Annotated in this window: 46 protein-coding genes and 1 tRNA gene (1 of these 47 running past the window's edge); 26 read left to right on the forward strand and 21 right to left on the reverse strand. The window is 60.0% G+C overall.

Features of this window, described 5'->3' with window-relative positions:
* Positions 1 to 245: 245 nt before the first annotated feature.
* The 7 genes from CHU70_RS05450 to CHU70_RS05480 all read left to right on the forward strand — a co-directional run bounded on the left by CHU70_RS05450 (position 246) and on the right by CHU70_RS05480 (position 5,581).
* Positions 246 to 1,649: a hypothetical protein gene (locus tag CHU70_RS05450; RefSeq protein WP_242451360.1), complete on the forward strand. Its 1,404-nt coding sequence runs from the start codon at positions 246 to 248 to the stop codon at positions 1,647 to 1,649.
* On the forward strand, positions 1,642 to 2,787 hold the full coding sequence (locus tag CHU70_RS05455) for a TadA family conjugal transfer-associated ATPase (protein ID WP_147719212.1): 1,146 nt from the start codon (positions 1,642 to 1,644) through the stop codon (positions 2,785 to 2,787). The genes CHU70_RS05450 and CHU70_RS05455 overlap by 8 nt, the downstream gene beginning before the upstream one ends.
* 66 nt (positions 2,788 to 2,853) lie before the next feature.
* Positions 2,854 to 3,744 carry a type II secretion system F family protein gene (locus tag CHU70_RS05460; RefSeq protein ID WP_070566579.1) on the forward strand — a complete coding sequence of 297 codons (891 nt, stop codon included), beginning with the start codon at positions 2,854 to 2,856 and terminating at the stop codon, positions 3,742 to 3,744.
* On the forward strand, positions 3,741 to 4,394 hold the full coding sequence (locus CHU70_RS05465; RefSeq protein WP_147719211.1) for a type II secretion system F family protein: 654 nt from the start codon (positions 3,741 to 3,743) through the stop codon (positions 4,392 to 4,394). Before CHU70_RS05460 ends, CHU70_RS05465 begins: the two co-directional genes overlap by 4 nt.
* Positions 4,395 to 4,600: 206 nt before the next feature.
* Positions 4,601 to 4,873 (forward strand): DUF4244 domain-containing protein, encoded by a 273-nt coding sequence (locus CHU70_RS05470; RefSeq protein ID WP_147719210.1) that lies wholly within the window; start codon positions 4,601 to 4,603, stop codon positions 4,871 to 4,873.
* Complete coding sequence (locus CHU70_RS05475; protein ID WP_050773635.1) at positions 4,866 to 5,219, forward strand: TadE family type IV pilus minor pilin; 354 nt, start codon at positions 4,866 to 4,868, stop codon at positions 5,217 to 5,219. Before CHU70_RS05470 ends, CHU70_RS05475 begins: the two co-directional genes overlap by 8 nt.
* On the forward strand, positions 5,216 to 5,581 hold the full coding sequence (locus CHU70_RS05480; RefSeq protein WP_147719209.1) for an Rv3654c family TadE-like protein: 366 nt from the start codon (positions 5,216 to 5,218) through the stop codon (positions 5,579 to 5,581). Before CHU70_RS05475 ends, CHU70_RS05480 begins: the two co-directional genes overlap by 4 nt.
* Here the strand turns inward: CHU70_RS05480 and CHU70_RS05485 are convergent.
* Positions 5,565 to 7,910, reverse strand: a complete 2,346-nt coding sequence (locus CHU70_RS05485) for a DEAD/DEAH box helicase (protein WP_147719220.1) — start codon at positions 7,908 to 7,910, stop codon at positions 5,565 to 5,567. The two genes, CHU70_RS05480 and CHU70_RS05485, sit on opposite strands and share 17 nt — an antisense overlap.
* A 308-nt stretch (positions 7,911 to 8,218) precedes the next feature.
* Here CHU70_RS05485 and CHU70_RS05490 point away from each other — a divergent pair, with 308 nt between their 5' ends.
* A complete protein-coding gene (locus CHU70_RS05490) occupies positions 8,219 to 8,422 on the forward strand; it encodes a cold-shock protein (RefSeq protein ID WP_005511370.1) in 204 nt (67 codons plus the stop codon).
* Positions 8,423 to 8,675: 253 nt separating this feature from the next.
* Here CHU70_RS05490 and CHU70_RS11455 read toward each other — a convergent pair whose 3' ends face one another.
* On the reverse strand, positions 8,676 to 8,807 hold the full coding sequence (locus CHU70_RS11455; protein ID WP_255348480.1) for a hypothetical protein: 132 nt from the start codon (positions 8,805 to 8,807) through the stop codon (positions 8,676 to 8,678).
* Between the two features lie 288 nt (positions 8,808 to 9,095).
* On the opposite strand from CHU70_RS11455, the gene topA reads away from it, so the two are divergent.
* A complete protein-coding gene (gene topA, locus CHU70_RS05495; RefSeq protein WP_147719208.1) occupies positions 9,096 to 12,056 on the forward strand; it encodes a type I DNA topoisomerase in 2,961 nt (986 codons plus the stop codon).
* Between the two features lie 12 nt (positions 12,057 to 12,068).
* Here the strand turns inward: topA and CHU70_RS05500 are convergent, their stop codons facing one another.
* Positions 12,069 to 13,391: a DUF418 domain-containing protein gene (locus tag CHU70_RS05500; RefSeq protein WP_318155831.1), complete on the reverse strand. Its 1,323-nt coding sequence runs from the start codon at positions 13,389 to 13,391 to the stop codon at positions 12,069 to 12,071.
* Positions 13,392 to 13,598: 207 nt separating this feature from the next.
* Between CHU70_RS05500 and CHU70_RS05505 the strand changes: the two genes are divergently transcribed.
* Both CHU70_RS05505 and CHU70_RS05510 read left to right on the forward strand, forming a co-directional pair.
* On the forward strand, positions 13,599 to 14,189 hold the full coding sequence (locus CHU70_RS05505; RefSeq protein WP_147719207.1) for a hypothetical protein: 591 nt from the start codon (positions 13,599 to 13,601) through the stop codon (positions 14,187 to 14,189).
* The gene (locus CHU70_RS05510; protein ID WP_147719206.1) at positions 14,190 to 14,393 is read left to right on the forward strand and encodes a helix-turn-helix transcriptional regulator; all 204 of its coding nucleotides are present in this window, start codon (positions 14,190 to 14,192) and stop codon (positions 14,391 to 14,393) included.
* A gap of 87 nt (positions 14,394 to 14,480) precedes the next feature.
* Here CHU70_RS05510 and CHU70_RS05515 read toward each other — a convergent pair whose 3' ends face one another.
* A complete protein-coding gene (locus CHU70_RS05515) occupies positions 14,481 to 16,007 on the reverse strand; it encodes an adenylate/guanylate cyclase domain-containing protein (protein WP_187269745.1) in 1,527 nt (508 codons plus the stop codon).
* Between the two features lie 82 nt (positions 16,008 to 16,089).
* Between CHU70_RS05515 and CHU70_RS05520 the strand changes: the two genes are divergently transcribed.
* From CHU70_RS05520 to CHU70_RS05530, 3 genes are all read left to right on the forward strand, one after another.
* Positions 16,090 to 17,466, forward strand: a complete 1,377-nt coding sequence (locus tag CHU70_RS05520) for a DNA polymerase III subunit delta' (RefSeq protein ID WP_070859000.1) — start codon at positions 16,090 to 16,092, stop codon at positions 17,464 to 17,466.
* Between the two features lie 134 nt (positions 17,467 to 17,600).
* Positions 17,601 to 17,673, forward strand: a tRNA-Thr gene (locus tag CHU70_RS05525).
* Between the two features lie 210 nt (positions 17,674 to 17,883).
* On the forward strand, positions 17,884 to 18,855 hold the full coding sequence (locus tag CHU70_RS05530) for an N-acetylmuramoyl-L-alanine amidase (protein WP_147719204.1): 972 nt from the start codon (positions 17,884 to 17,886) through the stop codon (positions 18,853 to 18,855).
* Between the two features lie 8 nt (positions 18,856 to 18,863).
* Here the strand turns inward: CHU70_RS05530 and CHU70_RS05535 are convergent, their stop codons facing one another.
* On the reverse strand, positions 18,864 to 20,915 hold the full coding sequence (locus tag CHU70_RS05535) for an acyl-CoA dehydrogenase family protein (protein ID WP_147719203.1): 2,052 nt from the start codon (positions 20,913 to 20,915) through the stop codon (positions 18,864 to 18,866).
* Between the two features lie 213 nt (positions 20,916 to 21,128).
* Entirely contained in the window at positions 21,129 to 22,472 is a 1,344-nt protein-coding gene (locus CHU70_RS05540; protein WP_048732297.1) for an MFS transporter, read from the reverse strand.
* Between the two features lie 832 nt (positions 22,473 to 23,304).
* Between CHU70_RS05540 and CHU70_RS05545 the strand changes: the two genes are divergently transcribed.
* Positions 23,305 to 24,594 carry an MFS transporter gene (locus CHU70_RS05545; protein ID WP_070827639.1) on the forward strand — a complete coding sequence of 430 codons (1,290 nt, stop codon included), beginning with the start codon at positions 23,305 to 23,307 and terminating at the stop codon, positions 24,592 to 24,594.
* 129 nt (positions 24,595 to 24,723) lie between these two features.
* The gene (locus CHU70_RS05550; protein ID WP_038629306.1) at positions 24,724 to 25,689 is read left to right on the forward strand and encodes a GDP-mannose 4,6-dehydratase; all 966 of its coding nucleotides are present in this window, start codon (positions 24,724 to 24,726) and stop codon (positions 25,687 to 25,689) included.
* Positions 25,690 to 25,750: 61 nt separating this feature from the next.
* On the opposite strand, the gene CHU70_RS05555 is transcribed toward CHU70_RS05550, so the two are convergent.
* The 7 genes from CHU70_RS05555 to CHU70_RS05585 form a co-directional block, all read right to left on the reverse strand.
* Positions 25,751 to 26,746 (reverse strand): thioredoxin domain-containing protein, encoded by a 996-nt coding sequence (locus CHU70_RS05555; protein WP_049172390.1) that lies wholly within the window; start codon positions 26,744 to 26,746, stop codon positions 25,751 to 25,753.
* Between the two features lie 49 nt (positions 26,747 to 26,795).
* Positions 26,796 to 27,218 carry a DUF2304 domain-containing protein gene (locus tag CHU70_RS05560; protein WP_049172389.1) on the reverse strand — a complete coding sequence of 141 codons (423 nt, stop codon included), beginning with the start codon at positions 27,216 to 27,218 and terminating at the stop codon, positions 26,796 to 26,798.
* Positions 27,215 to 27,907, reverse strand: a complete 693-nt coding sequence (locus tag CHU70_RS05565; RefSeq protein WP_038629309.1) for a glycosyltransferase family 2 protein — start codon at positions 27,905 to 27,907, stop codon at positions 27,215 to 27,217. The genes CHU70_RS05560 and CHU70_RS05565 overlap by 4 nt, the downstream gene beginning before the upstream one ends.
* A gap of 23 nt (positions 27,908 to 27,930) precedes the next feature.
* Entirely contained in the window at positions 27,931 to 28,752 is an 822-nt protein-coding gene (locus CHU70_RS05570) for a glycosyltransferase (protein WP_147719201.1), read from the reverse strand.
* Positions 28,753 to 28,831: 79 nt separating this feature from the next.
* Positions 28,832 to 30,217, reverse strand: coding sequence for a hypothetical protein (locus CHU70_RS05575; protein ID WP_147719200.1), 1,386 nt, complete (start codon positions 30,215 to 30,217; stop codon positions 28,832 to 28,834).
* An 18-nt stretch (positions 30,218 to 30,235) separates the two neighbouring features.
* Positions 30,236 to 31,696 carry a M1 family metallopeptidase gene (locus CHU70_RS05580; protein ID WP_070866583.1) on the reverse strand — a complete coding sequence of 487 codons (1,461 nt, stop codon included), beginning with the start codon at positions 31,694 to 31,696 and terminating at the stop codon, positions 30,236 to 30,238.
* Positions 31,697 to 31,706: 10 nt separating this feature from the next.
* Positions 31,707 to 33,881, reverse strand: a complete 2,175-nt coding sequence (locus CHU70_RS05585; RefSeq protein WP_083325603.1) for a prolyl oligopeptidase family protein — start codon at positions 33,879 to 33,881, stop codon at positions 31,707 to 31,709.
* A gap of 82 nt (positions 33,882 to 33,963) precedes the next feature.
* Between CHU70_RS05585 and lpdA the strand changes: the two genes are divergently transcribed.
* A complete protein-coding gene (lpdA, locus tag CHU70_RS05590; RefSeq protein ID WP_070546388.1) occupies positions 33,964 to 35,379 on the forward strand; it encodes a dihydrolipoyl dehydrogenase in 1,416 nt (471 codons plus the stop codon).
* 236 nt (positions 35,380 to 35,615) lie between these two features.
* Here lpdA and ramB read toward each other — a convergent pair whose 3' ends face one another.
* The 5 genes from ramB to aceA all read right to left on the reverse strand — a co-directional run bounded on the left by ramB (position 35,616) and on the right by aceA (position 41,887).
* Positions 35,616 to 37,040, reverse strand: coding sequence for an acetate metabolism transcriptional regulator RamB (gene ramB, locus CHU70_RS05595; protein WP_038629316.1), 1,425 nt, complete (start codon positions 37,038 to 37,040; stop codon positions 35,616 to 35,618).
* A 93-nt stretch (positions 37,041 to 37,133) separates the two neighbouring features.
* On the reverse strand, positions 37,134 to 38,339 hold the full coding sequence (locus CHU70_RS05600; RefSeq protein WP_070858403.1) for an Ig-like domain-containing protein: 1,206 nt from the start codon (positions 38,337 to 38,339) through the stop codon (positions 37,134 to 37,136).
* A gap of 108 nt (positions 38,340 to 38,447) precedes the next feature.
* Positions 38,448 to 39,299, reverse strand: a complete 852-nt coding sequence (locus CHU70_RS05605; protein ID WP_147719199.1) for a hypothetical protein — start codon at positions 39,297 to 39,299, stop codon at positions 38,448 to 38,450.
* Between the two features lie 67 nt (positions 39,300 to 39,366).
* Entirely contained in the window at positions 39,367 to 40,146 is a 780-nt protein-coding gene (locus CHU70_RS05610; protein WP_088611894.1) for a hypothetical protein, read from the reverse strand.
* 448 nt (positions 40,147 to 40,594) lie between these two features.
* Positions 40,595 to 41,887 (reverse strand): isocitrate lyase, encoded by a 1,293-nt coding sequence (gene aceA / locus CHU70_RS05615; RefSeq protein WP_070606815.1) that lies wholly within the window; start codon positions 41,885 to 41,887, stop codon positions 40,595 to 40,597.
* 1,015 nt (positions 41,888 to 42,902) lie between these two features.
* Here aceA and CHU70_RS05620 point away from each other — a divergent pair.
* The 9 genes from CHU70_RS05620 (at position 42,903) to CHU70_RS05660 (ending at position 55,236) form a co-directional block, all read left to right on the forward strand.
* Positions 42,903 to 45,113, forward strand: coding sequence for a malate synthase G (locus CHU70_RS05620; RefSeq protein WP_147719198.1), 2,211 nt, complete (start codon positions 42,903 to 42,905; stop codon positions 45,111 to 45,113).
* Between the two features lie 359 nt (positions 45,114 to 45,472).
* Entirely contained in the window at positions 45,473 to 46,246 is a 774-nt protein-coding gene (locus CHU70_RS05625) for an HAD family phosphatase (protein WP_179078196.1), read from the forward strand.
* Positions 46,247 to 46,261: 15 nt separating this feature from the next.
* On the forward strand, positions 46,262 to 48,877 hold the full coding sequence (locus CHU70_RS05630) for a glycoside hydrolase family 65 protein (RefSeq protein ID WP_070604907.1): 2,616 nt from the start codon (positions 46,262 to 46,264) through the stop codon (positions 48,875 to 48,877).
* Between the two features lie 416 nt (positions 48,878 to 49,293).
* Positions 49,294 to 50,034: a succinate dehydrogenase cytochrome b subunit gene (locus CHU70_RS05635; protein ID WP_070856792.1), complete on the forward strand. Its 741-nt coding sequence runs from the start codon at positions 49,294 to 49,296 to the stop codon at positions 50,032 to 50,034.
* Between the two features lie 19 nt (positions 50,035 to 50,053).
* The gene (locus tag CHU70_RS05640; protein ID WP_147719196.1) at positions 50,054 to 52,072 is read left to right on the forward strand and encodes a fumarate reductase/succinate dehydrogenase flavoprotein subunit; all 2,019 of its coding nucleotides are present in this window, start codon (positions 50,054 to 50,056) and stop codon (positions 52,070 to 52,072) included.
* Positions 52,072 to 52,821, forward strand: coding sequence for a succinate dehydrogenase/fumarate reductase iron-sulfur subunit (locus CHU70_RS05645; protein WP_016421966.1), 750 nt, complete (start codon positions 52,072 to 52,074; stop codon positions 52,819 to 52,821). The genes CHU70_RS05640 and CHU70_RS05645 overlap by 1 nt, the downstream gene beginning before the upstream one ends.
* Positions 52,822 to 52,861: 40 nt before the next feature.
* Complete coding sequence (locus CHU70_RS05650; protein ID WP_016421967.1) at positions 52,862 to 53,260, forward strand: hypothetical protein; 399 nt, start codon at positions 52,862 to 52,864, stop codon at positions 53,258 to 53,260.
* Between the two features lie 190 nt (positions 53,261 to 53,450).
* Positions 53,451 to 54,800: a DUF445 domain-containing protein gene (locus CHU70_RS05655; RefSeq protein WP_147719195.1), complete on the forward strand. Its 1,350-nt coding sequence runs from the start codon at positions 53,451 to 53,453 to the stop codon at positions 54,798 to 54,800.
* 124 nt (positions 54,801 to 54,924) lie between these two features.
* Positions 54,925 to 55,236, forward strand: coding sequence for a DUF2516 family protein (locus CHU70_RS05660; RefSeq protein ID WP_042388363.1), 312 nt, complete (start codon positions 54,925 to 54,927; stop codon positions 55,234 to 55,236).
* A 188-nt stretch (positions 55,237 to 55,424) separates the two neighbouring features.
* On the opposite strand, the gene purU is transcribed toward CHU70_RS05660, so the two are convergent.
* From purU to CHU70_RS05675, 3 genes are all read right to left on the reverse strand, one after another.
* Positions 55,425 to 56,330 (reverse strand): formyltetrahydrofolate deformylase, encoded by a 906-nt coding sequence (gene purU, locus CHU70_RS05665; RefSeq protein ID WP_147719194.1) that lies wholly within the window; start codon positions 56,328 to 56,330, stop codon positions 55,425 to 55,427.
* Between the two features lie 17 nt (positions 56,331 to 56,347).
* Positions 56,348 to 57,118 carry an LmeA family phospholipid-binding protein gene (locus CHU70_RS05670; RefSeq protein ID WP_070566569.1) on the reverse strand — a complete coding sequence of 257 codons (771 nt, stop codon included), beginning with the start codon at positions 57,116 to 57,118 and terminating at the stop codon, positions 56,348 to 56,350.
* A gap of 97 nt (positions 57,119 to 57,215) precedes the next feature.
* A protein-coding gene (locus tag CHU70_RS05675) for a DUF2505 domain-containing protein (RefSeq protein ID WP_147719193.1) crosses the window boundary here: on the reverse strand, positions 57,216 to 57,671 show its 3' portion. Its footprint extends 42 nt past the window's final position; the window shows 456 of its 498 coding nt (coding positions 43-498); its start codon lies off the right edge, out of view; it ends in the stop codon at positions 57,216 to 57,218.

A 57,671-nucleotide genomic window follows, 5' to 3' on the forward strand; every position in this document is an offset into this window, starting at 1 on the left:
TGTAGTAAAAATGCGGGCTGCAAATGTGAAACTGTGCGAGTCTATGACACTTTCAGGCCTTTTTTCGTGCCATTTTTGACATAAACGCAGTCACTAACTTGCATTGGCCAGGCCGCGCAGTAGCCATAAGGCAAAGGCGACATGGCGTTCTGCAGTTATCCACAGTCTGAAAATTATCCACAGACAGCGAGGTTTTGGCTCCTTGCGAGCATCATTGAATCCGCCTTTTAGTGCACGCTATGGCCATGGCAATCAAGCAACTGTCCATGGCTCAGCGAACCGGGGCTCCAGCAAATCCAGTAGTCAACGCTGTCGATGATGAAGCGCTGCGTGAAGAGGTTGCACTCATAGTCGCTGCTACCGGTCGTGACTGTGTGCAAGAGACCGTGCCACCTGTGGCTACAGCGCCAGTGGCCGCACAAGCATTGACATCGTCGCCAGCATCACCACCAGTATCAGCCACAGCGTCAGTGCCCGCATCGACCGGAGCGGGAGTTTCATCGGCCCTGTGGCGTCGGGCACCAGCGGTGTTCGTTGATGCGTCGGCAGCCCGAAGATTAGCCGGGCGGCCTCATTGTGAGGGAGCAATCTTTCTGGTCCGCAGTGATACTGAGGCGGAAGATACGCAGGTGGCGAAGGTTTTAGCTCCTGTTTACAGCGCTAGTTTGCCCGCGGATAACGTCGATATTGTCGAACTTCTCGGCCGAGCCGAGGTACGCCCGGATGGTCCGAGGCTCTCCGATTTCCAACACGGCTCGAGCCTCCTGAACCACCAACGCACCCCAGCGTCACCTGCGAGCGCAGACGTGATTACAGCACCAGGTACAGAACCCGCACCGAACGTGCCAGCAACTACAACCGATTCCACGGCAACGTGCCTGATGGTGGTTCCTGCGGTCGGCGGTGCCGGTGCTTCCATTACGGCGGCAGCGAGTGCATTGGTTCTTTCCCGCGAAAGGCCCATCTGCTTGGTGGACGCAGATGCGCTGGCGGGAGGTATTGATCTGGTGCTCGGGATGGAAACGGAACCGGGATTGAGGTGGCAAGATTTCTCGGCTGCTGATGGCCGTCTCGACGGGGCGGCACTCTACGAAGCACTGCCATCCTGCCCGCGATCGCCCGCGCTGAAAGTGTTGACGTGGACTCGCAGTCGCACGCCCGAGACGGCTTACAACTACGCTACGGCGAACAACAAATTCGACAGCGCCGACAGGTCCGGCAGAACCGACAGGCCCGACGATGTCCGGCACATTGCCAGCACCATTAGTTGCCTTATTCATGCCGGAATTACGGTCATCGTGGACTGCCCGAAGCAGGTGGAGTACGTCACCACTCTCGGCGCGCTTGCCGATGACACCGTCATAGTCCTGCCCACCTCCGTTCGAGCTATCGCAGCCGCTGGCCCTTTGGCGAGCATCTGTGCACAGGCGGGGTTCACCCCAAATCTTGCAGTTCGGTACCAGCAGCACCGCGATATCAGTGTCGAAGAGGTGGAATACGCTCTCGACCTGCCCATTGTTGGTGAGATTGAGTACTGCAAGAAAGTAGCTCACGAGATAGATGTGGGCGGGCTCGCTGGGGCCGTCGGCAAGCTGACGCGGGGATTGGAAGCGATGTTTGCCCTTGTCGGCGGTGGTGGCGATGGATGACGTCAGGCTGTTGGCAGCGGTGCGGACGGCGCTTGCGGAGCGGCCTGGGGTGGCATCGCATAGCGAGGTCGCCGACATCATTCGCGCAGAGACCTCGGGGGTTGTCTCCGATGTGAAGGTGCTGGAGATTCTACGCACGATTCGTGAGGAAACAGTGGGCGCGGGCGTGTTGGATGCGCTGTTGCGCCGCCCGGGTGTCAGCGATGTGCTGGTCACCGCGCCCGGCGAGGTCTGGGTCGACGCCGGCAACGGACTGGAGCGGGCCGAGATTTCCTTCGCGGACGAGGGCGAGGTGCGCGCGTATGCGGTGCGGCTCGCGTCGCGGTGCGGACGAAGGCTTGACGACGCGCAACCCTGGGCCGACGGCCATATTCCTGGTGGTGTCGGCGGCTGTGGTGTGCGAGTTCATGCGGTGCTTTCCCCACCGTCGGCGACCGGCACTCAGATTAGCCTGCGGGTGCTGCGTCCGGCTCGTCGCGGACTTGCGGAGCTATGCGATGTCGGGCTATTTCCACCGGAAATTCTGCCGGTGTTGCGGGGAATCGTGGCGAGACAGCTGTCGTTTATTGTCGCCGGTGGCACGGGTGCGGGAAAGACCACGCTATTGGCGGCGATGCTCTCAGAAGTTAATCCTGACCAGCGCATTGTGTGTATCGAGGACACTCCGGAGCTGCAGCCTCAGCATCCGCATGTGGTGAAGCTGGTGACCAGGGCCGCCAACCTGGAGGGCGCCGGCGCGATTGGACAGCAGGAGTTGCTGAAGCAGGCGTTGCGCATGCGTCCCGATCGCATTGTCGTCGGTGAGATTCGCGGCGCCGAAGTGGTGGATCTGCTGGCAGCGTTGAATACGGGGCATCGCGGTGGGGCGGGGACAATCCACGCCAACCGGATTGGAGATGTCGTCGCGCGCTTTGAGGCCCTGGGGCTGATCGGTGGCCTTGGTCGCGCCGGGCTGCATGCGCAGTTGGTCTCGGCGGTGCAGGTGGTGTTGGTGGTCGAACGCGCTGATGTTCGCAGGCTGGCACAGATCGGGCTGCTACGCGGTAACCCACCGGAGGTGGTGGAGGTCTGGACTGCTCGGGATGGGCCTGGGCCGGGTTGGGAAGCGTTGCAGAAGTTGCTGGTCGGCGGGGAATAACCGGTGGAATACCCGATGGAATGACTAGAGGAAAAGTCAGGGGATTAGACGGGGAGATTAACAGCTATGGGGGAAGGGTTTAGCGTGGCGATGCTCATTGGGGGCGTGGCTGCAGTAGTCGCTATCTGGCCGGACAGCTCGGCGGCGGTGCGCTCGCGAGCACTGGCAGGCCGTGCCCGCGAGGTGTCCAGCGGGCTGAAGTGGTTGCAGCGCATGGTTGGACTTGGTGCTGGTTCCACGGGGTCGAGTGCAGCAAGCACTGGCAGTGCGAATCGAACTACAGGACTATCAATCCTCATCGTTGCAGGCCCAGCACTCGTGTTGCTGTGGCTCGCCGGGATTCCAGGTGTCATAGCCGGGCTGTTGCTGGGCCGCACCGCAGGGGCAGTAGTGCGCGCTGTGAGGGAGAGGCGCTGTGAACGTCGGGAAGCGGACAGCGCTGCGGTAGCGCTGGAAACCTTGACCGCGCAGCTGCGCGCAGGAGTGGCGGCTTCACGAGCGCTCAACGCGGCAGCAGCGGAATTGCGCAGGTCAGAGGATGAGACTGTGTTGGCTGATCATCTCGCGCACGCGGCGCATCGCGCGAACTTCGCCGACCCGTGGGAGGGCGAAGAATCTTCGGAGCAACTGCGCCGGATTGGGCGTATGTGGACGGTGGCGCAGCAGCACGGTCTGAGTTTGGCTGGGTTGCTGGACTGCGCGCGGGGTGATTTGCAGGCTCGTCAGGCGCATCGCTCACAGACGTCTGCTGCGCTGGCGGGACCGCGCATGACGATCGCCATCTTGGCTTCACTGCCGGTGTTCGGTTTGGTCATGGGGCAAGCGTTCGGGGCTTCCCCATTCGAGTTCCTCAGTCGCGGTATCGGAGGAATTGTGCTGGTCATCGGTGTCGGGCTGGTGTGCGCGGGCATCGAATGGGCGGTCGCCATCATCGATCGTGCGGAGGCCGGACAATGATTGCCGCCGCACTTCTCATCGCCGTCTACCTCTGCTTGCCGACGTTCAATCCCGTCCGCAGCCGACTGCCCGAATTGGTAGCCGAGTCGGATGCTCGTGTGCGAGGAGGCCTACGTCGACAGGTGACCAATCGGGTGGCGCAGATTGCCGCACAGGTGCGGGAACGTGTGCGAACTGTCATTGGCGGTGAGCGCATCAGCCCGGCTGTGCTGCTCGATGCCGCGGCGGCCCTCGACATCATTGGCGCTTGTTTGAGCTCCGGTATGCCATTGTCTCAGGCCATGGAAGCAGCCGCCGATGGCGCAAACTCTGAGCTGGCCGAGCCACTTCGACAGTGTTCCGCCAGGTTATCTGTGGGCGCGCACTCCGCTTGGGACAGCCTTGCTGCCACGCCCGCGCTCGTGCCTCTGGCGACGGCTGGGCGCCGCGCAAGCGAATCCGGCACCGTTCTGGCGCAGGCATTGGAGGACACCGCTGCCACGTACCGCAGTCAAGCGCACGATGCGGCGCAAGCCGTCGCGGAAAAGGCTGGTGTCCTCATTGCCGGGCCGCTGGCGTTGTGCTTTCTACCCGCGTTTGTGGTGCTGGGATTGGTGCCCACAATCGCCGGGCTTGCCGACGAAATGTTTGCAGGACTGATGCCGTCATGAAGCTCGGACAGTTCTGCGCCCAGCCTCGCGCGCTGGCACGCGCCGGATGCAGTGCTGGTTGCGCTTTCGGTTGTGTTCTCGCTTGTGCACGCGGGCCACCTGCCACGCTGCAATCCACCATGCGTCAGCGCGGGGCAACGCGCGTCAATGCACATCGCACCTCACAACTGACCTGTCACTCGACATCCACATAGGGGGAAACATTCATGACCACTCAAAACTCCAACCGTCCAACCAACGTTCCAACCAATCTTCCGACCAATCCGCTGACCGCTGCACAGTCCCAGCTGCGCTCGTATTTGCACAAGCGCCTGCGCGCACTGGTAACCGAGGAAAACGGCATGTCAACTGTGGAATATGCTCTCGGAACGATCGCTGCCGCCGCTTTCGGGGCCCTGCTCTACACCGTAGTGACCGGCGGCGATATCACCCAGGCGCTCACCGACATCATCGAAAGGGCGCTCAACACCGATGTCTAGCCGCATCCGCTCTACGCTTCATCGCCTGTGCGTCGGCGACGAAGGCCAAACCACGGTAGAAACCGCTTTCGGTCTCGCGGCACTGGTCACAGTCATGGTCACGGCTTTGTCAGGGCTGGTCACCATCGCAATGTACCTAGGGCTTACCGACGCAGCCGGAGCCATCGCACGGGCTGAGGCGCGGGGCGATGCGGAGACAGTAGCCGAGCTCCGCGCAGACGCGGATGGACAGGTCGCGATATCGGAGACTTCCGGTACCGTGCGCGTGACTATTCGGCGCTCAGCGGGGCCATTTTCGCTGGAAGCACGCGCGGTCGCACTGCGGGAAAGAGTGGCATCGTCATGAGAAACCTGACAGCCCGCCTTCTCCGGGAAGAAGAAGGTTCCACCACAGTCGCAGCCGCACTGTTCATCGCCGCTTTCGTCGTTCTGACTTTGGTTGGAGTTACAACCGGGGTGAGGGTGGTGCAGGCTCGGCAGGCAGCGGTAGCAGCGGATCTGGCCGCGGTGGCCGGCGCCGTGGCTGCGCAAGAGAGCGACGACGCCTGCAAAGCTGCGGGGTCAATCGCAAAAGCTAACCACGCACGCCTTGTGGCTTGCGAGATTGATGGGGAGGACGTGCAGGTCAGCGTCCAACGAAAGGAGAGAAAAGCAACGTCCAGAGCAGGGCCGGTAGTGGTGGAGGATGCTGCTACTGGCCGTCGTTAAGCGTGCGAGAGACCCCACTGAGCACCTTGATTGCGCCGGCCTTGTCCAGTGGATCGTTGCCATTGCCGCACTTGGGCGACTGGATGCACGATGGGCAGCCGGATTCGCACTCACAGGCGGCGACGGCATCGCGAGTCGCGCGAATCCACTGAGCGAAGGCCTCGTAGCCACGGTCGGCAAACCCCGCACCACCAGGGTGCCCGTCGTAAACAAAAACGGTGGGCTGCTGGGTATCGGCGTGCATGACTGTGGAAACACCGCCGATGTCCCAGCGGTCGCAGGTGGCAATCAGCGGCAGCATGCCGATAGCCGCATGCTCGGCTGCGTGGAGAGCCCCCGGTGCGATGTCGGAGCCCACGCCCCACGAGCGCAGGGTGGATTCGGGCATCGTGTAGGCCACGGCGCGCGTGACCAAACGCTGCGGAGGGTAGTCAAGCTCAACACTGTCGAGAATCTCGCCGGTATCTAGACGACGAAGATAGGAGGTGACCTGGTGAAAGACCTCGACCTGGCAGGAAGCGACCTGTAAGCCCTGGTAGTGGCGTATATCGTCAACATCGAGGATGCGGATGGTGGTGTCCATGCGCGAGCTGGTGGAATAGCGCGGCTGCTCGGGGTGGACCAGGGCGACGAGGCTGTCGAAGTCCAGCTGGTCGACAAGGTAGGACTCGCCGCGGTGCAAGTAGACGGCACCGTCGTGAACCTGCTGCATCGCACGGCCAAGATCGATGGTGCCAAGCAGGCGACCATCGGTCTGGTCGACGATAGCCACTTCCTGACCATCGCCGCCACGGACGTTCACGGCATCGTGGGCAGTGGCAATGCGCGGTCCCTCATCGCGGTCGGTCGGGTAGTAGACAGGTTCTTGTCCTTCCCAGGTGCGCTTGCGCAACCAGCCTGCGGCCACCATGTCTTCGGCTACGGGCATGGTTCCCCACGCTTGAAGCTGGCTGGTGGTGACGGGTTTCTCCACAGCCGCGCAGTAGAGGTGTGACCACACCACATGTGGGTTGCGGGGATCGAAGACGGTCTTTTCCACCGGCCTGCCCAGCAGTGCGGACGGGTTGTGGACCAAGTACGTGTCCATGGGGTCATCACGAGCCACCAGCACCACCAGCGCGCCCTGGCCACGACGACCCGCGCGGCCGGCCTGCTGCCAGAATGAAGCGACCGTGCCCGGGAAACCGGCCTGCACCACCGCGTCGAGGCCACCGACGTCAATGCCCAGCTCCAATGCATTGGTGGTGGCCACACCTAGCAGGGTGCCGTCATCGAGCATGCGCTCGATGTCGCGGCGCTCTTCGGCCAGGTAGCCGGCGCGGTAAGACTCGATGCGCTCGGCGATATCGCTGCGGTGGCGCTTCTCCAGGCGCTCACGCACGCCGAGCGCTACCTTCTCAGCACTGCTTCGCGAACGGGTGAAGGTCAGGGTGCGGGCGCCCTCGACAAGCAGGTCGGCCATGATATCCGCGGCCTCGGTCGGGGCGGGGCGGCGCACGGGTGCGCCGTTCTCGCCTTGGAGGTCGGGGAGCAGGCCGGGTTCCCACAGGGCGATCGTTCGCTCGCCGACCGGGGCGCCGTCTTCGGTGATGGCCTCGACAGGCTCGCCGATGAGGCGACGAGCCTGGTCAGCAGGGTCGTTGGTAGTCGCAGAGGCGAAAATCACGGTCGGCGAGGCACCATATTCCCGGGACAGCCGCAGGAGGCGACGTAGAATTTGGGAGACGTTGGCGCCGAATACGCCTCGATAGGCATGGCATTCGTCGACGACGATATAGCGCAGGTTGCGCAGCATCCGCGTCCACCGAACATGATTGCCGAGGACCGAAACATGCAGCATATCGGGGTTGGTAAACACCCAACGGGTGTGGTCGCGGATGGCGCGCCGGGCGTCTTGCGGGGTGTCGCCGTCGTAAAGCGAAATCAGCGAGCTCAGCGACGCCGGTGCCATCGCACGAGCCGTGTCCAACTGATCGGCGCCCAGCGCCTTGGTCGGGGAGAGGTACAGCGCGGTGGCCGCGGGGGTGGCCGATAGTTCTGTGAGCACGGGCAGCAGGTAACCGAGCGATTTGCCCGACGCCGTGCCCGTCGCGACGACACAGTGCACGCCCTCGCGGGCGAGGTTCGCGGTTGCTGCCTGATGAGTCCACAGGTTCTCAATTCCGCGATCTACCAGCACTTCTTTCAGCCAATCCGGCACCCACTCAGGCCAAGGTGCGGTCACGCCAGCGCGCGCAGGAAGATCCGCAATGTGCGTCACCGTCGCCCGCGGATGTGCACGAATAACCGGCCCCAGCAGCTCCCGTCCAAACGACTCCACCGACACCATCCTTTCCTGCAAACGCGCACTTCACATGCTTGACGACGCTTCCTACCAGCCACTTTTCCGCTGCTCAACACCCCAGTTTCTCCGGATCCCGAGCACGGGGTTTACGGGGGTGGCAAGAAGCTGTTGCTAATCGGCGCTCGCGCCCCAAACGTGGCAGACTTTTTGAGTGTATCGCCCGCCAAAGGGCACCCGGCAAAAGCCCGCTCGAGGCGGAAAGGGTGTTCTGGCCGTGTTTACCCCATCGTGCGTGACCGGACGTGCGTGGCGAATACTTGTTTTATCGAATCCTGAAGTTGGGAAGTTTTGTAATGGCACAGGGTACTGTGAAGTGGTTCAACTCGGAGAAGGGCTTCGGGTTTATCGCCCCAGCTGACGGTGGCAACGACGTGTTCGTTCACTACTCCGAGATTCAGGGCACTGGTTTCAAGACGCTGGAAGAGAACCAGGCAGTCGAGTTCGAGATTGGTGAGGGCCAGAAGGGCCCGCAGGCTCTGGACGTGAAGCCTCTGTAAGTCAACCGTTTCCGGGGTGAACTGGGCGTTTGTTCAGTTTGGTTCGCGGAATTTTTGGCTTTTCAAGGCCCATGTTGTGTTCATGGGGTAAGCCTTGATTCTCCCACGCGGAAAGTAATTTCTGCGTGGGATTTTTGCATTTCTGGGGGCAGTGGGTCAATCCGAGTTACTGACTACGTTTATGACAAAAATGGCCCGAAAAATGGCTTGAAAGTGTCATAAACTCATACAGTTTCACATTTGCAGCCCGCAATCACGCGGCCGCTGCGGCGGCTGCGCCCGCTGTGGCCTGTCGTGGCCAGCCACTGACAGCCACTGGGATAATCATGGCCAGCCGCACAGCAGTCGTCGGGTCGGCAACTGCCGGCCACCGGGGATCCCCCACAGCAGCCCCTTCAGTCACACCCAAAATCCGCCCGATACTTGAGGAATCCACGCGACAAACTAGATTGTGTGTACGGTATTCCTTATATTCTTCATATTCTTTCCAGATAATCTTCCGGGGAGAACGCGGCCGGGAACTGATTTGCACTGATCGGAACCGGTTGGAACCGATTGCGGGCCTCTCACAGCTGAAGCCCAGCCAGAGTCCGGCCAAGAACCCCAAGATTTAAACGAAAACAAGAATCTAAACAGTCAAAAACATTCAACGTTGCAGGATAGAAAAACTTCTATGGCGAATTCAGACGGCCTCAAGCGCCTTGTAATTGTCGAGTCGGCGACGAAAGCTCGCAAGATTCAGCCGTATCTCGGCGATGATTACATCGTGGAGGCGTCGGTGGGCCACATTCGCGACTTGCCCCGTGGCGCAGCCGACGTTCCGGCTCGTTACAAGAAGGAACCCTGGGCTCGTCTGGGTGTGAATGTCGACAACGGATTCGCTCCGTTATATGTCGTCAGCGCTGATAAGAAGAAGAAAGTCGCCGACCTGAAGGCCAAGCTCAAGGAGGTCGACGAACTCTATCTCGCAACTGACCCCGACCGTGAGGGCGAGGCTATTGCCTGGCACTTGCTGGAGGTTCTGAAGCCCAAGGTGCCGGTGCGTCGCATGGTGTTCCATGAGATCACCAAGCAGGCCATCTTGGAAGCCGCCGCCAACACCCGTGAGCTGGACCAAAACTTGGTCGACGCCCAGGAGGGTCGCCGTATCCTCGACCGTCTCTACGGCTACGAGGTCTCCCCGGTGCTGTGGAAGAAGGTCATGCCGCGCCTGTCGGCAGGCCGTGTGCAGTCGGTGGCAACGCGTGTCATCGTCGAGCGTGAGCGCGAGCGCATGGCGTTTATCTCCGCTGAGTACTGGGATGTCGCCGCCACTCTGGACACCGGCTCGACTTCTGCTGACGCCAACCAGCCGAAGGAATTCGTTGCAACCCTGACCAGCGTTGATGGTCAGCGCGTAGCGCAGGGCCGAGACTTCGATGACCGTGGCCAGCTGAAGAAGTCCGATGGCATCCGGGTCGTCGATAAGCAGCTCGCCGAAACCCTGGCGGCGGACCTCGTGGGCTCTGAGCTCAAGGTCGCGTCGGTGGAGGAGAAGCCGTACACGCGCCGCCCGTACCCGCCGTTCATGACTTCTACGCTGCAGCAGGAGGCGGGCCGCAAGCTGCATTACACCTCTGAGCGCACGATGCGTGTGGCGCAGCGTCTGTACGAAAACGGTCACATTACCTACATGCGTACCGACTCCACGACGCTGTCCAAGGCCGGTATCGACGCCGCGCGTAAGCAGGCGCTGGAGCTCTACGGCTCGGAGTACGTCGCCGATGCGCCGCGCCAGTACTCGCGCAAGGTGAAGAACTCGCAGGAAGCGCACGAGGCAATTCGTCCGGCTGGCGAGACATTCGCAACGCCGGGGCAGCTGGCGGGATCGCTGGATGCTGAGGAATTCAAGCTCTACGAACTGATTTGGCAGCGTACCGTCGCCTCGCAGATGGCCGACGCACGCGGCACGTCCATGAAGGTCACCATCGCTGGCGCCACCGACACGCACGCCGTCGAGTTCGCCTCCACCGGACGAACGATTCGCTTCCCGGGCTTCCTCAAGGCATACGTCGAGGTCTCCGCGCTTTCCGACGGCCGTAAGGTCGCCGACAACGCTGAGAAGCGTCTGCCACAGTTGACGGAAGGCCAGGGCCTGACGGCCACGGACTTCAGTGCCGACAGCCACTCCACCAACCCGCCTGCGCGCTTCACCGAGGCCAGCTTGGTGAAGAAGATGGAGGACCTGGGAATTGGTCGTCCGTCGACATACGCGTCGATTATCAAGACCATTCAGGATCGCGGCTACGTCTACTCCCGCGGCAACGCTCTGGTGCCCTCGTGGGTGGCCTTTGCCGTGGTGGGGCTGATGGAGGAAGCATTCTCCGATTTGGTCAACTACGACTTCACCTCCGAGCTGGAGGATGAGCTCGACGGCATTGCCGCGGGCAACAAGGATCGCACGACCTGGCTGACCGGTTTCTACTTCGGTGATGACAAGGATCACCGCCACAAGGGAGCCGACGCCATTGCGACCCACGGTGGTCTGAAGAACATCATCGACGTGAACTTGGAATCGATTGATGCTCGGAAGGTCAATTCGCTCCACCTCTTCGACGATGCCGAGGGCAACCCGATCATCGTTCGCGTTGGCCGCTATGGACCGTACCTGGAGCGCACTCGCCCGGGTGCCGGTGACAACGGTGCCGACGAGGTGCAGCGCGCCAACATCCCGGAGGCCATGACTCCGGACGAGCTGGATCTGGCCGCCGCCGAGAAGCTGCTGGCCATGCCGCAGGGTGGTCGTGAGCTGGGCATTAACCCGGCCAATGGTCGCATGATTGTTGCTCGCGATGGCCGCTACGGCCCCTACGTCACCGAGCTGGTCACCGATGAAGAGCGCGAAGGTGTCGTAGCCAAGGCTGAGGAGATCATCGCAGCTGAGCGCGCCGAAGAGGACGCTCAGCGCGCTGCCGAGGGCAAGCGAAAGAAGAACTGGGAAACCAAGACCGCTGCCAAGCAGAAGGAAAAGCGCACCGCGGAAATCATCGAGGAAACTCTGAAGCCGAAGACGGCCTCGCTGTTTTCCTCCATGGAGCCGTCGACTGTCACGTTGGAAGAGGCTCTGAAGCTGATGAGCCTGCCGCGTGAGGTCGGTGTCGATCCGGTCGATAACGAGGTTATTACTGCTCAGAATGGCCGTTACGGTCCGTACCTGAAGAAGGGCACGGACTCGCGTTCGTTGGCCAACGAAGAGCAGATTTTCACCGTGACTTTGGACGAGGCGCGTCGTATCTACGCTGAGCCGAAGCGCCGAGGTCGTGCTGCTGCGAAGCCGCCGCTGAAGCAGCTGGGCGACAACGATGTCTCCGGTCGTCCGATGTCGGTGAAGGATGGCCGTTTCGGCCCGTACGTCACCGATGGCGTCACCAATGCTTCGTTGCGCAAGGGGGATACCCCTGAGACGCTGACTGATGCCCGCGCCTGCGAACTGCTGTCTGAGCGTCGTGCGAAGGAAGCCGCCGATGGTGGCACAAAGAAGGCGGCGAAGAAGTCGACTCGCAAGACCACGAAGAAGGCTGCGAAGAAGACCACCAGGAAAGCAGTCAAGCGCACCACCAAGCGCGTGGTGAAGGCGACGCGCCGGGGCAAGTAGGGCAAGTAGGTCTTAAGCGCCCGCCGCATCCGGCGCACCCGCAGCACCCGGCGCATCCGGCGCATCCTGCGGAGCCGGTTTGGGGCCACCGACCCCGGCCAACTCCGCTCGCATCGTCGGCCCGTACGACAGCCGGCGATGTACCTTCTCAAACGGACCCTGCATGCCGCGACGCTCCATCGCCCACGCGGCGAACAATGTCACCAACCAGACGCTCACAGCAATGAGAGTTTGCACGAACGCGCCCATGTCGCGCGGGATGTCCAGCATAAACGGGTACACCAGCGCAAAGAAGATCACCGACTGCATCAGGTAGCCCGTCATCGAACGCTTGCCGAGCGCCACAATCGGCACCAGCCAACCAGGTACAGCGGCGCCCTCGTTCAGGCGTCGTTGGAGCGGCTGCAGTGCTAACGCCAGCCCGGCTAGGATGCCAGGACCGGCGAACACTCCGGCAAAGTTATTAATTACCAAGAAGGCCATGTGCTGTCCGGCTGGAAGAACACCAATCGCTGCCAACCCCATAGGGATGCCGATACCGAAAGCCACGACCACAGCCACCACGAGCCACCGAATAAGCAGGGGGCGGTGCGCGTCAACGTCGTCAAGCACGCCCTTGCGAGCCCACACGAAGCCAATCATCATCACCGGCAGGTAGAGGAACAGCTGCAGCGGCAGGGTAGTGATGCTCATTGTCAGGACCTGCAGATTCGCGGCGAGCATATCCAGGTAACTTGTTTCAATCGCACCGCCGTTGACGAACTGGCTCATGTCGGAGCCGACGAACTCGGCGTCGGGCATCGCAATTACGAATCCCAAAAACAGCAGGCTCAGTGCAGCGTTGATCGTCAGCGCAATCCACGCGAGAATCGTCAGCACCTTGTTGCTGAGGCCCATAAGTAGCCCGAGGATGATGCCGCAGATGCCATAGAGAAACATGATGTCGCCAAAGAACAGAAACAGCATGTGCGCAACGCCGAACAGCCCCAGGAACGCATAACGCTTTACGACGACCACCCGCGCCCGCGACCGTGGAAAGTTCCTCCTGGCCAAACTGCGGACAATGAGTCCGACACCGAAGCCGAGCAGCGTTGCGAACATCGGCAGTCCGCGGCTATGTGCGGTCACAGCGGTAAACAGTACGGTGGCCTTGTCTGCGATGCTGTCGTTTATGACGCCTCCGAAGAATGCTGCGGGCAGTTCGGGATCTGCAACCAGCCAGGCAGTGGCAATGTTCGCGATTGCGATGCCGAGGAGAGCGAATCCGCGAGCGGCATCGGGGACGAGCATGCGAGGTCTGGGGCTGGTGCTAGAACTGGGGCGGTTGTCAGTCATTCCTCCAACGTAAAGGAACTGTCGGGGGTGTGCAGGTTGGCGGCGGATGGCGATTGTTGCAGGAACCTTGCGGTATATCGAAAAGCGATATAGTATCGAAAATCGATACATCGAATAACGATGTGTTGGAGTTGGGTGGCGGACCCAGTCTGCCCGCAGAATAATCTCACTAACCGCGCCAATGACGGTGCAGCAAGGAAACTAGCTATGACATCTCCCCAGGCCAAGAAGCCAAATGACCCATATGTCAATCAAACTAAGGAACGACGGGATGTAATCGCGGGCCTTTTTGTCGGAGTGCTTGCGCTGGCGTACATCTTGCTCCAGCTCCGCCGCCCGGTTCTTCACCAACAGTTCCCCAGCGATCTGACCCTGCTCCTGCCTGAAGTCCTGGGAAGTGACAAAGGGGTTCCTATCGAGGTTATGAGTGGTGGAGCCCTCTTCTTGTTTATTGCCGCGACTGTTGTTCGATGCGCTATCGTCGCCGCGATTGCCGTGCTCTGCGTGTTGTTCTCACTCTCGTACCTGAAGGGCGAGTTCTTTACGGTTAAGACTGCGCGACGCGTTATGGCTATCTCCTGGCTGGCAGTGATCTATCCGGCAAGTGGCTTCCTGCAACTTATGGGCGAAAACTGGGTCGCGGGTGACCTGAATCTGAGCACGTGGTTCCAGCGCGACCATGCCGATTTCTATCAGCATCTAGGAATATGGTTTGTTCTTATGATGGTCATCTCCACTCTCGGAGTTATGTTGTTCCGAGCCGCGCGAATGCAGGAAGACCAGGAAGGGCTCATTTAAATGGCGAAGGTTGTGTGCCACTTGGATGAGCTACTGGAAAGCCGCGGTATGACGCTCGCAGCCCTTTCCGAACGGGTCGGGGTCACACCGGTCAACCTCTCAGTGCTCAAAAACAACAGGGCGAAAGCCGTGCGCTTCACGACGCTCACTATGTTGTGTGAAGCCCTGGACTGCCAGCCAGGGGATTTATTCTCGGTGGAGTAAGTGTGCTCGCCGTCTGAGAAGTCTAGGGATGTTAGGCGTCCAACGGGCACAGCATGAGCACAGCGAGACCAACGAGTCCGCTGCTCCCTAGGCCTCGTCGGCAAGCGTCGGACGCACCGGTCGCGCCAGCTGTGTCATGTGCGTGCGGCCGCGCAACTCCACAGACTTCAGGGTGGTCCAGCGAGCCTGCTCGTCCTCGTTGGCCAGGCGGATAGTGGAAGCCGTGGCGAGCACGCGGCCCGGGGTGTCCTTAGCCAGCTCAGTCAGACGGGCAGCCTGGTTAACCGCGTCACCAATAACCGTGTACTCAAAGCGGTCGCGGGCGCCGATGTGGCCGGCAACGACGTGGCCAGCGGAGACGCCGATACCGGCAGTGAGCTGGAGGTCGAGCAGTTCCTCGCGCAGTTCACGGGCTGCGGTGAGAGCGTGACCAGCAGTGTCGTCGAGGGGCAGGGGAGCGCCGAAGACAGCCAGAGCCGCGTCACCCTGGAACTTGTTGATAATGCCCTTATTGCGGTGTACGCAGTCAACAACGTGGTCGAAGAAGGCATTGAGTTCACGGACAACGACCTCTGGCGAGTTCTTCTCCGCGAAGTTGGTTGAACCAATCACGTCCACGAATAGCACTGCGACGAGGCGATTCTCGCCGCCTAGAGTCGGCTTTTCTTCCAGGGCCTTACGAGCGACTTCAGAGCCGACGTAGCGGCCGAAGAGGTCACGCACCCGCTGACGCTCCTGCAGGCCGCGCATCATTTCGTTGAAGCCCGCTTGGAGGACACCCATCTCGGAGCCGTCGTAAATAGGCACGCGCGTTTCCACCTGGCCCTGGCGGACCTTGTTAATTGCGCCCGTGAGATCCCGAATCGGGTCGACGATGGACATGCTGGCCAGCATCGTGCCGAAATAGCCCGTGATGAGTGCCAAAACTGCCAACGCGGTAATCGTAGGCAGGAGATCCGCCGCATCATCTGTAAACATGCCACGGCGCTGACCGAGCAGCACAAGCAGGATTGCCACCACTGGAACACCGCTGGTCAACACCCATGTCTGGCGCAGGCGGTGACCAATCGGTGGCTCCAGCGAGGAATCCGGAGCCCGACGCGCCAGCGCCTCCACAGCGACCGGACGCACCATGCGCTCCGCAATCAGATAGGTCAACAGCGCCACCATGGCGCCACCGAGTACCGAGGTGAGCAGCACCATCATGCCAATCTTGCTGTCATAGGTGAACGCGACCGCGCTGAAGACAATCACGCCCAAAGACCAGATGACGGTACCCAAAAGTGCCTGATAGACAGGCACGCGCATGACCAGATATCGTACCCGCCGCGGATCGTGCATATCCGGATGACGCTGCCATTTCAACAACGGCTTGAACAGGATCCAAGTAGTGCCGATTCCCGCAATAATTGCCAGAACCAGGTAACCAGCCAGGGCATAGATGACCCCATTGGCCAACCGCGGCAGGTGAGTTTCTTGGTTCAGTGGCAACAGCATGCCGAGGAACAAGCCGACAATCATGGCTCCGACAAGGTTGCAGACGAAGATAAATGAGGCATAAGCAGGCCACATTGTCCCGCTTAGCCATTTCAGATTTCGCCAGAGCCGTTGCATGATTACTACCTTAGTGGCAACCCCGGATTGCAGGGAGTAGTTACCTCACAAGAGTCTCGTGGGGCGCGCTAGAGTTGTGGCCATGACAGAGCCGATGACAGAGCGCAGCGTGTTTTCTCGTATGCCCGAAACCGGTGGGGTTCGCCAGCGGCTGCAGGCTGCTGTGCGCGCTGCGCATTATCGCTTTGCCAATGGTCAACCGCTGGCAGGCGATGGGGTGGAGGTTTCGCCGGAAGGTGGGGACGCGGGGTCGTCGTTAAGCGATGTGCCACGCGACTCGGACATGACGCACGCCTGGCTGTTCACGGGACCTGCGGGGTCGGGGCGGTCGGTGACGGCGACGGCGTTTGCGGCGGCGCTGCTGTGCACGCGGCATGACAACCCCGGATGTGGCGAGTGCGAGGGCTGCCGGACGGCGCTGGCGGGAACGCATGGCGATATCAAGATTGTGCGCCCGGAGGGCACCATCATTTCCGTGGCGACGGTGAGGGACGAGCTGCGGCCCTGGGCCTACAAGATGCCCACAACGGCGGATTGTCGCGTGCTGATCATCGAAGATGCCGACCGTCTCAACGAATCCGCCTCAAATGCGCTGCTCAAGGTGGTGGAAGAACCGCCGCTGCGCACCGTCATCATCATGTGCGCACCAACGACGAACGCGGAGGATTTCTCCGTTACGCTCCGTTCGCGCTGCCGCCACGTCTATGTGCCGACGCCGCATATCGACGACGTTACAAACCTCCTGCGCGCAGAGCGGCCAGAGCTTACCGACGAGCAAGCGGTCTGGGCCGCGACGGTGTCCAACGGTCACATTGGGCGTGCGCGTGGCTTTGTCTCCGATGAGGGCTCGCGTGCCTGGCGGGGCAAGGCCCTGGATTTCGTGGAGGCCGTGTTCGACCCGGCGAAGTCGTATTTGGCGGCGCGAGAGTTAGCCAACGAAGTGGCTGGCGAGGTGAAGCGGCGGATGGAGCCGCTAGAGGCTGAGGAGCTGGAGAATCTCGAGCGCTCGTTGGGTGTAGGTGCGTCTGGCAAGGGTGCACAGGCGGCGCTGCGCGGCTCTAAGGGCGTGATCAAGGAGCTGGAGGATAATCAGAAGCGGCGGCGCAGGCGCGCGGAGTCAGATCTGATTGACCTGTCGTTGACCGACATTATGGGGCTTTACCGTGACGCCCTGGTGCTGGCGTTTGGGGCGGAACGTGCTGGGTCGGCTTCTGGCGCTTCTGTTTCAGATTCTGGCGCTGATTCCGAGTTTGGGGATGGCTCCGTCTATCTCATTAATCCGGACCGCCGGCGGACGGCGACGGAGCTAGCCCGACGCCTTCCGCCAGAGGCGATATTGGCCTCCATCGATGCTGTCACCGAGGTGCGCGGCATGCTCGTGACTGCAGTGAAGCTGACGGTCCTGATGGATGAATTGATGGCTAAATTGCAGATCGCAGGGCAGGTTGGTCGCAGGTAAGCCAGCAGCTATGCCCAATTCAGCGGACTGCAGGCCCCATTTTGGTAGCGATGGGGGCAGTGCAGTAGTATTACCGCTTGTACATTTTGTGCAGGGTTATTTCTGCTTGCTTGAAAGCTCGGCGCAATGTGCGTGCCGCCTTAGCTCAGTCGGTAGAGCGTCTCACTCGTAATGAGAAGGTCGCGAGTTCGATTCTCGCAGGCGGCTCGGTTTTAAAACGGGATCCTTGGAAAAGGGTCCCGTTTTTTATTTTTTGGATCGGTCAAACATGAGGAGAGCGAATCCGGCGGCAAGCCGACGTGCGGTGATTCCCCGAAACGAATGGGGGCGGAAATCTCGGAGCCGGGGACTCTCAATCGAGTGTTTGCTACTGTTACTCAGCACATGGCAGGTACGCAGATACTAGGAGAACGCACGATGCGACAGCCCGGACACCAGCGATTAGTAGTGCGACCATCAGCGGGACGACTAGCTGTGGTTTTGGCGGCCGCGGCAATCATGCCTGCCGGTCTTGTGGCCTGCACCATCGACACGGAGGCTTCCAGAGCAGGAAGCGCTCAGCAAGCTGCCTCGGCGGAAACTCAAACGTCCTTGGCAGCTGAAGAAGAGGCCATGCAGATGCCGAACCCCACTCCGCCGAATGAGGAGTTTGCAATGCCTGATTCTGCTAACCCCGACGCAGTCGCTCCGGGCGACGCGCCACAACAGCAAGCTAATCGCGCTACTTCGCGTGCCGACGGCTCCAGCGCTGTAGCCGGCAAGGTCATCTACCTCGACCCGGGGCACGCCGGCACCCCACCACCTGCTGACCTGATGGTCACTGACGGCCGCGGTGGCCAGAAGCCATGTAATACCTCCGGCACCGCTTCCAATGACGGCTTTCCGGAGCACGAGTTCAATTGGCTGATGGCGCAGGAAATCAAGCAGCTGCTCGAACAGTGCGGTGCCCAGGTGCTGCTCAGCCGCGAGGATGACACCGGTCGTGCAGATTGCATCGATGCCCGTGCAGAGAAGGAAAATGCCTCCAACGCCGATGCTGTGGTGAGCCTCCACGCTGACGGCGCTGGAGAGGGCAACCGCGGATTCCATGTGTCGGCGATTTCTCAGCCGCTCGCTAATAATGACGAGCAGGGATCTACCGCGCTGGCAACCGCCCTGCGCGATGCCTTTGTTGCCGCAGGTTTTGCGCCGTCTAACTATCTCGGCAGCGAGGGGCTGAATCCGCGCGCAGACCTCACTGGACTCAACCTATCGACGAAGCCAAAGGCACTGGTCGAATACGGCAACATGCGCGATAGCAGCGACATTGCCCTCTTGACTTCCAGCGAAGGCCGTCAGCGCTTGGCAGAGGCCACTGTGGCTGGGCTGGAAGGTTTCCTGGCGCAGTAGCCAACCTGCTAACTAGCCGGGTTGGCCTTAGCCTTCGGCGTCATCGCTTCGTAAGGCTCCATCATGGGGATATCCAGCATGGTGCTGGGGACACCAAAGGCATCGACAAGTACCTCAGACCAGGGGCCAAGGGAATCAACCAGATCGGCCAAGCCCGCTCGCGCGCCCTTGGTGCGAGTACCGGTGAGCAGTGACTGCTCCAAGAACCAGCCGGCGTTATCGCAGACAACCGACAGGAAGAACACATCACGAACCTGCTCGAGCACTTCTTGAGAGCGCTCGTCTGTGATCGTGGATTCGGCTTCGAAGAACGCTTCCAGGATCATGCGATCGATATGCGCCCACGCGCAGGAAATCATGTGGTCCTGGACCTTGTCCACCAGCTCCGCGGCCTTTTCAACAGGCAGTTTCCGCGCCGGGCGCAGCCTGCGAGCAAGGGACTTGAGAAGTCGGTTCTCGCGCTCGATAAGTAGCTGCATCTGGCTGGCGGGGTCAAAGAGCGAGGACTCATCAGCGTCAGTCAGCGCATCCAAGAGGTTCTGGACGACGGCATCTGCACCGGTGCGACGGCGCAATATGCCACTGAAATTGTCGAGGCCAAAGCGCACCATCTCCAGGTTGGAAAAACTCTGCACCTCCCGGGCAAAACCGCCCAAGAGTTCCTTGGTGACCAGCTGCAACATCACCACGTTGTCGCCCTCAAAAGTGGTGAATACGTCAGAGTCTTCTTTGAGAATGGTCAACAGGTTCTCTGCCATGTAACCGGCTCCACCGGTGGCCTCACGCATCTCCTGGATGGCGTCGGTGGCATGTGCGGTGTTGGCGACCTTCAATGCGGCGGCATGCGCCTCCACTTCACGCAAATCGCGAGCCTGCTCCGGGGTTAGATTCGCACGGTCCAGCCCCTCCGCTTCGAGGTCGTGAATCCGCTTGATTAGCAGGTTGGTGGCAAATTGCAGACCGTACGAACGCGCAATGCGGGGGAGTAGTCGGATTCGGTGTTGGCGGTGCTCAATGAGCTTCTTTTCCGGTAGCGAATCGTCGGGAGCAAATTGGCGCCGCAAGTGTGCGTACTTGGTGCCGATGGTCAATGCGGTGCGGGTTGCCGCACCAGCGGCTGCACCGACTGTCACGCGGCCGCGCACGAGGGCACCGAGCATTGTGAAAAACCGTGCATTGGGGCTGTCAATATCGCTGCTGTACTCGCCAGCGGCCGAGACATCTGCAAAACGGTTAAGCAGGTTCTCCCGCGGCACGCGGTAATGATCGAACATGAGAGTGCCGTTGTCCACGCCCAAGAGGCCGCCCTTGGTGCCGTGGTCGCCGATAGCAACTCCGTCGACAGGCGAACCATCATCATTGCGGATTCGAGCGACAATGCAGTGCACACCATGGGATTCTTCCTGCCCTGGTGTGTAGAGCTGGCAAAAGACCGCAGCCCAGCGCCCATCGCGCGCGGCATTGCCCAAAAACCACTTCTCAGAGGAAGCCGTAGGGGAATTGAGGATGAATTCTTCCGTCTCGGGGTCGTAGTGCGCCGTGGTTTCGAGTGATTGCACGTCCGAGCCGTGGCCACGCTCGGTCATCGCAAAGCAGCCGAGAGCCCGCAGCTCAATGAGGTCACGCACCAACTCGCCGTGACGCTCAGTTCCCAAGTTGCTGACAGCGCCGCCGAAAAGGCCCCACTGCACTCCGGACTTCACCATCAACGACAAGTCGGTGTGGCCAAGCATTTCAATCCCGGTGAGAGTGCCACCGGTATCTCCTGTGCCGCCCTGGTCAGTGCGGAAAGCACCATAGGGCATGCCGGTCTTAAGCACCTTGGACAACGCCTCGGTGGTGTGCTGCCTGGCCTCCTCCACGGTCAGCCCAGAGGTGGGCCGCAGGGTGGGGTCTTCTAAAAGGGCGCGGACATCAGCGCGCGCCTCGGGGAAATAGCCGTCCAGGACCTTTTGCAGTGCGCGTGCCACTTCCGGTTCCGGACGGGAGGGGAGTGTCTTCGGAGCGTCGGTCGAGCGCCGGCGGGGGATTCGCGTGGAGCTGGAAGAATTCTGTGCCATAACCCAACGTTAATGGGATATCTGGGGCTTGTCAGTCGCTTTCGACTGAGAAACTCATGAGGAAATCGGGACCACGGGTCGGAAACAAGCTACCGGGATAGAACGAAGGCGGAAACGCAAAAGCCGTCGTCAAGCAAATACTGCGTTGTGCAGTGCTTGACGACGGCTCGCGTAATCAGACCCTCGGTGGGGCAGACCCCCTAGCTGTGGGAACTAGACGCGCGACTTAACTTCGTCGAGGTTAGTTTCCGGGTGCTCGATGAGGTCTCGGTCTTCAAGACCCTTCGGCAGCAGGAACAGGGCAATCAGTGCCGGGATAGCCATGGCCATCAGGTAGATGGAGATGTAGAACGGGTTACCGGTGGCGTCCATGATCATCTGGGCAATCATCGGTGCGAATGCACCACCCAGGACAGCGCCGATGGCGTAAGCGATGGAAGCGCCGGAGTAGCGAACCTCAGCCGGGAACATCTCGGAGTACATGGCCGGCTGCGGGCCGAAGGTCAGTGCCAGCGGCAGAGTGAGGACTGCGACGGTCATGACGTAGAGGAACGGGCCCTTATCCAGGAGGCTCCACATGACGGCTTCCCAAATCATGATTAGGACGTAGCCGATGATGAAGGTCTTTGCGCGGCCGATACGGTCGGACCAAGCGCCGGCCATGAACATGAAGATGGTCCAGCAGATACCGGCGACGAGAGTGCCTGTCCAAGCGACGGTTGCGGGGTAGCCCAGTGTCTTCTGTGCGTAAGCGCCGAAGAATGCGATCACGAGGTAACCGGTGGCCTGCTGAGCAGCGAAGATCAGGGCGCCCTGGATAACCTTGCCCCAGTGGTTGCGGAAGAGCTCCGGCAGCGGAGCGGAGCGCTCAGCAGACTCAGCCTGCATAGCCTGGAAGACCGGGGACTCATCGACGGTGCGACGAATCATGTAACCAATCAGAACCAGGATGAAGGACAGCAAGAATGGCACACGCCAACCCCAGTCCATGTAGGCTTCCTCGCCGATGATAGCCATAACAATCAGCATGGTGCCGGTAGCCAGGGTCAGACCCAGGGGAACACCGGCCTGCGGGAATGCGCCGTAGATACCGCGCTTTTCCTTCGGTGCGTACTCCACGGACATCAGGGCCGCACCGCCCCATTCGCCACCCGCGGAAAGGCCCTGGAAGATACGGAGCAGGACCAGCAGGATAGGTGCAGCGATGCCGATTGACTCATAAGTCGGCAGCAGACCGATACAGAAAGTAGCTGCACCCATGCCGATGAGGGTGAAGACCAGAATCATCTTGCGGCCGTAGCGGTCACCGATATGGCCGGCGACGATAGCGCCAAGCGGGCGGAAGAGGAAGGAAATACCCAGGGTTGCCCAGGCGAGCACCTGAGCGACCTGTGGGTTCGACTTCGCAGCCGGCTCGATGAAGTGCGGAGCGAGCACGATAGCTGCGGCCTGAGCGTAAATCAGGAAGTCATAAAACTCGATGGTCGTACCCACGAGAGTTCCCGTGAGCACCTTGCGGCGCTGCTTGGGATCATTCGCGATGATCGAAGTAGTCATAAATAACAAGACTTTCTTTACATACCCGTCCGCACGGCCATCGAGGACCTTGGCGATCTCAGCGGTCGTGCAGAAATCGCCCCAGGTTTTTCTCAGCCAGCGTTTGGGGAATGGACAGATTGTTTGACGGTGTCGAATTCTTACACAGCCAGACCGGTAGCGACCAGCGTTTGAACTTCAGCGAGCGATGACAAAAAGTGGGCAACGGGGGTAATGGGGGTTGGTGAATGGCGGTAGATTTCCTTTGTTTGTGACCGAATTCATTTTCTAGATGTCTGAAAAAGGTGGAATCGGGGGTATGTAAAGGGTGTGGAATGGATGCTACTTAACGACGGGCCGTTTCCGGCCTGATGTGCGCGAGCTGAGGGCCGTTCGTGTGTGAGACAGTCTTAAATAGGTGAAATCTGCGTTTTATGGCTGTTCGGCTACCCCCACATTGAACTAATTTGTAATTATATAATCAGAAATTGTGTGAATAGTGTGGCGAAAGTGACGCAAGATACGAAAGAAGTAACGGAACAATAACGATGTAGTGTCGAAAAGGTCATTGCCCCCGGATGGGGCGGGGATGCAAGGTCGGCAACATGCCACCCCGAGACGGGGGTGTGAGCCCCAGGTTTCAGGGGCATTTGTGCCGAGACCAACCCGAGGTGACCAAACTGGGCACGCCACCGCATTAGCCACCACTCCACTAGCCGCCACAGCACTAACCGACTCAGTTGCCCCGCCCCGCCTGCTCAACTATCTCGGCACACCTCTTGTGGTTAGCTCCGGTGGCTTAAATCTGCACCATTGTGCGTAAGGCGCTGGGGACCGTCGTAAAGTAAACGACATGTCTTCTCACGCAGGAACTAACGGCAATGAAAATGAGGTACCTCACGGCAGGGCCAAATCCAATAAGGGCACGCCGTTGTGGTTGCTTGCCGCAATTGCAGTTTTCGCCGTCGCGTGGGGTGGCAACGAATTCACGCCGCTGATGGTGATGTACCGCGAAAATGCCGACCTGGCGCCGGTGTTTATTGACCTTCTATTGCTGGTCTACGCCCTCGGTATCGCGCCGGCACTGCTGATTTCCGGCCCAATCTCGGACCGTATCGGCCGTAAGCCGGTGATGCTCGCCGCGCCGGTTCTCTCGATTTTGGGGTCGACTCTTATTGCGTTGGGCGAGACTACCGCCCCGCTTATCCTTACCGGTCGCTTTATCTCTGGCTTGGCAGTCGGCATTGTCATGGCCGTGGGCGGCTCGTGGGTAAAGGAGCTCTCTGATTCGCGCTTTGACCCCAAGGCCAAGTCAACCTCAGGCGCGAAGCGTCAGTCCATGGCGCTGACCTTGGGCTTTGGTCTGGGTGCGGGAATTGCCGGCACGCTAGCGCAGTTCGCACCGCTGCCGGGGCAGTTGGCTTATATCATCCACATCCTGATTTCTATCCCGACAATCTTCGGTCTGGTGGCTGTGCCGGAGACCCGCCAGTCTCCGCACCTGGGCGGCAGCAACGCCCCGCACGAAAGCGTCTGGGAGTCCCTGCGTACCCCTTCGGTAACTAACCGTCGCTTCCTGCTCGTCGCCGCGATGGGAGCGCCGTGGGTCTTCGGTGCAGCCGGTGTTGCCTACGCAATCATTCCGTCGTTGCTGCAGGACCACGTCTCCCAGCCAGTGTTCTACTCCGCGATGGTCACACTGTTCGCGCTACTCTGCGGTTTCGGTATTCAGCAGATTGGTCCACGCTTTGTGACCGAGCACAACGCCCGCGGTTCGCTAATCGCAATTGGCATCGTGGTTATCGGCATGGGAATGGCCGCATGGATGTCCGCCAACCCCACCGCAGTGACGGCGTTCATTGCAGCGCTGGTGTTGGGCGCCGGCTACGGTCTGTCCATGTTTACCGGCCTCAACGAGGTACAGCGCATCGCTGGCCCACGCGATATGGCTGGTCTGACCGGTATCTTCTACTGCCTGACCTACGTCGGCTTCGCATTCCCGGCAATTCTGACCAAGCTCTCCGAGTCCATCTCCTGGATGACCTACCCGGTCATGCTCGGTGGCGGTATGGTCATCGCCATCTTGATGGGCTTGGTTATTTTCTTCAATTCCACTGTCAACCTGCCACAGCGCGCTGAGTAATCTCGCATTCCTCGGAAGACTAATCAACCCCGTCAATGTGAGGTTGGCACACGTATAAGCGGTTTTCCTTACTAAGCGCCTATAGTTCTTCCTATGGAGAAGCACAAGAACGAATCACCGGTCACCGCGATGACAGAATCGTCGGCAAGCGCGAAACCGCGCGCGCTGGTGACGGGTGGTGCGGGATTTATCGGTTCGACGCTGGTTGACCGGCTACTGGCTGAAGGGTACGCGGTCACGGCGCTGGACGATCTCTCCCACGGAAAGCTGGAAAACCTCCAGCAGGCATCGCTTAACGACGACTTTGAGTTCATAACCGCCGATGTGCTGGAGGTGGACTGGGACGAGCTGCTCGAGCAAAGCGGCCCGGAGGTTATTTTCCACCTCGCAGCGCAGATTGATGTTCGGATTTCCGTGGCCGACCCGGTGCGAGATGCGACGCTGAACATCATTGGCACAATCAAACTTGCCGATGCGGCCCGAAAGCACGGTGTCCGCAAGGTTGTGTTTACATCTTCGGGCGGTTCCATCTACGGCACGCCGGAGGAGCTTCCGGTGACGGAAAACGTGCCGGTCAATCCGATGAGCCCCTATGCCGCCTCAAAGGCAACGGGCGAACTGTACTTGAATATGTTCCGCAATCTTTACGGGCTCGAATGCTCGCACATCGCGCCGGCGAATGTGTACGGCCCGCGGCAGGATCCGCACGGCGAGGCCGGTGTGGTTGCTATTTTCGCCCAGCGACTGCTGGCGGGAGAGCCAACCAAGGTATTCGGTGACGGAGGAAATACCCGCGACTATGTCTATGTCGACGATGTGGTGGATGCTTTCTACCGCGCATCCGGCGAGGTCGGTGGTGGAATGCGCTTTAATATTGGCACCGGCGTAGAAACCTCGGATCGGCAGCTGCACTCGTTGGTGGCGCAGGCTGCGGATGCCGAGGATAATCCAGAGTTTGCACCGCCGCGCACTGGTGATGTGGCGCGGTCGGCGTTGGATCCCACGCGGGCGCGTGAGGTACTCGGCTGGGAGCCAGCTATGAGTATTCAGGAAGGTGTTGCTCGTACTGTGGAGTACTTCCGGAATCAGGGCTAGCGCAGCTTACGCGGGCGGCTTCGCGCAGTCGTCCGCGTAGGTTAGCCGTGAGTCAGCCAGGTTACTTGCCAGCTTCCTCCGCGCGCTTGGCGTGGATGAGAGCCAGCTCGATATTGTCCTCGAACACGTCGAGAGGCTGTGCGCCCGAGACGAACTGAGTACCAACGAGGAAGCCCGGAGTACCGGAAATGCCCAGCATGGAACCGAACTGGGTGGCATTCTCGACCGCCTCGGTCCACTTGCCGTCCTTAAGCTCCTTTTCAAAGCGCTTCATGTCCGGCACACCGGCCTCACGAGCGACGGCAATCAGTTCCTTTTCAGTGAACTCCGGGTGGCCCTGGCCCTTTTCGCCGGCCTTCTTAAACAGCGCACGGGAGAACTCCCAGAACTTGCCCTGAGCTGCCGCGGCACGGCCGGCCTCAGCGTCCTTGATGGCCTTCTCACCATTGATGGCCATATCGTTCCACTCCAGGCGGACCAGTCCCTCATTGACGTACTTTTCCACGAGGGCAGACTCGGTTTCGTTTGCGAACTTCGCGCAGAACGGGCATTCGAAGTCCGAGTAGATTGAGATTACGACCGGCGCATCCACTGCACCGAGAGCAAAAGGATCATTTTCATTGCGGCGGTGGACATTGTCCATATCCTCCGGGGACTTCAGCTGCGCTCCCGCCTTTGGGCCGTAGATGCTGGCGTCGAAAGAGCCATTCGGGCCAGGTACAGGCGCAATTTCCCCCTTGCCTGGTGCAACGCCCGCCATGTTGACGGTGCTCACGCCGTTGAAGCTAGCCGAACGCGAGCCAGCGAAGAAGCCCGCTGCGCCGACAACGATCAATGCGACGACAGCTAGCGCCCATGCGGCGTTCGGAATCGAGTACCACGACTTGGTTTTTCCATCACTGTCGGCAGACCAGGACTCCAAGTCCTGTTCAGTGGGTACCGGCTGAGAAGCCTGCTGGGGTTCCTGCTGTGTCCCCTGCGGCGCTGCGTCTGCCGAGGGCTGCTGCGAATCGCTGCTGTTGTCAGCGGCGATGTTGTCCTTATTTTCTTCGCTCATGGCTTCTATGGAACCACAGCCTCAGATTCACATGCGCTTAGCGTGCCGATTAGTCGGACGGAGCGTTGTTCTCGGCGTTCGTCGCGCTGTCTTTTTGGCTGCTGTTCTGGCTGCCCGAAATCACAATTTCTTCTTCCGGACGCACAGCGGTCTTCAAGGCCACTGCACGAGCCAGTCGCGCGTAGCGTAGCTCCTGTTCGCGGAAGCGAATGTAGGACGACACCGTGGTAAACACGAACGCCAACACCAGTACGTAGAGCAGCAAATCGGTGCCCCGGGTCACACCAATCCAGTTGGCCACCACGGTCAGATCGTCGGGACGCACGATTGCCCACAGGCACGCGATGACGAAAACGACGAATCCCAGTTTCACGCCCGCCTTGGCGCGCGCTTTACGACGGTTAGCGACGAAGTAAGCCACCAGGCCCACCATCGCCAGCAGCAAAATAATTTGAACGATGGATGCGGTCATGGCAGCCTCTTCGAAATCAGGGAGTCGGCAAGGATATTGACACCGTTGAACAAGGATTGCCCTTTGGACATGGAGTATTCCGTGTAGAGGATATCCACCGGCTGCTCAGCGGTACGCCAACCTCTGCTGTCCATGACCTCGACAAATTCGGAGGCATGGCTCATGCCGTTCATGCGCAGGTTCAGTTGCTCTGCCACCGTGCGGTTGAAGGCGCGTAGGCCGTTGTGGGCGTCGGTAAGCCCGAGCCGGCGCGTGCGTGGTGACAACATGACCACCGTCTTGAGGACAATTCGCTTAATCAGCGGCACCTGGTCATCCTCGGCGCGAGGGCGGCCGAAACGGGTCCCCACAATGATGTCGATTGGTTCGGTGCGCAGTCGCTGCACCATAGCGACGACGTCCTTGACCTGGTGCTGGCCATCGGCGTCGAAGGTGACAAAGTACTTCGATCCAGCCTGCGCGCGAGCGTATTCCACGCCGGTCTGGATAGCGGCACCTTGACCCAAATTGACAGGGTGGTTGACCAGGTGAGCGCCGGCCCTGTGGATCTCCAGGCTGGAATTATCCGAAGAGCCGTCGTTGACCGCGACAATGTTGGGGAAGGTCTCGCGAGCGTGCTCGAGAACCTCACGAATAACCTGGCCCTCGTTGTAGCACGGCACAATCAGCCAGGTGTCCGAGAAATCCATGTTGTCAGTCATCGCTCCGAAGCCTACCGCACAAACAATCGTCGATATGCGCGTGACATGAGCTGAGTTGGCAAAAGTCGGAAAAGTGTCCGCACCGCCAAGTTAAATACCGCCCGCGGCCGGGAAATCAGTCCCTCAGCTACCAGCGTGCGCTGGAGCTGGCGTTCACCGCGGATGATGCCGCGCGAGGTTCGTCGCTCGAACATGCCGTCGGCGCGGAAGTACACCAGCGGCTCGGGCAGATTCTTAAACTTCGCGCCGGCGGCCATGAGGCGCACCCAGAGGTCGTAGTCCTCCATCAGACGGATGTCGCGATACCCGCCGACCTCACGCACCTTCGCCGTGCGCAGCATCGAGGAGGGGTTATTTACAGGCGAATTGATCTTGATATAACGCGCAATTTCGGCGTGCGTCTGCGGCAGAGTCCGCACGCGCACCACATTGTTCGGCGTGCCCTCGAACTCCGCCATTGCACTGCCCAATACATCCAACTCCGGGTCAGCGGTCAGCGTGTCCCACTGCTTTTCAAATCGGTCCGCACGCGCAATATCGTCCGCATCCAGCCGCGCCACCCATGGGGTCTCCACCAGCTGAAGACCCGCCTGCGAAGCCACTCCCGAGCCGCCATTTTCCGCACAACGCAGCACGGTCATCTCCGAATGCGCCTGCTCATGCTTGACGACGACCCGGTCGAGTTCCTGCCCAATCGGGCCATCGATGACCACAATGACGTGCGCGGCCGGACGCGTCTGGTTCCACAGCGACTGCAGCGCAGCATCGAGCTGGTCGGGGACGACGCGGTGGTAGACGGTCATGAGAACCGTGAGGTTAGTGATGGTGGACATGTGAGTCTCGAGCCTTGGGAGTTACAGGGGGATAAGGACGGTGCTTTTTTTTGGGGGGGGGCATCGGATGCGGGTGGTGTTATTCCACCGCAAAAGCCTCCGATACGGCTGACCTGGCAGCACGTGGGGAAAGTGCGCGCAGCGCAAGCAGGTGAATGGCAACACCTACTGCAGAGCCTACGGCGATAGCCGCGACCGTGCGTACCGACAGGTGCCCAGGGAGGAAAAGAATGGCAACGGCGATCGTGGTCGCAGCCAACCAACCGATCAGATACATATGGTGCTTTTCCACTGCCAAGGTGACCGAGCCGGTAATCATCAACATGGCGGTCAGCGTCGCACCGAGCGTCAGCGCCGCGAGCACCGGCCCGGACACGTGATAGCTATCGTCCAGGATGAGAGTCATGATCCACGGGCCGATGAGCCATGCCAGGCCCGCCCCGAAGGTGCCGAAAGCAGCCAGCGCCCCCAACGGCTTGGCCAGCGCTGCCAGCACGCCCTCGGAGCGATGCCGGACAAAGCTCACAATGATGGCGTTTTGGAACTTCTCCAAGGGCATGAGCAGCGGAGCGCGGGTCAGCGTTACGGCGTAGGCGATTCCCGCAATGGTCACTGCTGCGGTGAAGTTGTTGGCATGCGGCGGGGTAAGTGACTCGGCTATCCCGGCGCCAGTGGTGACCGCTTCGCCGGCAATCTTGACGATTGTCGGAAAACCTGTGACCAGCACAGCAGATGCGCCAGATGCGCCCATGGCCGTGACCATGAGAGTGATGAAGCGGCGCACCGGGACGTCGGCACGCGCGAACATGACCGAGCGGGTTGCCGAGGAAAACAGCGCGAGAATAAGCCAACTGACTGTCCCGAACACCGTAATAATCAGCCAGGCCAGCAGACCCCAGCCGAAGTACCAGGCGACGAGTGCCAGTGCTACGCGCACGAGAATGTCGATCATGATTAGGGCGGCGTAGGGGCCCCACAGCTGGCGGCCGCTGAGCAGACCCGAGGTGGTGGCCTGCATCGAGTACAGAGCAAGGCCAGAGGCCATGAGCAGAATTGCAGTGCCGGCGTCATCCTGCACGACCAGTGGGGCCCACAGCGGACCCGTCACTGCCATGGTGATGAAAGTAACTGCGGCGACGCCCAGCGAAACCGTGATGGGACGAGCGCCGAGAGTTTGACCCGTTTCGGTAGCTGTCTGCTCCTGTTCCTGCTCCGGCTTCTGCTCTGGGGTCTGTTCACGGGGCCGCTCCCGCTTCCGGTTCCGCGCTTCCGCAGCACCAATCGCGCGCGTGGTCTCCTGCATCAACCCGCCGAGAACACCCGTGAGCGCGAAGAACAGTCCCCAAAACGCCACGAACTGCAGGTTTATAGCATTGGGAAGTGCGCGGGCCGAAATAATCAGCACCGCGAAGCTGCCTATCGCCGCGACAATCGTGGCCAGCGACAACCATTTGAAACCGGACATTGACGTGCCTCTAGCTCTCTAGTCCTTGGCCTTCGAGTAGCCGAGCTTTGCAAACTGAGCAGCCAGCTTCTCGTCCACGATTGGAGCACCATTATCGCCGATGCCCTGGTCAGCAGGGGAGCGCGTCGGGTCAGCGGGGAAGTTTGGCAAGGAGCTGCGTGACAGCCAGGAGTCAAAGATGACATCCAGGTGCGAGGTGGTGATGCCACGCTCACGGCACACGCGGTTGGCCAGTGCGCGGAAGTCCACTGCATCGACCACACTGTGGCGGTTAGTGGTGGTCCACTTGCGCACCAGGTCAAAGAACACTTCGTCGCCCAGCAGCAGACGCAGAGCGTGCACAGTCAGCGCGCCGCGCTTGTACAGGCGGTCGTCGAACATCAGCTTTGGTCCCGGGTTGGCGATGACGATGTCCTGCTCTTCCTCAAGCAAATCCAGGTAATGCTTGCGGGCGTGCACATCCGCGCTGGCACCACCGCTGACCTCGGACCACACCCACTCGGAGTAGCAGGCAAACCCTTCGTTGAGCCAGATATCGCGCCACTGCGAAATGCCGACACTGTTGCCGAACCACTGGTGCGACAACTCGTGGGCGATCAGTCGATTCCACGTGTCCTTGCCGTCGGCGTGGTTGGCACCGAAGATGGACAGCCCCTGTGCCTCAATGGGGATCTCCAGGTCATCCTCACAAATGACCACCTGGTAAGCGCGGAAGGGGTAAGGGCCAAAGAGCTTGGCGAACTCATCGAGCATGCGCCCCTGATCGCGGAAGTCATGGCGAGCATTGGCCACCAGCTCAGAAGGCACCCACGCCACCACAGTCGAGGTCTGGCACGGCAGCTCGACCTTCTTAAACTGGCCGACATTGATGGTGGCCAGGTAGGAGGCCATGGGCTCCTCGGTGACAAACCGCCAGCGGCGGCGCGATCCGCCCACGTTCACCGGAGCGTCGGCAAGCCCTGGTGCGACGACCTCGTAGGGAGCGTCGGTGACCATTGTGAACTCGTAAAATGCCTTGACCTCGGGATCGTCATCGCAGGGGTACCACGACGCCGCGCCCACCGGCTGCGATGCCACGAGCGCGCCGTTTTCCAGTTCCTCCCAGCCAATTTCGCCCCACTTCGAGCGCACCGGACGTGGCGTGCCCGAGTAAGTGACAATCAGCCGCAGCGTCTCGTCGGGAGCCAACTCGCGGTCAAAGGTGACGCGCAGCTTGCGTCCCGAATGGCGCCAGCGCTTTACATCGATTGAGTGTGCCTGCGAATCGGAAATCGCATCCACCGAATCGGCCCCCAGCGCATCCGCAAAGTCGAGCGTGATGTGTGAGGTCCAAGCATTGATCTCGATATGCAGAGTCGCCGTCGCCTTCAGACGATTCGGCCCGACCCGATAATCGAGGTCCAGCTCGTATTTGTTCACCCGGAAACCCAGGTTGAACGCAATACCGGTATAAGGATTAGTGAAATCAGCGCTACTCACGGCTGTTACCTTACTTGAGCTTGTTCCACAGCCACGTAGATATGAGCGCCTCGACGAACGCGACCTGCGAATTATCCGCCGCGCCCGCGTGCCCGCCCTCTGTGTTTTCGTGATAGTCCACCGGCTGTCCCGCTTCCTCCAGCAGCCACGCCAGGCTCCTCGCATGTGCCGGGTGGACACGGTCATCCCTGGTAGACGTCGTAATCAACGCTGGTGGGTAGGCGCGCTGCTCTCGCTTGACGACGCGCTGGACCGGCGAATACTGCGCAATCGCAGCCCGCTCGGTGGGGTCGTCCGGGTTTCCATATTCGGCCATCCAGGAGGCTCCCGCGGACAGCTTGTGATAGCGCATCATGTCCGCCAGTGGCACCTGGGACACCACTGCGCCCACCAACTCCGGGTAGGAGGTTAGGCAGACAGCGGTCAGCAGCCCGCCGTTGGAACCACCGCGCACGCCCAGCTGCTCGCGCGTGCAGTAGCCGCGTTCAACCAGGTCGCGCAGCACGGCCTGATGATCCTCATAGACCCTCATCCGCTCAGTCTTGACCACCGAGGAGTGCCAGGTCGGGCCGAATTCGCCACCGCCACGCAGGTTGGCCTCCACGAAGTATCCGCCCCGCTCGAGCCAGGTCAGGCCACGAATCGCCGAGTACTGCGGGACCAGTGAGACCTCGAAACCGCCGTAGGCGTGCACGAGGGTAGGGGCTGGGTTCGGAGTGGGCGTGGCTGTGGTTGTCTCTGCACTAGCGCCTGTGTCAGCACTTGCACCAGCGCCCGCGCTGAAGCGGCCGGTGATGCGATACGGAATCCGTGTGCCATCGGCCGAAGTCGCCCAGTGCTGCCGCGTCTCCATCCCCTCACTGTCGAAGAGCGCCGGAGCACGCCGCACTTCCGTGAGCGGGCTGCCGACCTGCCCGTACCAGAGGGTTGCCGGCTGCGTTGCCGAGGTCGAAACCAACCAGATCTCATCGTCGCGTTCAGAGGCTGTATCAATCACGCTCACAGTAGCTTGCGCAGGTAACTCGCCGAAAGCCTCCACCGGCTCCCACGAGCCCTCCCGCAACACGACCAACTTCGTCGCCACATCCTCCAACAGCGTCAACACCAGGAAGTTCTTCGTCCACGCCAGCTGCTGGAACGAGGTGTGCGCATCAGGGGTGAAAATCACCTCCACCTCACGCGAGCCCGCCAGCCACTTTTCGAGCTCCACAACGGCCACGCCACCAGCCGGAATGCCATTGAACTCCGTGCGCGGCATCAGCACCAGCCACTGCCTATGGACACTCGTGCGACAGTCCTGCGGTACCTCCAGGATCTGCAGGGAAAAGTCCCCATTCTGCTGCGCCGCCAACTTGCCCGGACGCTCCGCTGCCACGAACCGCTGCGAATTATAAAAATCATGCGCACGCTCGACAAACAGCCGCTCAAAACCCTCCGTCGCGTCGAACCAGCCGCCCACGGCCACATCATCACTGTGGCCTGAGAAAATCACATCCGCGCTTGACGACGGCATGCCGCGCCGCCACCGACGCACCTGCCGCGGGTAGCCCGAATCCGTCAGTGACCCCGGACCAAAGTCACTGCCAACGAGAATTTCGTCACGACCCAACCAACAGACATCGGACTTCGCCTCCGGGAGGTAGAACGGCTCATCCTCCACAAAAGTGCAGTTGACGAGGTCAAACTCCCGCACCACAGTGGCATCGGCGCCGCCGCGAGAGAGCAGAATCAACGCGCGGTCATACTCCGGATAACGGCACACCGTGCCCTTCCAGACCCAGTTTTCTCCCTCGGCTTTCGCCAGCGCATCGAGGTCGATGAGAGTTTCCCACTCGGTCGCCTGCGGATCTTCCTGGCCAGCCAGATAGCTCTGCAACGAGGTGCGCCGCCACAGGCCCCGCGGATGCTCGGCATCCCGCCAGAAGTTATAGAGGTACTCGCCGCGCCGCACCGGGTATGCGATCCGGGCATCGGTGTTGAGCGCAGCCAGGATGCGTTGTTCCAGGTTGGTGCGGTCGCTGGTGTCGTCGGCAAGCGAATCGACACCTGCGACGGTGGCCTTCGACTGCGCGCGAGCCCACGCCAGCGCCTGGGAGCCGTCGATATCGTCCAGCCAATCGGGGACAAGATCAGTGGAGAGGAAGGAGAAATCGTTGCCCAAGTCGGTGTCCGTGTCGGTGCCCATGCCCACCACCGTAGCCGACCGCAGTAGGTAAAACCGGGACTCGCGCGTGAAGTAAAGACAAGTCGTGCGTAGACTTGTGCACGTGGCTGAACATTTTGATCTTGTAGTACTCGGCGGCGGTCCTGGCGGATACGTCGCAGCAATCCGTGCATCCCAGCTGGGTCTGAAGACCGCTGTGGTGGAGAAGCAATACTGGGGCGGTGTCTGCCTCAACGTTGGCTGTATTCCATCCAAGTCTCTGTTGAAGAACGCCGAGGTGGCGCACATTTTCAACCATGAGGCTAAGACCTTCGGTATCTCCGGCGATGTCTCCTTTGACTTCGGTGCCGCACACGCGCGTTCGCGCAAGGTGTCCGCGGGCATCGTCAAGGGCGTTCATTTCCTGATGAAGAAGAACAAGATCACCGAAATCAACGGTTTCGGTGAATTCACCGGCCCGACCTCCATGGCCATCACTGATGGCGATGACAAGGGCAAGGAAATTACCTTCGACAAGGCGATTATTGCAACCGGCTCTGTCGTCCGTTCCCTGCCGGGCGTTGAGGTCGGCGGCAACATCGTTTCCTACGAAGAGCAGATTCTCTCCGACGAGCTGCCGGACTCCATGGTTATCGTCGGTGCTGGCGCCATCGGTATGGAGTTCGCATACGTCTTGGCTAACTACGGCGTGGATGTCACCATCGTCGAGTTCATGGACAACGTTCTGCCGAACGAGGACGCAGACGTCTCCAAGGTTATTGCCAAGGAATACAAGAAGCTGGGCGTCAAGCTCATGACCGGGCACAAGACCACCTCCATCGTGGACAATGGTGACTCGGTTGAGGTCAAGGTCGAGGCCAAGGATGGTGGCGACGAGCAGACTCTGACCGTCGACCGCGTTATGGTCTCCATCGGCTTCGCACCGCGCACCGAGGGCATCGGCCTGGACAAGGCCGGTGTTGAGCTGGGCGAGCGCGGCGAGATTGTCATCGACGAGTACATGCGCACCAACGTCGACAACATCTACGCCATCGGCGACGTCACCATGAAGCTGCAGCTGGCACACGTCGCTGAGGCACAGGGCGTTATCGCAGCTGAGCACATGGTGGGTCACGAGACCGAGACCATCCCGGACTACAACATGATGCCGCGCGCAACCTTCTGTAACCCGCAGGTTGGTTCCTTCGGTAAGACCGAGGCGCAGGCCAAGAAGTGGGCAGAGGAGAACGGCCGCGAGATTAAGGTCTCCACCTTCCCGTTCTCTGCAAACGGTAAGGCCCAGGGTCTGGCGGAGCCGGCTGGTTTCGTGAAGCTCATTGCAGATGCTGAATACGGCGAGCTGCTGGGTGGCCACATGGTGGGCGCCAACGTTTCCGAGCTCATGCCGCAGCTGGTCCTGGCTGAGAAGTACGAGCTGACCACTGAGGAAATCGGCCGCGCCGTCCACATTCACCCGACCATGTCCGAGGCTATGAAGGAAGCAGCTGAGGGCGTTATGGGCAAGATGATCAACCTGTAAGAGGTTGTGGCTTTGGCCTGGGGCCAGTTTTCGCTGGTTCTGGCTCTCACCGGGCTGGTCCCGGCTCAGGCAGATACGAGTTAGTGCTTAAGTTTATGACAGTTTGACCGTGAAAATCGGTGCGAAAGTGTCATAAACTTAAGCACTTTCTTTTTTGGGGTCTTCTTTTTTGGGGGCATACTGCGCGAACCAAGCCCCCCGCAAACAGGCCGGCCCTGCGCCCGTCGTAAAGCGAACTAGTACGGCGAGACGGTGGAGCGGTGCATGTTGATGTCGATATCGCGATGGATCGGCGGGAACGCGCGCTGCGGACAGGCCTCGCGGGAGCAGACCCTGCAGCCGGCACCGATTGGAGTGGCGGCGTCGAGGTCCGCGAGATCGAGACCATCGGCGTACACGGTGCGCTCAGCGTGACGGGCCTCGCAGCCCAAACCGATGGCAAAAACCTTACCTGGCTTGCCGAAACGTGCCGCGTGATGCTCCACGGTCCGCGAGATCCACATGTACGGCCGACCATCCGGCATGAGCGCGACCTGCCGCATGACTTTGCCGGGGTAGGAGAAAGTCTCGTAGACGTTCCACAGCGGGCAGGTACCGCCCGAATGCGTGAAGTGGAAGCCCGTGGCGGATTGACGTTTGGACATGTTGCCCGCGCGGTCGACGCGCACGAATGTCCACGGGATGCCGCGCAAGCTGGGGCGTTGCATCGTGGACAATCGGTGGCAGATGGTCTCGTAGCCGACACCGTAAGTGCGCGACAACAGCTCGATGTCGTAGCGCTTCGACTCAGCCATCGCATGGAACGACTCATACGGCAGAATCAGCGCCGCCGCGTAATACGTCGCGACTCCGCGCTGCGCCAGCTTCCGCGACTCCTCCGACATGAAATGCCCGGACGCGACGGCCTCGGAAATGGTCTCGCCCTGCTCCAAAAACCCCAGCTCCGTGGCCATGCGGAAGGCCCGCTGTCCCGGCGAGAGGTGCCGCGCGAGGTAGAGCGTCTTCGTCCGCCGATCAAGGCTGTGCTGCACATCGCCTAACGACGATTCCAGCGCAATCCGAATCCCATGGTCGTTGGACAGCCTGTCGGCCAGCACAGAGACCACATCGGTGGTCTCGTCGGTGATGCGCAGCTCGCGGGCCAGCTCCTCAGCGGCGGTGTCGACCGAAGCGATGTAGTTCTGGCGGGCGTAGAAGTAGTCGCGGACCTCCTCATGAGGCATGGTCAGCGCCTGTGAACCGGAGGCGGTGTCGGTGCTGTTGCCGAAGTTGCGCTCCTCGGTGGCCAGAGAGAGTTTGTCCGTGACGTTGCGGTAGCGGCGGTGGATATCCACCATGATGCGGGCGATGTCGGGATGGTCGCGAACCATTTCCGAGATCTCCTGCAGATCCATGGGGGACTTAGCGATCTCCTTGTCCATCACCACGTCCTGAACCTCAGCGAGGAGGCGAGAATCGTCATCGCGGGAGAAGAAAGTCGCGTCAACGCCGAATGTGTCCGTGATGCGGAGCAGCACGGGCACAGTCAGCGGGCGGACGTCGTGCTCAATCTGGTTGACGTAACTAGCCGAGAGGCCCAACGCCTGCGCGAGCGCAGCCTGGCTGAGGTCGCGCTCGCGGCGTAGCTGGCGGAGGCGGGATCCGACATAGGTTTTCGACATACTGCCCAGCATATCGCGGGCTTTGCTGAACTTGTGTAGAGAACCGTTGCAACCTTTGCTTGCGTGTGTAGGTGCTGAGGTTCTCAGGCACGCTTAGTTGCCGGAGGTCGGAAACTCGAACTTCGGCAGGCCAGGCGAGCTCAAGGAATCAAAGAAGCTAGGTTGCGTGTTGACCAAAATCTGGCGTGGTTCCGACTTTGCGTCACCACGGGCTGCGGTGACGGAGACAGTGCCCGGGACAGCCGGTAGGAATCCGAGGTTGCATGAGAACGCACCCTCGTCGTCGGTCTTAGCTACGCAGCGGGCGCCGCCAGGGCCCAGTGCTTCGATAGTGGTGCCCGGCTCAGCCTTTCCGCTGATGACTGTTTGTGCCTTGGCAAAAGCGTTGGCGGGTTCGGCCTTTAGCTCCGAGGGAGCCTCGGGCGGGGCGACGGTAACGGTGATGGACTTGGCGGCCGAGCTGCTGCCGAGGATCTCAGCGGAGTCCTCGAGGACTGCCTTGACTTCGAAGTTTCCGGTGTTGGTTGGGGTCCAATCGCACGTGGCTGTGCCGGTGATGGCAGCGATATCGGCAGTGCAGAGGGTGCGGCTGCCACTGACGAAGCTCACCTTCTTACCTGCCAGGGAAGGAGCGTCCACGCCGTCGTTTGCACTGGCAGTAACCTTTGCTTTCAAGGTGAGCGGGCGATCCACCACTGCTGTGTCCGGAGTGTCAACCAGCTCTACGGACGTGCGGACGCGGTTAGCGTCGACAACGGTAATTCCTGGGCCGCCATTGAACTTGTCACTGCCGTAGGTCTTTGAGCTCAGAAAGCTTCCGTACTTGTAGTAAAACCCAGAAGTGAGTTCCTTGCCCTGTGCGCATGCGTCACTCACCTTGTACTGCAGAGTAAACGTGTGCGGGGCGTCCTTGTTAAAGGTCCAGTAGCCGGAGGCATCATTGGACTTGATGGCGGTGGCACCTGGCGTAGCAGTCACTTTGTCCTCGGGGAGTGTGATTGCGGAAGCGTTGCCGATCTGGAGTGTTGCAGAACCCGACTGGTACTCGAGGCAGGAGTCTACGTTGTTCTTCCAGTCGTAGATGTAGTCATTTCCAGAGGTTGTGGTGAAGGTTTGAGCGTAGGTGATGATTTCACCTGGAGCCGGTGTCGTGTTGCTGACAGTGCGGCTGTAAATGGACTGGCTGTCGGTATGGGTCGCAGTTGCGCTGTCTGCCATAGCAGCCGGAGCAGACAAGAGGGCAAATGCGGAGGCACAGGCTACTGCCGTGGTGATGCGCAGGGTCTTGCGAGAGGTCATGGCATTGCTTTCTATCGAAAGGGTCGTACGTCTGTCCGCTGAGCGGTCACTCAAGGACAGTTACCTGGAGAAGGGACCGGGAGATCTGAGGAGACCCGGGCAGCGGAATTACTCTGAGGCCTCGGCCTCGGTACCGGCAGTTTCTGCTGCCGGTACTGTTTCGGGGTTATCAGGGGCCTGTGAGCCTGGGCTCTGGAAGCCCGGGCTCTGCGGCGATGGCAGGCCTGGGGAGCCGAAGAATGCGCTGCCTGGTGTGCGAGTTCCCTCCTCGTAGCCGGTGAAAGCGTATGCGGCATTACTCTCATCGGTGCACATGATGAAGGCGGCAGCATCGAAATCCGTGCGCGGACCTGAGCTCGGGTTGTTCAGATAGACGGAGAAGTCGTGAGTTGCACCAGGCTCAATGGTAAACGCGTCAATCAGACCTGCGTGACCCTTCACACGCTCAGTGGAGTAGTCCTTTGCAATCTGGTTGCGCTGGGCATTCGGGTCGCCAAGCAGTCCACCGAATCCCTGTAGGAGCGGTCCGAGTATTCCCAGGTCCAGCTGTCCCAGCGGAATGTTGCCAATGATGGGGATGCCACCGATCTGGATTGGCACCTTGGGCAGTTCGCGGAAGGTGTTCTTGCGGTAATAATCCTCAGACTCCGCCACCAGTTTTGACGTGGTGACGTCGCCTGCGACCTTGCCGGAGCCACGTGGGCCAGCACAGGTGAATTTCTTATCTGAGGCGTTGGTGACCTTTCCGGAAATTTCAGTTGCGGCAGCATCAGCTGCATCCACGGTAACGGTCAGCAGCTTCGTGTCAGTGTGCACGACAATCGAGGATTGATCCGCGCCGGGCACGACATTGCTGTGGGTATCTGCAAGAGCGGGAGTGGTGGAAAGCAGAGTAACGGTGGCGGCTAGAGCCACTGCAGGAGTGGCGGCCTTAGCTACACGAGACAGAGAGAAAGCCATGGAATCCAGGTCCTTAGAGGCGAAGGGATAAGGGGCCGGGGAGGGGTCGTCGTAAAGCGGTGGTTTACTACGACATCTTTAGTGAGGGAGAAGGGAGGCCAGGAGAGCCGAGTGAACCGCCGAAGCCGCCGACCCTGGGAGCCTTGCCGGATTCGTAGCCTGCGAAGACGTACTGCTGCTTATGCGGATCATCGTTGTCCGTGCAGTAGACGAGAGCGGCGGCCTCGAAATCTGTTCGCTCGCCAGAACCTGGCTTATTCAGAACGACTTCGTGAGTGGAAGTGTCGAAAGGCTTGAGCTCGAAGACGGGAATCTCTCCAGTATGGCCGGCCAACTTTGCCTGCTCCCAGGCGCGGAAAAGCTGCGCGCGAGTGTTCAGCTGCTTGCCCAGGGCGGAGCCCAGCAGCCCGTCCGGAACAAATTCCAACAGTCCGTTGGTGGGGATGACACCCAGGAGAGGTACGTTGATGCCATCGGAAGGGACATTTGGCCAGGTGCGGTAGTAATCCACAGCCTGCGCGACGATTTCGGCTTCAGTCACCGTGTTAGGCAGTTGAGCTGGCTTCTTCGCATCGGTAGAAACACCCGGAGCGAAACAGGAGAAGTTGCTGTCGTAGTTGTTCCTAATTTCGACGGTGACGGTGTCTTCACCCTTGTTTTCCCCGACAATGACCTGGATTTGTGGGCTGTCGGTGACGACAACGTTGCCGTCAGACGATGCGCCGGGCAGAAGACTGTTCATATCCTGCGCCGAGGCTACGGAGGCGGATCCGAAAACTACGGCAGTAGCTACTGCAATGACAGTGGCGGGCCTGACTGAGTTCTTGGGGGAAAGCGTACTGGACATGCGTGAGAAGAGTCCGGATTTCATAAACGTATCTTTCGTGGAGAAGTGAATATTCCCCGTGGCAACCACGCGCAACTGAAATCCCGAAGGGTTGGCGAGGAAGGATTGAAAAGCTCCGAAAACTATCCACGGGGGCATGGGATACGCACAGGAAGCTGTACCCATGACCACAAAGGGTGATACGGATGTTACCAGTGTGACTACTGTGACACATGTTGTAAAAATGCCACGGGGGTAACCACATTAATCCAGGTGGGAAGGCATTTATGAAATCAGATGCATTGCGGTGTAGCTGGCAATAGTCAAGCTCGTTGAAAGGTTGCACGCTTCACGACGGCCCGGAGTCGACATGTCGATGAACACACAAAAACACCCAGCGAGGGCTGCAAGTGCAACCCTCGCTGGGTGTTGAAGTTAGGCCCTTGACCTAAGCCCTAAGCCGAGTGACTTAGAACTGACCCTCCTCGGTGGAGCCCTTCAGGGCGGTGGTGGAGGAGTTCGGGTCGACGGTGGTGGCGATGCGGTCGAAGTAGCCAGCGCCAACCTCGCGCTGGTGCTTGACAGCGGTGAAGCCGCGCTTCTCGGCAGCCTCGAACTCGCGGTTCTGCAGGTCGACGAATGCGGACATCTGCTCGCGAGCGTAGCCGTAAGCCAGGTCGAACATGCCGTAGTTCAGGGCGTGGAAGCCAGCCAGGGTGATGAACTGGAACTTGAAGCCCATCTTGCCCAGCTCGTTCTGGAACTTGGCGATCTCGTCCTTCTCGAGGTGAGCGGACCAGTTGAAGGACGGGGAGCAGTTGTAAGCCAGGAGCTGGTCCGGGTACTCAGCCTTGACGCCCTCAGCGAACTTCTTAGCCAGCTCGAGGTCCGGAGTACCGGTCTCCATCCAGATCATGTCAGCGTACGGAGCGTAGGACTTTGCACGCTCGATGCACGGCTCCAGGCCGTTCTGGACGTGGTAGAAGCCCTCGGAGGTGCGGTCACCGGTGATGAACTTCTGGTCGCGCTCATCAACATCGGAGGTGATGAGGGTAGCGGCCTCAGCGTCGGTGCGGGCGATGATGACGGTCGGGGTGTTGGAGACGTCAGCAGCCAGGCGAGCAGAGGTCAGGGTGCGGATGTGCTGCTGGGTCGGGATCAGGACCTTGCCGCCCAGGTGGCCACACTTCTTCTCAGAAGCAAGCTGGTCCTCCCAGTGGGTACCAGCGGCACCAGCGTTGATCATAGCCTTCTGCAGCTCGTAGACGTTCAGAGCGCCACCGAAGCCAGCCTCACCGTCAGCGACGATCGGCAGCAGCCAGTTGTCGACGGAGTCGTCGCCCTCGATGCGAGCGATCTCGTCTGCGCGGAGCAGAGCGTTGTTGATGCGACGAACGACGTTCGGCACGGAGTTAGCCGGGTACAGGGACTGGTCCGGGTAGGTGTGGCCGGAGAGGTTAGCGTCACCAGCAACCTGCCAACCGGAGAGGTAGACAGCCTTCAGGCCAGCGCGAGCCTGCTGAACGGCCATGTTACCGGTCAGTGCGCCCAGAGCGTTGATGTAGGAGTCGTCCTTAACGTTGACGCCTTCCCACAGGATCTCAGCGCCGCGGCGAGCGAGGGTGTTCTCCTCGACGACGGAGCCCTGGAGCTCAGCAACCTGCTCAGCGGTGTAGTCGCGGGTGATACCTTCCCAGCGCGGGTTCTCGTCCCAATCCTTCTGGATTTCGGCGACGGTACGTGCCTTACCAACGTTAGACATAAACGGAGTCACTTCCTTTTGCTTGCTTTTTGAACTCCGGGTGCTGACTTAAGAACAATTCCGACAGAACCGATCTACAGGCTGACCCGATAGTGACCGCGGTGTCACGTGAATGCAGGGGCGCTAGCAAAATGCTGTACCCCTGCACGCAAACACGCGAACAAAAACAATGTCCGCTTCCGCGTGCCATGTCTCACATTTTGGGGCATAGCGCTACGTTCGTCAAGCAGCTTCCGATGTGAATTCAAGTATGTAATACGGATAACACTTGTGAAGATTGCAAACATTGTGATGTGTAGCTTGGCTTTAACAATTTTCGCCTGTGACCGGCCGGTACATTTGTACTGTTATTTCCCTATGGCTGGCTCGCTAATAATGTTCCCCCCGCTTTGGGGTGATTTATATTTTGGTAATTATCAAAGCTGGCCGTTAACAGTGTTTGGGGTTTAGGGGGTGTTTCGCTACCCCCGAAATTACGGCCGCAAAGGTAGAAACGGGCTTCTAAATACACTGCCGTTACACCGTCAGTACCCCGCCGGAGCATCCCTGGGTAGTGGCCAGGGTCTCGGTTGTCATCTCGCTTTTATGGTCTGGTTTGAAGGCGGAGACTGTAGCGACGTGATTGGTCGCTGGCCGTTGATACGCAGGTCGCAATAGTAAATGTCTGTGAGGCGCGACACTTTCCCATTGTGTGTGGTGTTCTGTGGCTGGAGGAAAGAGTGCCGGGGATGCTGCAGTCAATGCGGGTGGGGGAGGACTGGTTGTGGCGTCAGGATTGAATGCCCGAATGGTCATTGGGGAGGGGTGGGGTCTGTTCGCAGGGTGCTCGTCGTAAAGCGAATGAAATGGCAAATGTGAGCGGCGCTATACCGGGCTGGCGGTTGGCGGTTATGGAAAAAGACGGTTCATAAGTGCGCCGAATCACATACAGTAGGGGAACAACGCATCCAGTGTGAGCCGCTGACGTGGCCATGGCTGGATGGGCAAATTGCAATCAATAGTTTTGAGGAGAGCAATGGCACAGCGTATTTCGGCAGGTGGAATGCAGGTCGCGAAGGTTCTTTACGACTTCGTTAATGACACCGCACTCCCCGCCGCCGGCATTGAGGACAAGGACGCGTTCTGGAACGGCTTCGGTGACATTGTCGCTAAGTACACTCCGCGCAACCGCGAGCTGCTGGCCAAGCGCGATGAGCTGCAGGAAAAGCTCGACGCTTGGTACAAGGAACACCCGGGCGAGCAGAATCAGGATGAGTACGTCGCATTCCTGAAGGAAATTGGCTACCTCGTTGACAACCCGGGTGACTTCCAGGTCACTACCGCTAACGTCGACACCGAGATCACTTCCACCGCTGGCCCGCAGCTGGTTGTGCCGGTTCTCAACGCCCGTTTCGCCATCAACGCTGCGAACGCACGCTGGGGCTCGCTTTACGACGCGCTGTACGGCACCAACGCTATTCCTGAAGATGGCGGTGCGGAGAAGGACACCCCGGGCTACAACAAGGTCCGCGGTGACCGCGTTATCGCATGGGGTCGTAACTTCCTGGACAAGGCTCTGCCGCTGGTTGACGGTTCCCACGCGGACGTCACCTCTTACGACATCGTCGACGGTCACCTGCAGGCAACCCTGGAAGGTGGCGCTACCTCCGGTCTGCGCGAGCCGGAGGCCCTGGTCGGCTACACCGGTGATAAGGACGCGCCGGAGTCCATTTACTTCAAGCACAACGGTCTGCACATCCAGCTGCTGATTGACCCGGAGTCCCCGGTTGGCAAGACCGACAAGGCTGGCGTCAAGGACATCATCCTGGAAGCCGCTGTCACCAACATCATGGACCTCGAGGACTCTGTCGCCGCAGTTGACGCTGCAGACAAGACCCTGGGTTACACCAACTGGCTGGGCCTGAACGTCGGTGACCTCGCAGTCGAGTTCACCCGTGGCGGCAAGAAGCTGTCCCGTACCATCAACGACGACCGCACCTACACCGCTCTTGACGGTTCCGAGGTCACCCTGCACGGTCGTTCCCTGAACCTGGTCCGTAACGTCGGCCACCTGATGCAGAACCCGGCCATCCTCGACCGCGACGGCGAGGAGATTTTCGAGGGCATCATGGATGCCGTCGTCACCGCTGTGTGTGCAATCCCGGGCCTGGACCAGGACAACGCACGTAAGAACTCCCGTACCGGTTCGATCTACATCGTGAAGCCGAAGCAGCACGGCCCGGATGAGGCTGCATTCACCAACGAGCTGTTCGCAGACGTTGAGAAGCTGCTGGGTCTTCCGCACAACACCCTGAAGGTCGGCCTGATGGACGAGGAGCGTCGTACCTCCGTCAACCTGGACGCCGCCATCAAGGCTGTTTCCGAGCGTGTCGTCTTCATTAACACCGGCTTCATGGACCGCACTGGTGATGAGATCCACACCTCCATCCAGGCTGGTCCGATGTTCCGCAAGGCTGTCCAGAAGACCGCTCCATGGATGCTGGCTTACGAGGACAACAACGTCGACTCCGGTCTGGCACACGGCCTGCAGGGCAAGGCTCAGATTGGTAAGGGCATGTGGGCCATGACCGAGCAGATGGCCGAGCTGCTGGAGCAGAAGATCGGTCAGCCGAAGCAGGGTGCTTCCACCGCGTGGGTTCCGTCCCCGACCGGTGGTGTCCTGCACGCTACCCACTACCACGAGGTTGACGTCTTCGGCGTTCAGGACAAGCTGCTTACCGACGGTCGCCGCGACACCTTCGGTGATCTGCTCACCATCCCGGTAGCGGCAGCTAAGGCTGGCGAGCCGGGCGCTGACTGGTCCGATGAGGACAAGGCCAACGAGCTGGATAACAACTGCCAGTCCATCCTGGGCTACGTTATCCGCTGGGTTGAGCAGGGTGTTGGCTGCTCCAAGGTGCCGGACATCAACGATGTTGACCTGATGGAGGACCGCGCTACCCTGCGTATTTCCTCCCAGACTCTGGCTAACTGGCTGCTGCACGGTGTTGTCACCGAGGAGCAGATCATCGATTCGCTGGAGCGCATGGCCGAGGTCGTTGACCGCCAGAACGAGGGCGATGAGGCATACCTGCCGATGGCTCCGGACTTCGACAAGTCCATTGGTTTCCAGGCTGCCAAGGAGCTCATCCTCGATGGTGTGAACCAGCCGTCCGGTTACACCGAGCCGATCCTGCACCGCCGTCGCCTGGAGTTCAAGAAGCGCGAGGGCATCGACCAGGATTAATTCTTGGTCGGGCTAGGGTTAGCAGGCGACTGCCGAGCCGAACTAACTAAATAACCACCAAACTGCCGGTGTGTATGTGTTGTTGGCTGATTTCTAAAGCCAATTCCGTATATACCCGGCAGTTTGTTTTGCTGTGGTGGCTGCGCGTGCTTAGAGGGCGTGCGTTGGAACTACCCGAGTTGGAAGCACCCGCGGTGTGTGCACTGAGAGCCCCAACCGTTGCCAGTGTGTGGCACCTGCGCGCTCAGAATTTGAGATACCCGGGTTCACAAGCGGGCTAGGGGCAACGTTGCTAGCGTTGATTGGGAAGTTAATTGAGAATATGCAGTCTGCAACGTCCAAGGAGCTGCGACCCCCCCATGACTAATTCCACGACCGACAGTGCTACCAACCTCGCTAAGGCCAAAGAATTCCTCCATAGCGCGGGCGCAATCCTCTTTGACCTCGACGGAGTGATTACCCCTACCGCCGATGTGCACGAGCAGGCGTGGGCGGACATGTTTAGTGACTACTTCGAGCACAAGGGTGTCTCGGCCTACACAGAGGAGGACTACTTCACCTACCTCGATGGCCGCCGCCGCGATGAGGGCATCGCAGCAATCCTGGAATCTCGCGGCATTTCGCTGCCGCACGGTAGCGATGAGGACACAGCGAAAGACGAGACGATTGTCGGACTCGGGAAGCGCAAAAATGATGACTTCTTGGCGCGAGTCGAGAGGGGAATTGAGGCCTACCCGGGGTCGGTTGCGCTGCTCGACGAGTTACAGGGCGCGGGGGACTCGTCGGCAAGCGAAAAACCGCAGTTGGCGGTGGTTAGCTCGTCGAAGAACGCGGTGCCGGTGCTGACGGCCGCTGGGCTGCGTGAGCGGTTCGTGGAGATTGTTGACGGCGTGGTGGCGCATGAGAACAACCTGCCGGGTAAGCCAGCCGCCGATACTTTCGTGTACGCGGCGAAGAATCTGGGGGTGGCGCCGCGCGATGCTGTGGTGGTCGAGGATGCCATCAGTGGTGTGCAAGCGGGTGCAGCCGGCGCATTTGGTCTGGTCATTGGTGTTGACCGCGGTGCTGGTGCGGAAGCGCTGCGCCGAGCGGGCGCCGACGTTGTGGTCAGTGACTTGGCGGCACTCGTCTAGGCTGGCTCGTGACAAATGGCTGAGACAAAACCGGAAGGCATCATGGCCAACGATTCGACCACGGCAGCAGTCGACGAGACCGAGCGTGTGATTCCGCAGGGGCAGGGTCACGACGCGGAGACCGCAGAGGCTGAAAAACAGGAGGAGACGGTGTCCCCAGTTCGTCGTAAGCAGCGTCGTAACTTCCCGGCGGATCGTGCGGATAAGCACCACCACCTTGTAAATGCCGAGGGACTCATGGACCGAGACATCACTCCGGTCGATGAGTGGCGTCTGATTGAGACGAAGCCGAACGGCCTCCCGCTCGGTTTGGGCGAGACGCTGTTTGCGCTGTCGAACGGGTACATCGGCATGCGTGGCAACCCGCCGGAGGGCCGTGACTCCAGTGAGCACGGCACTTATATCAACGGTCTGCATGAGACCTGGCCGATTAGGCACGCCGAGGACGCCTACGGCCTAGCCCGTCAGGGGCAGACGATTGCCAATGCTCCGGACGCCAAGGCAATGCGTCTCTACATTGACGATGAGCCCCTGCGTCTCGGCAATGCTGAGGTCAGCGACTACGAACGTAGCCTGGATTTCCGCGAGGGTGTGCTGCGTCGTCGGTTCATTTGGCGCACCCCGGGTGGCAAGCGCGTTCGCGTCACCTCTGAGCGCATGGTGTCTTTCCAGGAAAAGCATGTCGCCGCGATGAGTCTGGAAGTCGAGCTGCTGGATGCGGATGCTGCGGTGATGATTAACTCGCAGATCCTCAACCGCCAGGACGGCGAGGACGAATACCACGATGCCGCTAAGGCACAGGGCACCGAACTGGATCCCCGTCGCGCCGAGGCGCTGGAAGACCGCGTTCTCATTCCGGCATTTCAGTCGGAATCGGCGCACGGGCAGCGCTCGACGCTGGGCTACCGCTGCGCGAACTCCGGTATGACCGTGGCTACCTCCATGGACCACACCTTTACTGTCCGCACTCCCGACGGCACGGAGCCGTTCGTAGAGATTTCGCAGTCGACCGAGCCGGATGTGGCCAGCTCCCTGTTCAACCTGGATGCGCCAGTCGGCACTGTCATACGCCTGGAGAAGCTGGTCGCGTACCACTCCTCCCGCAAGGTGCGTGCCGAAGAGCTGGCATTCCGCTGTGAACGCACCCTGAACCGCGTCGGTCGCATCGGCATGCTGGGGCTGATGGAGAACCAGGAAGAGTGGCTCGAGCGCTTCTGGGAGCGCTCTGACGTGGTCATTTACAATCAGCCGGAGATTCAGCAGGCAGTGCGCTGGAACATTTGGCAGATTATCCAGGCCGCCGCGCGCGCCGAATTCCAAGGTGTCCCGGCCAAGGGAATGACCGGCACCGGCTACGGCGGCCACTACTTCTGGGACACGGAAATCTACGTGACCCCATTCCTTACCTATACGTCGCCGCAGTTTTCGCGCAATGCCATGCGCTTCCGCTGGGACATGCTCGAAGCCGCGTGGGCGCGTGCCGACGAACTGGCGCACGACGGTGCCCTCTTCCCGTGGCGCACTATCAATGGTCAGGAGTCCTCGGCCTACTTTGAGGCCGGCACGGCGCAGTACCACATCGATGCGGACATCGTGTACGCGATGATGAAGTACGTCTATGCCTCCGGCGATGAGGAGTTCCTGCTCAAGGAGGGCACGGATCTGTTGCTCGGCACGGCCAGGTTTTGGATGTCGTTGGGATTCTTTGATGCCGAGCAGCGAGAGTTCCAAATTCACAGCGTCACCGGTCCAGATGAGTACAACACGGTGGTGAACAACAACCTGTACACCAACGTGATGGCGCAGTATAACCTGCGGGTTGCTGCGGACGTCGTCAAGCAGATGAAGCGTGATCGCCCTGCTGCCTATCGCGAACTGACCAACCGCTTCGACCTCACTGAGCGCGAGGTTGAAGAGTGGGAGCAGGCCGCTGAGGCGATGTACATCCCGTTCGATGAGAAGCTCGGCATTCACCCTCAGGATGACCAGTTCCTGCTGCGTAAGCGCTGGAATCTCGACGATCCCGAAGTTGGCCCGCTGCGCCCGCTGCTGCTGCATTACCACCCGCTGACGATTTACCGTCACCAGGTCATTAAGCAGGCGGACGTCGTCCTCGCACTGTTCCTCATGGGCAATCGCTTTACGACGGAACAAAAGCGCGCAGACTACATGTATTACGATCCGCTCACCACCGGTGATTCCTCGCTGTCCGCCGTTGTGCAGTCCATTGTTGCGGCCGAGTTGGGCTTGCAGGAGCAGGCAATGGACTTCTTCCTACGCGGACTCTATGTGGACCTGGCGAACTTGCATGGCAACGCTGCCGATGGTGTCCACGTCGCATCTGCCGGTGGTGTGTGGCAGTCCCTGGTCTATGGTTTCGGTGGTTTCCGCGATCATGACGGCCGCTACAGTATTGACCCGCGTCTGCCGGAGGACTGGAGTGGTCTGACGTACCGAGTCACTATTCGTGGTTGTCGTATCCGAGTGACGGTGCGCGGCCGCACGGTGGAAGTCGTCCTGGAGGAGGGAGACCACCAGGTTGGGCCGATTATGGTCGCAGGACATGAGGTGATCATTGGTCCGGAGCCGTTGACCGTGGTGATGGCGAACTCGGATCAGAGCGAGGATTAGTCGGACGGCTTCGGCCGTACACGGTGCCAATAGGGGGGGGGATTGCCTGTTGGGGGTGGCTGTTTGGGCCTTTGGGGAATTCGGCAGGGGTAAAAATAAAGAATTTCGCAACATAATTATTGAGTATTAAATCCGTCCACCTGAGAAAAGTGGGCGGTTTTTTATTTTCGTGCTATTTATGTTGCGTTATTAGCTAGTTTGGGCGGGGGAAAAATCGGCAAAAGTCGGGGTAGGGGCGTTTTTATGGTGGGGGAGAGGGTTTATGCAGCGACGACGTCAGAAGTGGCTAAAATGCGATAACCTGAGAAAAGGCGGAGAAAAGACCTAGGTAACCTGTGAAAATCCCCACCCAAAAGGGGGAAAAATGTTTACCAGGCGCTGTGTGACTTTAGAGTGAATATGACACTGGAGGTGCCATGACTGTTAAAAGTTCAAACCGTGACGCAATCGCGCACGGCAAAATTAATGTAGAACCGCTGCGCGAGCAGCCTAAATACCCCTCATGGGCTCTGAAGCTGACCATGGCCGTCACTGGCGTGCTGTTTGGCCTCTTCGTTATTGTCCACATGCTGGGTAACCTGAAAATTTTCTCTGGCGCGGAAGACTTCAACGCATACGCGACCTTCCTGCGCACTGTCGGTGCTCCGGCAGTTCCGAACGAGGGCATTCTGTGGATCTTCCGCATTGTCCTGCTGGTAGCTATTGTCCTGCACATTTTCGGTGGCCTCACCCTGGCTGCACGTGCTAAGCAGTCCCGCGGTAAGTTTCGCCGTCAGGGAATGGTGTCCAGCTGGAACACCTTTACTGCACGTTCGATGGTGATCACCGGCATCGTACTGCTGGCTTTCATCATCTTCCACCTGCTGGACCTGACCATCGGTGCTGGCGTTGCTCCGTCTTCTTTCGAGCACGGTGAGGCGTACCAGAACGTGGTTGCGTCCTTCTCGCGTCCGGGTGTTGTTGTTTGGTACATCATTGCGCAGCTCGCTCTGCTGCTGCACCTGTCCCACGGTCTGTGGACTGCTACTTCCGACCTCGGTATCACCGGTAAGCGCTGGCGCAAGGTTCTGCTGTTCCTGTCCGGCCTGCTGCCGCTGCTGGTTGTTGTCGGCAACATCTTCATCCCAGTCGCCGTCCTGACCGGTCTGGTCTCGTAGGTCGAGGAGGAAATTTACTATGACTAACACTGAAGCAACCGCCGCTGCGGACTTCCGCGCGCCGGAAAGCGTTGTCGACGGGGTCAAGATCGGCAAGGTTCTGTCCGATAACTCCCCGGGTGACAAGGTCTCTATGAAGGACCACTGGCAGTACCAGAAGGATCACGCCAACCTGGTTTCGCCGCTGAACCGTCGTAAGTTCCGCGTCATGGTCGTCGGTACCGGCCTGGCTGGTGGCGCTGCCGCTGCTGCCCTCGGTGAGCTCGGTTACGACGTGCAGGTTTTCACCTACCACGACGCTCCGCGCCGTGCGCACTCCATTGCTGCACAGGGTGGTGTCAACTCCGCTCGCGGTAAGAAGGTCGACAACGACGGCGCTTACCGCCACGTCAAGGACACCGTTAAGGGCGGCGACTACCGCTGCCGCGAGAACGACTGCTGGCGTCTGGCTGTCGAGTCCGTCCGCGTCATCGACCACCTGAATGCAATTGGTGCTCCGTTTGCTCGCGAGTACGGCGGTACCCTGGCAACCCGTTCTTTCGGTGGTGTGCAGGTCTCCCGTACGTACTACACCCGTGGTCAGACGGGCCAGCAGCTGCAGCTGTCGACTACCTCGGCTCTGCAGCGCCAGATTGGTCTCGGCAACGTCGAGATCTTCACCCACAACGAGCTGGTTGACATTATCGTCGCCGACGGCCGTTGCCAGGGTGCCATCATGCGTAACCTCATCAATGGTGAGCTGACCGTTCACACTGCTCACGCAGTTATTCTGGCTACCGGCGGTTACGGCAACGTCTACCACATGTCCACACTGGCCAAGAACTCCAACGCTTCGGCCATCATGCGTGCATACGACCAGGGTGCTTACTTCGCATCCCCGTCCTTCATCCAGTTCCACCCGACCGGTCTTCCGGTTAACGCGCACTGGCAGTCGAAGACCATTCTGATGTCCGAGTCCCTGCGTAACGACGCACGTATTTGGACCCCGAAGAAGAAGGGCGACGAGCGCCCGGCCAACGACATCCCGGAGGACGAGCGCGACTACTTCCTGGAGCGCCGCTACCCGGCATTCGGTAACCTCGTCCCGCGTGACGTCGCTTCCCGTGCCAACTCTCAGCAGATTAACGCCGGCTACGGTGTTGGCCCGCTGAAGAACTCCGTCTACCTGGATCTGCGTGACGCAATTGAGCGCCTGGGCCAGCCGGTCATCAAGGAACGCTACTCGAACCTGATTCAGATGTACGAAGAGGCAATCGGTGAGGACCCGTACAAGGTTCCGATGCGCATTGCTCCGACCTGCCACTTCACCATGGGTGGCCTGTGGTCTGACTTCAACCAGATGACCTCCATCCCGGGTCTGTTCACCGGTGGCGAGGCATCCTGGACCTACCACGGTGCAAACCGCCTGGGTGCAAACTCCCTGCTGTCCGGTTCGGTCGACGGTTGGTTCACCCTGCCGTTCACCATTCCGAACTACCTCGGCCCGCTGCTCGGTACCGACCGCCTGGCTGAGGATGCCCCGGAGGCCAAGGAAGCGCTGGAACGCGCTCAGGCTCGCCTGGACAAGCTGATGAGCATCCAGGGTAAGCACGGCGCTGAGTACTTCCACCGCCAGCTCGGTGAGATTCTCTACCGCGACTGTGGTGTGGCCCGTAACAAGGAAGACCTGGCTCGCGGTATCGAGGAGATCCGCGAACTGCGTAAGGCATTCTGGTCTGACCTGTTCATCCCGGGTGAGCCGAATGAGATGAACCAGCAGCTCGAGTACGCTAACCGCGTTGCTGACTACATCGACCTCGGTGAGCTCATGTGTGTCGACGCCCTCGACCGCGATGAGTCCTGCGGTGCTCACTACCGCGATGACCACATCTCCGAAGATGGCGAGGCAGAGCGCGATGACGCTAACTGGTGCTTCGTTTCCGCATGGGAGCGAGGCAACAATGGTCCTGCATGGGATCAGTCCGGTCACGAATTCATTCGCCACGCCGAGCCGCTCACCTTCGAAGCCGTCCCGCTCATGACAAGGAACTACAAGTAATGAAACTGCACCTTGAAATCTGGCGCCAAGCAGGTCCGAACGTCGAGGGACACTTTGAATCCGTTGACGTTGACGACGCCGTCGCAGAGATGTCGATCCTGGAGCTGCTTGACCACGTCAACTCCAAGTACGTCGAGTCCGGCAAGGAGCCGTTCGCGTTCGCATCTGACTGCCGTGAGGGTATCTGTGGTACCTGTGGTCTGAACGTCAACGGTCGTCCGCACGGCCCGGGCCAGAACACCCCGACCTGTCAGCAGCGTCTGCACCAGTTCAGCGATGGTGACACCCTGAAGATCGAGCCGATGCGCTCCGCCGCATACCCGGTCATCAAGGACATGGTCGTTGACCGCTCCGCTCTGGACCGTGTCCTCGAGCAGGGTGGCTACGTCTCCATCAACGCTGGTACCGCTCCGGATGCAGATACTCTGCACCTGAACCACGAGACTGCTGAGTTCGCACTTGACCACGCAGCCTGCATCGGCTGTGGTGCTTGTGTCGCAGCCTGCCCGAACGGTGCTGCACACCTGTTCACCGGCGCAAAGCTGGTTCACCTTTCCCTGGTCCCGCTGGGTAAGGAAGAGCGTGGCAAGCGTGCCCGCAAGATGGTTGACGAGGTCGAAGGCACTTTCGGTCCGTGCTCTCTCTATGGTGAATGTGCTGACGTCTGCCCGGCAGGTATCCCGCTGACTGCGGTTGCCGCCGTCACCAAGGAACGAGCTCGTTCGTTCTTCCGCGGTAAGGACGACTAAACTCTTTCTCGATTAGAGTTTTCCAGAAGGGACATAGATTATGGCGAATGCAGTCAAGCGTTACCAGGGCGAAGAGCACTTCGTCGACGGTTACGTGCCTCAGAGCATGAATGCCGAATACTCCTCGCTTCACAAGAGCATTACCTGGATTGGCATGGGTCTCATGCTCGCCTCTCTGGCGGCTTGGGGTACCTTCATTTTCGGTCTCGCAACGACCGTTTTTGCCGACCAGACTGCTGCCTCTCACAGCAACGGTTTCTTGGCTAAGGATGCCGCCAACTACACCGACTACACCGGTGGTTGGAACTTCGACGGCAGCGTGTTCATGTGGGCTGGCCTGGTAGTCGGACTGGTTATGGTTATTGCGGGTCTGGCCTGCATCTCCATCGGTCGTCGTGACTACAAGGCTTACCGAAAGGAATTCGGCACTCACCACTAAAGGCTTGCCCCAGTTAAAAGGGGCTCGCCTCTAGGCGGATGCAACGCTAGCCTTTTGAACTAGCACCTCCACAGTTGATGCCACTGTGCACAGTGCGCTGGGGTGGGGAAGTACTGAGAAGTACCTCTCTCACCAACAGCGGATTGCGGCGCGGTGGCATTTTCGCGTTTTCGGCGCCTAATCTATACACATGGATAACAACCCCGCTAAGCTCCCGGCAGCTGTAGATACGGTCTCGGACCGTCTCGAAGTTCCCGGGCCATCACCTGAGGTTGAATCGGAAAAACGTGCGCAACTGCGTAAGGCCAAGGCCTTCGCTACGATGCTGCTGGTCATCGCAACCGCTGTGTATTTCACATGCCGCGGTATTGAGTCTTCACACCTATCCGCAGGCGAAGTTGTGCCCGCGTGGGTGGGCTACGTTCGCGCTGCTTCTGAGGCCGGCATGGTCGGTGCCCTCGCCGACTGGTTCGCTGTCGTAGCTCTGTTCCGCCACCCGCTCGGCATTCCTATCCCACACACCGCTATCGTCCGCCGCAAGAAGGACCAGGTCGGTGAGTCCCTGGCGCAGTTCGTCGGTGACAACTTCCTGAACCCCGCTTTGATTGTAGACAAGGTGCGCAAAGCCGAGATTCCTGAACGGATCGGTGAATGGCTGGTAGCGCCGGGAAACGCCGACAAAGTGTCAGCAGAGGTCGGTAAGTTCACCGGAAATGTGCTGGAGGCGATTAATCCCGACGATGCCGCCGCAGTGCTGAAGTCAGCAGTCATCGACGAAGTTGCAGCTCCGGAGTGGGGACCACCAGCGGGTAAGGTTCTCGAGCAGCTGATTGAAGAGGGGCGCACCGAGCCCATCGTCCAGCAGATGGCTGAGTGGCTGCACCGGAAGTCGCTGGGCTCCCAGAATCTTATCGACCGCCTCGTCGGAGAGCGCGCCCCATCCTGGGCGCCGAGCTTTGTCAACGATCTCATCGGCGACAAGGTCTATCGCGAGTTGGTTGATTGGACCTGGCAGGTGCAGCATGACCCTAAGCACGACGCGCGCCTGGCGCTCCACCGCTTCCTCACGCAGCTCGCCATAGATTTGCAGAACGACGAGAAGACCATCGCCAAAGTCGAAGAAATTAAGACTGACATTCTTTCGTCCGCCGCCGTCACACAGGCGCCGGCGAAGATTTGGGCATCAACATCCGCAAAGCTTGTCGACGCTGCCCGCGACCCGGACTCCCTGCTCCGTCGGAAGGTCTCGGAAACGGCCGCCCGCTACGGCGAGCGGATCCAATCCGATCCTGAGTTGCGCAAACGAATGGACCGCCGTTTGGAAGCGGCTGTCGTCTTCATCGCTGAGAATTACTCGGGCGAGATTACCTCGATCATTTCTGAGACCGTCGAGCGTTGGGACGCCGATGAGGCTTCGGACAAGATTGAACTGATGGTCGGTCGCGATCTGCAGTTCATTCGCGTTAACGGTACGGTTGTCGGATCACTGGCCGGTTTGGCTATTTACACCCTGTCGACCTTGGCGTTTGGGGCTATTTAGCAGCACAACCCAGCACATCAGACGGTGTGCGTTAGCATGTAAAAAGCAATGCATCCCTGTTAAAGGAGTTGTTCCCCCGGTGCGCCTGTTACCATCTTTGCCCAGTCTTACGGACTCGCCGCTAATGGCGATTTCCGTCTATGTGGACGTCTTGTTTCAGTTCGCCATTCCGTTTGTCATCGGCATCTTGGCGCTAATCGGTGCGGTGCTTGTCATCACCACCCGCGCGGATGCCTTTGACGCCGCAGACCGCAAGAGCCGCAACGTCTGGGCCGGCATGCTGGTCGGTTCGGCTATCTTCCTGCTCCTGCCGTGGCTGGGCTGGGCAATGCTGGGCATCCCGCTGATTGCCGGACTAGTCATCACGGGTATTTACTGGCTGGATGTTCGCCCACAGATCAAGGATATTTTGTCGAACGCACAGGGCGGGTATTAGTCCCGGGCGGGTGCTAGCCCAGGGCGGGTGTTAGCCCGCACAACTGAGAAAGTGTCTGGGTTTATGACAGTTTCTGGGTGAAAAACCCGGTTATTTTGTCATAAACCCAGACACTTTCTTTTTTTTTTGGGGGGGGGAATAGGGGAAAGATCTGGTTCCCCGAAAACCTACTGGAACACCACGGAAACCTACTGGAACACCACGGTGCGGTTGCCGTAAACCTGTACACGATCCTCCAGGTGCCAGCGCAAACCGCGGGCGAGGACCTGCTTCTCCGCATCGCGCCCCTCACGCTGCATGTCCGCAGCGGTGTACTTGTGGGAGACACGCATGACGTCCTGCTCAATAATTGGACCATCGTCGAGGTCCTCAGTGGCGTAGTGGCAGGTGGCACCGATGAGCTTCACACCACGTCGATAAGCCTGCAGATACGGGCGCGCGCCCATGAACGACGGCAGGAAGCTGTGGTGGATATTGATTGCGCGGCCTTCCCACTTCTCGCACAGATCCGGCGGCAGAATCTGCATGAAACGTGCGAGCACGATGGCATCCGGGTTTTCGGCGTCGACAATCTCGGCGACCTCATCGAATGCCTTACGCTTGCCGACGGCATCCTTGGGGAAGGGCACGTGGTGGAAAGGAATGTCATACGCTGCGACCAGTGGCTCCAGATTGCGGTGGTTGCCAACTACTGCAGCGATTTCCATCGGGTAGTCCGACTGTGCGACGCGGCCGAGCAGATCCTGCAGGCAGTGGCCTTCCTTGGTCACCAGGATGACAGCGCGCTTCGGGACAGCGTTGTCGGTGACCTTCCAGCGGACCTCAGGGCCCCAATCACCGACGAGCTCAGCGAACTTCTCGCGCAGCTCTTCTACAGTCAGGTCGAGCGCATCGGCGCGGACCGCCTGGCGAGTGAAAAACCATCCGGTCTCCGGGTCGGAGAAAAAGTCCGCCTCGGTAATCCACGCACCAATGTCGGACAGGAAGGTCGACAGGGTGGAAACGATACCGGTACGGTCTGGACAGCCGAGCGAGAAGATGTACTGGCGCTCGGTGGGAGTACCGCTATTTGCGGTGATGAGAGAGCGAGTCATTCTCGGTATCTTACCTGCTAGCTAAAGGTAAGTTCGTTCACGGTCGACAAAGGCAGATTTGCGCCCGTCAGTGTCAACGCCAGGCCCTCCCCGGTGACGTGCGCTTCCTCCACCTGCATGCCGTGGCCGATGTCGTAGCTCAACAGCGTACCGCTCGCTTCTCCCAGCCAGCCGGCCAGGCCATCGAGGTTTAAGCCGAGGATTGAGCCGCCCTCCAGGTTGATTTCGATATGACCGCCGTTGGCAATCGGGCGGAACTTGGAGGTCGCAAATCCGGAGGCGAATTCAATGTTGAACAGGCCTTCGTCCGGCAACGGCGTAATCGTGGAAGCGCGTACACCGCTTTCCCGGTTAATCAGCGCCTGCAGCAGTTGAGGTGGGATTGTGACGTCTACTCGCAGCGACTCTGCCGTCGGATCCGCACGATTGCTCAGATCCACGTTTTCCAGGTGCACTTCCGCTGCCGGGTCACCGTTGATCTCCGGTGCGCCACCCAGCGCCTCCGGGTTCTTGACCTCCAGTGTGTTCGGAGTGGACAGATCCATCGAGGGCACGGACTTCGTGGCCAAGGCGAGCAGCATCGGGCGGGTGCCGAAAGAAACCTTGGGGTCCTCAGTGACCGTCGCACCACGCTCCTCGGCGGAGGTGCGGTAACCGTCGGAAATCTCCTTGCTTACGAACATCCGGACGCCGATTTCGCCGGCAATCGCAATAAGCGCCACCACGATGATGACACCGAGGACGGTGGGCAGGACTTTGACGCTCGAAGAGCGTTTAGCAGAACTCATGGTTCCCAGTCTTGCTTAACGACGGCTCCGTCGCTACCACCTTTCTTCGCCCGGGTGTCCGCCCCCGGTGCCGCCTCGGTGTGCCCCGCTGCGCAACCTACTTAGTGACGTAGTCCGCCAGCACAGCGGTCTCAGCGTTGAGGACGCGTTCCAGGTACGGAGCTGCCTTCTCCTCGAGCTTGCCACCGAGCAGCGGCACGTTGATGGCGAACTCGGAGTTGGTGGTCAGCACTGAACCTTCACCCTGGACGGTGAGCTTCTGGGACGCACTGAAGGACGCCGGTACGTCCGAAGCTTCTGTGGTCACGGTGGAGGTCGCGCCGTCGTCGTTAAGCGGGCTGATGACGAACGTGCGCGTCATGCCGACCCCGGACTTGACGAACTTCTGTGCCTGCGCCGGAATCTTGTCAGCAGAGACGGTCTGGCGAATCACGACGGTGGTGCCAGCGTCGGTGGTCTCGAACTTTTCCACCTTGCCGTCAGCCGCCGAGAAACGGTTTGCGACCTTCTCCCAGAAACCGGCGTCGGTGAGGGCCTCGTAAACCTTCTCAAT

This window comes from Corynebacterium sp. LK10, assembly GCF_008042455.1.
GTDB lineage: Bacteria > Actinomycetota > Actinomycetes > Mycobacteriales > Mycobacteriaceae > Corynebacterium > Corynebacterium jeikeium_D.

Bases quoted from the DNA above. Each gene is read 5' to 3' on its own strand.
- CHU70_RS05550 (WP_038629306.1), top strand. From the start codon at position 24,724: ATGACAGAATCGTCGGCAAGCGCGAAACCGCGCGCGCTGGTGACGGGT.
- CHU70_RS05485 (WP_147719220.1), bottom strand. From the start codon at position 7,910: ATGGTGTCGGTGGAGTCGTTTGGACGGGAGCTGCTGGGGCCGGTTATT.
- CHU70_RS05645 (WP_016421966.1), top strand. From the start codon at position 52,072: ATGAAACTGCACCTTGAAATCTGGCGCCAAGCAGGTCCGAACGTCGAG.
- CHU70_RS05475 (WP_050773635.1), top strand. From the start codon at position 4,866: ATGTCTAGCCGCATCCGCTCTACGCTTCATCGCCTGTGCGTCGGCGAC.
- CHU70_RS05630 (WP_070604907.1), top strand. From the start codon at position 46,262: ATGGCTGAGACAAAACCGGAAGGCATCATGGCCAACGATTCGACCACG.
- CHU70_RS05635 (WP_070856792.1), top strand. From the start codon at position 49,294: ATGACTGTTAAAAGTTCAAACCGTGACGCAATCGCGCACGGCAAAATT.
- purU (WP_147719194.1), bottom strand. From the start codon at position 56,330: ATGACTCGCTCTCTCATCACCGCAAATAGCGGTACTCCCACCGAGCGC.
- CHU70_RS05670 (WP_070566569.1), bottom strand. From the start codon at position 57,118: ATGAGTTCTGCTAAACGCTCTTCGAGCGTCAAAGTCCTGCCCACCGTC.
- CHU70_RS05575 (WP_147719200.1), bottom strand. From the start codon at position 30,217: ATGTCCGGTTTCAAATGGTTGTCGCTGGCCACGATTGTCGCGGCGATA.
- CHU70_RS05520 (WP_070859000.1), top strand. From the start codon at position 16,090: ATGACAGAGCCGATGACAGAGCGCAGCGTGTTTTCTCGTATGCCCGAA.
- CHU70_RS05540 (WP_048732297.1), bottom strand. From the start codon at position 22,472: ATGACTACTTCGATCATCGCGAATGATCCCAAGCAGCGCCGCAAGGTG.
- CHU70_RS05565 (WP_038629309.1), bottom strand. From the start codon at position 27,907: ATGGATTTCTCGGACACCTGGCTGATTGTGCCGTGCTACAACGAGGGC.
- CHU70_RS05535 (WP_147719203.1), bottom strand. From the start codon at position 20,915: ATGGCACAGAATTCTTCCAGCTCCACGCGAATCCCCCGCCGGCGCTCG.
- CHU70_RS05455 (WP_147719212.1), top strand. From the start codon at position 1,642: ATGGATGACGTCAGGCTGTTGGCAGCGGTGCGGACGGCGCTTGCGGAG.
- CHU70_RS05660 (WP_042388363.1), top strand. From the start codon at position 54,925: ATGGCGATTTCCGTCTATGTGGACGTCTTGTTTCAGTTCGCCATTCCG.
- CHU70_RS05655 (WP_147719195.1), top strand. From the start codon at position 53,451: ATGGATAACAACCCCGCTAAGCTCCCGGCAGCTGTAGATACGGTCTCG.
- CHU70_RS05600 (WP_070858403.1), bottom strand. From the start codon at position 38,339: ATGACCTCTCGCAAGACCCTGCGCATCACCACGGCAGTAGCCTGTGCC.
- CHU70_RS05570 (WP_147719201.1), bottom strand. From the start codon at position 28,752: ATGTCCACCATCACTAACCTCACGGTTCTCATGACCGTCTACCACCGC.
- CHU70_RS05585 (WP_083325603.1), bottom strand. From the start codon at position 33,881: ATGGGCACCGACACGGACACCGACTTGGGCAACGATTTCTCCTTCCTC.
- CHU70_RS05620 (WP_147719198.1), top strand. From the start codon at position 42,903: ATGGCACAGCGTATTTCGGCAGGTGGAATGCAGGTCGCGAAGGTTCTT.
- CHU70_RS05625 (WP_179078196.1), top strand. From the start codon at position 45,473: ATGACTAATTCCACGACCGACAGTGCTACCAACCTCGCTAAGGCCAAA.
- CHU70_RS05610 (WP_088611894.1), bottom strand. From the start codon at position 40,146: ATGTCCAGTACGCTTTCCCCCAAGAACTCAGTCAGGCCCGCCACTGTC.
- CHU70_RS05640 (WP_147719196.1), top strand. From the start codon at position 50,054: ATGACTAACACTGAAGCAACCGCCGCTGCGGACTTCCGCGCGCCGGAA.
- CHU70_RS05605 (WP_147719199.1), bottom strand. From the start codon at position 39,299: ATGGCTTTCTCTCTGTCTCGTGTAGCTAAGGCCGCCACTCCTGCAGTG.
- CHU70_RS05530 (WP_147719204.1), top strand. From the start codon at position 17,884: ATGCGACAGCCCGGACACCAGCGATTAGTAGTGCGACCATCAGCGGGA.
- topA (WP_147719208.1), top strand. From the start codon at position 9,096: ATGGCGAATTCAGACGGCCTCAAGCGCCTTGTAATTGTCGAGTCGGCG.
- CHU70_RS05460 (WP_070566579.1), top strand. From the start codon at position 2,854: ATGGGGGAAGGGTTTAGCGTGGCGATGCTCATTGGGGGCGTGGCTGCA.
- CHU70_RS05490 (WP_005511370.1), top strand. From the start codon at position 8,219: ATGGCACAGGGTACTGTGAAGTGGTTCAACTCGGAGAAGGGCTTCGGG.
- CHU70_RS05505 (WP_147719207.1), top strand. From the start codon at position 13,599: ATGACATCTCCCCAGGCCAAGAAGCCAAATGACCCATATGTCAATCAA.
- CHU70_RS05650 (WP_016421967.1), top strand. From the start codon at position 52,862: ATGGCGAATGCAGTCAAGCGTTACCAGGGCGAAGAGCACTTCGTCGAC.
- CHU70_RS05545 (WP_070827639.1), top strand. From the start codon at position 23,305: ATGTCTTCTCACGCAGGAACTAACGGCAATGAAAATGAGGTACCTCAC.
- CHU70_RS05510 (WP_147719206.1), top strand. From the start codon at position 14,190: ATGGCGAAGGTTGTGTGCCACTTGGATGAGCTACTGGAAAGCCGCGGT.
- CHU70_RS05480 (WP_147719209.1), top strand. From the start codon at position 5,216: ATGAGAAACCTGACAGCCCGCCTTCTCCGGGAAGAAGAAGGTTCCACC.
- ramB (WP_038629316.1), bottom strand. From the start codon at position 37,040: ATGTCGAAAACCTATGTCGGATCCCGCCTCCGCCAGCTACGCCGCGAG.
- CHU70_RS05500 (WP_318155831.1), bottom strand. From the start codon at position 13,391: ATGACTGACAACCGCCCCAGTTCTAGCACCAGCCCCAGACCTCGCATG.
- aceA (WP_070606815.1), bottom strand. From the start codon at position 41,887: ATGTCTAACGTTGGTAAGGCACGTACCGTCGCCGAAATCCAGAAGGAT.
- CHU70_RS05465 (WP_147719211.1), top strand. From the start codon at position 3,741: ATGATTGCCGCCGCACTTCTCATCGCCGTCTACCTCTGCTTGCCGACG.
- CHU70_RS05560 (WP_049172389.1), bottom strand. From the start codon at position 27,218: ATGACCGCATCCATCGTTCAAATTATTTTGCTGCTGGCGATGGTGGGC.
- CHU70_RS05555 (WP_049172390.1), bottom strand. From the start codon at position 26,746: ATGAGCGAAGAAAATAAGGACAACATCGCCGCTGACAACAGCAGCGAT.
- CHU70_RS05515 (WP_187269745.1), bottom strand. From the start codon at position 16,007: ATGCAACGGCTCTGGCGAAATCTGAAATGGCTAAGCGGGACAATGTGG.
- CHU70_RS05450 (WP_242451360.1), top strand. From the start codon at position 246: ATGGCAATCAAGCAACTGTCCATGGCTCAGCGAACCGGGGCTCCAGCA.
- CHU70_RS05470 (WP_147719210.1), top strand. From the start codon at position 4,601: ATGACCACTCAAAACTCCAACCGTCCAACCAACGTTCCAACCAATCTT.